Origin of the sequence: Stenotrophomonas sp. TWI1149 (assembly GCF_039673155.1) — a bacterium.
GTDB lineage: Bacteria > Pseudomonadota > Gammaproteobacteria > Xanthomonadales > Xanthomonadaceae > Stenotrophomonas > Stenotrophomonas maltophilia_AA.
This window is the reverse complement of the sequence record NZ_JBDJLB010000011.1, coordinates 113859-170497: the sequence shown is the minus strand read 5'-3', so window position 1 is coordinate 170497 and position 56639 is coordinate 113859. Positions and strand designations below refer to the sequence as shown.

Annotated in this window: 51 protein-coding genes and 2 tRNA genes (2 of these 53 cut by a window edge); 31 read left to right on the top strand and 22 right to left on the bottom strand. The window is 67.8% G+C overall.

Features of this window, described 5'->3' with window-relative positions:
- Positions 1 to 1408, top strand: the 3' portion of a protein-coding gene (locus ABE424_RS14095; RefSeq protein ID WP_346492647.1) for a formylglycine-generating enzyme family protein. The gene continues 467 nt to the left of window position 1, outside the view; the window shows 1408 of its 1875 coding nt (coding positions 468-1875); its start codon lies beyond the left edge, outside the window; its stop codon occupies positions 1406 to 1408.
- Positions 1409 to 1510: 102 nt separating this feature from the next.
- Positions 1511 to 2413, top strand: coding sequence for a M48 family metallopeptidase (locus tag ABE424_RS14090; RefSeq protein WP_319624083.1), 903 nt, complete (start codon positions 1511 to 1513; stop codon positions 2411 to 2413).
- A 30-nt stretch (positions 2414 to 2443) separates the two neighbouring features.
- Here ABE424_RS14090 and xseA read toward each other — a convergent pair whose 3' ends face one another.
- Together xseA and queG are read right to left on the bottom strand one after the other, a co-directional pair.
- The gene (xseA, locus tag ABE424_RS14085) at positions 2444 to 3784 is read right to left on the bottom strand and encodes an exodeoxyribonuclease VII large subunit (protein ID WP_319210540.1); all 1341 of its coding nucleotides are present in this window, start codon (positions 3782 to 3784) and stop codon (positions 2444 to 2446) included.
- Positions 3785 to 3844: 60 nt separating this feature from the next.
- Positions 3845 to 4933: a tRNA epoxyqueuosine(34) reductase QueG gene (queG, locus tag ABE424_RS14080; protein ID WP_346478147.1), complete on the bottom strand. Its 1089-nt coding sequence runs from the start codon at positions 4931 to 4933 to the stop codon at positions 3845 to 3847.
- A 72-nt stretch (positions 4934 to 5005) separates the two neighbouring features.
- Between queG and ABE424_RS14075 the strand changes: the two genes are divergently transcribed.
- From ABE424_RS14075 to ABE424_RS14050, 6 genes are all read left to right on the top strand, one after another.
- On the top strand, positions 5006 to 6484 hold the full coding sequence (locus ABE424_RS14075; protein ID WP_346492648.1) for an NAD(P)H-hydrate dehydratase: 1479 nt from the start codon (positions 5006 to 5008) through the stop codon (positions 6482 to 6484).
- Positions 6485 to 6486: 2 nt separating this feature from the next.
- A complete protein-coding gene (gene tsaE, locus ABE424_RS14070; RefSeq protein ID WP_319210546.1) occupies positions 6487 to 6969 on the top strand; it encodes a tRNA (adenosine(37)-N6)-threonylcarbamoyltransferase complex ATPase subunit type 1 TsaE in 483 nt (160 codons plus the stop codon).
- Positions 6970 to 7057: 88 nt separating this feature from the next.
- Entirely contained in the window at positions 7058 to 8659 is a 1602-nt protein-coding gene (locus tag ABE424_RS14065) for an N-acetylmuramoyl-L-alanine amidase (protein ID WP_346492649.1), read from the top strand.
- 107 nt (positions 8660 to 8766) lie between these two features.
- On the top strand, positions 8767 to 10641 hold the full coding sequence (gene mutL / locus ABE424_RS14060) for a DNA mismatch repair endonuclease MutL (protein ID WP_346492650.1): 1875 nt from the start codon (positions 8767 to 8769) through the stop codon (positions 10639 to 10641).
- Positions 10642 to 10651: 10 nt separating this feature from the next.
- A complete protein-coding gene (locus ABE424_RS14055) occupies positions 10652 to 11593 on the top strand; it encodes a DUF1684 domain-containing protein (protein ID WP_346492651.1) in 942 nt (313 codons plus the stop codon).
- 2 nt (positions 11594 to 11595) lie between these two features.
- On the top strand, positions 11596 to 12555 hold the full coding sequence (locus ABE424_RS14050; RefSeq protein ID WP_346492652.1) for a TraB/GumN family protein: 960 nt from the start codon (positions 11596 to 11598) through the stop codon (positions 12553 to 12555).
- 122 nt (positions 12556 to 12677) lie between these two features.
- Here the strand turns inward: ABE424_RS14050 and phaR are convergent, their stop codons facing one another.
- The 3 genes from phaR to gluQRS form a co-directional block, all read right to left on the bottom strand.
- On the bottom strand, positions 12678 to 13229 hold the full coding sequence (gene phaR, locus ABE424_RS14045) for a polyhydroxyalkanoate synthesis repressor PhaR (RefSeq protein WP_346492653.1): 552 nt from the start codon (positions 13227 to 13229) through the stop codon (positions 12678 to 12680).
- A gap of 132 nt (positions 13230 to 13361) precedes the next feature.
- Entirely contained in the window at positions 13362 to 14102 is a 741-nt protein-coding gene (phbB, locus tag ABE424_RS14040; RefSeq protein ID WP_152153448.1) for an acetoacetyl-CoA reductase, read from the bottom strand.
- A gap of 52 nt (positions 14103 to 14154) precedes the next feature.
- Positions 14155 to 15060 (bottom strand): tRNA glutamyl-Q(34) synthetase GluQRS, encoded by a 906-nt coding sequence (gluQRS, locus tag ABE424_RS14035; RefSeq protein ID WP_346492654.1) that lies wholly within the window; start codon positions 15058 to 15060, stop codon positions 14155 to 14157.
- A gap of 93 nt (positions 15061 to 15153) precedes the next feature.
- Here gluQRS and htpX point away from each other — a divergent pair, with 93 nt between their 5' ends.
- Positions 15154 to 16026: a protease HtpX gene (htpX, locus tag ABE424_RS14030; protein WP_346492655.1), complete on the top strand. Its 873-nt coding sequence runs from the start codon at positions 15154 to 15156 to the stop codon at positions 16024 to 16026.
- 329 nt (positions 16027 to 16355) lie between these two features.
- Here the strand turns inward: htpX and ABE424_RS14025 are convergent, their stop codons facing one another.
- Complete coding sequence (locus tag ABE424_RS14025; protein WP_019182815.1) at positions 16356 to 17183, bottom strand: inositol monophosphatase family protein; 828 nt, start codon at positions 17181 to 17183, stop codon at positions 16356 to 16358.
- A 119-nt stretch (positions 17184 to 17302) separates the two neighbouring features.
- Between ABE424_RS14025 and ABE424_RS14020 the strand changes: the two genes are divergently transcribed.
- From ABE424_RS14020 to ABE424_RS14010, 3 genes are all read left to right on the top strand, one after another.
- Positions 17303 to 18076, top strand: a complete 774-nt coding sequence (locus tag ABE424_RS14020; RefSeq protein ID WP_176989395.1) for an RNA methyltransferase — start codon at positions 17303 to 17305, stop codon at positions 18074 to 18076.
- A 94-nt stretch (positions 18077 to 18170) separates the two neighbouring features.
- Positions 18171 to 19061: a phosphate/phosphite/phosphonate ABC transporter substrate-binding protein gene (locus ABE424_RS14015; RefSeq protein ID WP_194243668.1), complete on the top strand. Its 891-nt coding sequence runs from the start codon at positions 18171 to 18173 to the stop codon at positions 19059 to 19061.
- On the top strand, positions 19058 to 21184 hold the full coding sequence (locus ABE424_RS14010; protein ID WP_346492656.1) for an EAL domain-containing protein: 2127 nt from the start codon (positions 19058 to 19060) through the stop codon (positions 21182 to 21184). The genes ABE424_RS14015 and ABE424_RS14010 overlap by 4 nt, the downstream gene beginning before the upstream one ends.
- Positions 21185 to 21191: 7 nt before the next feature.
- Here the strand turns inward: ABE424_RS14010 and epmB are convergent, their stop codons facing one another.
- A complete protein-coding gene (gene epmB / locus ABE424_RS14005) occupies positions 21192 to 22196 on the bottom strand; it encodes an EF-P beta-lysylation protein EpmB (protein ID WP_346492657.1) in 1005 nt (334 codons plus the stop codon).
- 126 nt (positions 22197 to 22322) lie between these two features.
- On the opposite strand from epmB, the gene efp reads away from it, so the two are divergent.
- The 5 genes from efp (at position 22323) to ABE424_RS13980 (ending at position 26627) form a co-directional block, all read left to right on the top strand.
- Positions 22323 to 22892, top strand: coding sequence for an elongation factor P (gene efp, locus ABE424_RS14000; RefSeq protein ID WP_019182820.1), 570 nt, complete (start codon positions 22323 to 22325; stop codon positions 22890 to 22892).
- 241 nt (positions 22893 to 23133) lie between these two features.
- Complete coding sequence (locus tag ABE424_RS13995; RefSeq protein ID WP_346492658.1) at positions 23134 to 24477, top strand: TRZ/ATZ family hydrolase; 1344 nt, start codon at positions 23134 to 23136, stop codon at positions 24475 to 24477.
- A gap of 16 nt (positions 24478 to 24493) precedes the next feature.
- Positions 24494 to 25225 (top strand): bifunctional 2-polyprenyl-6-hydroxyphenol methylase/3-demethylubiquinol 3-O-methyltransferase UbiG, encoded by a 732-nt coding sequence (gene ubiG, locus ABE424_RS13990; protein ID WP_346492659.1) that lies wholly within the window; start codon positions 24494 to 24496, stop codon positions 25223 to 25225.
- The gene (locus tag ABE424_RS13985; protein ID WP_346492660.1) at positions 25218 to 25901 is read left to right on the top strand and encodes a phosphoglycolate phosphatase; all 684 of its coding nucleotides are present in this window, start codon (positions 25218 to 25220) and stop codon (positions 25899 to 25901) included. The genes ubiG and ABE424_RS13985 overlap by 8 nt, the downstream gene beginning before the upstream one ends.
- An 18-nt stretch (positions 25902 to 25919) precedes the next feature.
- Positions 25920 to 26627 carry a squalene/phytoene synthase family protein gene (locus ABE424_RS13980; RefSeq protein ID WP_346489879.1) on the top strand — a complete coding sequence of 236 codons (708 nt, stop codon included), beginning with the start codon at positions 25920 to 25922 and terminating at the stop codon, positions 26625 to 26627.
- Between the two features lie 31 nt (positions 26628 to 26658).
- Here ABE424_RS13980 and ABE424_RS13975 read toward each other — a convergent pair whose 3' ends face one another.
- The 3 genes from ABE424_RS13975 to yidD are packed head-to-tail and all read right to left on the bottom strand — an operon-like array spanning position 26659 to position 29108.
- A complete protein-coding gene (locus tag ABE424_RS13975; RefSeq protein WP_346492661.1) occupies positions 26659 to 27504 on the bottom strand; it encodes a M23 family metallopeptidase in 846 nt (281 codons plus the stop codon).
- Positions 27504 to 28850, bottom strand: a complete 1347-nt coding sequence (locus ABE424_RS13970; RefSeq protein WP_346492662.1) for a dihydroorotase — start codon at positions 28848 to 28850, stop codon at positions 27504 to 27506. The genes ABE424_RS13975 and ABE424_RS13970 overlap by 1 nt, the downstream gene beginning before the upstream one ends.
- Complete coding sequence (yidD, locus tag ABE424_RS13965; RefSeq protein WP_121038212.1) at positions 28851 to 29108, bottom strand: membrane protein insertion efficiency factor YidD; 258 nt, start codon at positions 29106 to 29108, stop codon at positions 28851 to 28853.
- 272 nt (positions 29109 to 29380) lie between these two features.
- On the opposite strand from yidD, the gene dksA reads away from it, so the two are divergent.
- A complete protein-coding gene (dksA, locus tag ABE424_RS13960; protein ID WP_179458460.1) occupies positions 29381 to 30652 on the top strand; it encodes an RNA polymerase-binding protein DksA in 1272 nt (423 codons plus the stop codon).
- A gap of 699 nt (positions 30653 to 31351) precedes the next feature.
- On the opposite strand, the gene ABE424_RS13955 is transcribed toward dksA, so the two are convergent.
- From ABE424_RS13955 to cysS, 3 genes are all read right to left on the bottom strand, one after another.
- Entirely contained in the window at positions 31352 to 32605 is a 1254-nt protein-coding gene (locus ABE424_RS13955; RefSeq protein WP_176989406.1) for an MFS transporter, read from the bottom strand.
- Positions 32602 to 33042 carry a SufE family protein gene (locus ABE424_RS13950; RefSeq protein ID WP_346492663.1) on the bottom strand — a complete coding sequence of 147 codons (441 nt, stop codon included), beginning with the start codon at positions 33040 to 33042 and terminating at the stop codon, positions 32602 to 32604. Before ABE424_RS13950 ends, ABE424_RS13955 begins: the two co-directional genes overlap by 4 nt.
- A 151-nt stretch (positions 33043 to 33193) precedes the next feature.
- Complete coding sequence (cysS, locus tag ABE424_RS13945; RefSeq protein WP_346478165.1) at positions 33194 to 34561, bottom strand: cysteine--tRNA ligase; 1368 nt, start codon at positions 34559 to 34561, stop codon at positions 33194 to 33196.
- Positions 34562 to 34816: 255 nt separating this feature from the next.
- Here cysS and ABE424_RS13940 point away from each other — a divergent pair, with 255 nt between their 5' ends.
- From ABE424_RS13940 to ABE424_RS13890, 11 genes are all read left to right on the top strand, one after another.
- Positions 34817 to 35389: a hypothetical protein gene (locus ABE424_RS13940; RefSeq protein ID WP_176989409.1), complete on the top strand. Its 573-nt coding sequence runs from the start codon at positions 34817 to 34819 to the stop codon at positions 35387 to 35389.
- 361 nt (positions 35390 to 35750) lie between these two features.
- Positions 35751 to 36761: an N-acetylornithine carbamoyltransferase gene (locus tag ABE424_RS13935; RefSeq protein WP_176989410.1), complete on the top strand. Its 1011-nt coding sequence runs from the start codon at positions 35751 to 35753 to the stop codon at positions 36759 to 36761.
- A 130-nt stretch (positions 36762 to 36891) separates the two neighbouring features.
- Positions 36892 to 38085, top strand: a complete 1194-nt coding sequence (locus ABE424_RS13930; protein WP_176989411.1) for an argininosuccinate synthase — start codon at positions 36892 to 36894, stop codon at positions 38083 to 38085.
- A 197-nt stretch (positions 38086 to 38282) separates the two neighbouring features.
- Positions 38283 to 39371: an acetylornithine deacetylase gene (locus ABE424_RS13925; protein ID WP_346492362.1), complete on the top strand. Its 1089-nt coding sequence runs from the start codon at positions 38283 to 38285 to the stop codon at positions 39369 to 39371.
- Positions 39372 to 39444: 73 nt separating this feature from the next.
- Complete coding sequence (locus ABE424_RS13920) at positions 39445 to 40770, top strand: acetylglutamate kinase (RefSeq protein WP_176989413.1); 1326 nt, start codon at positions 39445 to 39447, stop codon at positions 40768 to 40770.
- Positions 40771 to 40775: 5 nt separating this feature from the next.
- Positions 40776 to 41375 (top strand): GNAT family protein, encoded by a 600-nt coding sequence (locus tag ABE424_RS13915; RefSeq protein WP_346492309.1) that lies wholly within the window; start codon positions 40776 to 40778, stop codon positions 41373 to 41375.
- Positions 41372 to 42325, top strand: coding sequence for an N-acetyl-gamma-glutamyl-phosphate reductase (gene argC, locus ABE424_RS13910; protein ID WP_346492310.1), 954 nt, complete (start codon positions 41372 to 41374; stop codon positions 42323 to 42325). The genes ABE424_RS13915 and argC overlap by 4 nt, the downstream gene beginning before the upstream one ends.
- Before the next feature lie 74 nt (positions 42326 to 42399).
- The gene (argH, locus tag ABE424_RS13905; protein WP_179458471.1) at positions 42400 to 43695 is read left to right on the top strand and encodes an argininosuccinate lyase; all 1296 of its coding nucleotides are present in this window, start codon (positions 42400 to 42402) and stop codon (positions 43693 to 43695) included.
- 70 nt (positions 43696 to 43765) lie between these two features.
- Entirely contained in the window at positions 43766 to 44026 is a 261-nt protein-coding gene (locus ABE424_RS13900; RefSeq protein WP_346492311.1) for a YciI family protein, read from the top strand.
- Positions 44027 to 44039: 13 nt separating this feature from the next.
- A complete protein-coding gene (proB, locus tag ABE424_RS13895; RefSeq protein WP_346492312.1) occupies positions 44040 to 45188 on the top strand; it encodes a glutamate 5-kinase in 1149 nt (382 codons plus the stop codon).
- A gap of 115 nt (positions 45189 to 45303) precedes the next feature.
- Complete coding sequence (locus ABE424_RS13890; protein WP_346492313.1) at positions 45304 to 46566, top strand: glutamate-5-semialdehyde dehydrogenase; 1263 nt, start codon at positions 45304 to 45306, stop codon at positions 46564 to 46566.
- 53 nt (positions 46567 to 46619) lie between these two features.
- On the opposite strand, the gene pgaD is transcribed toward ABE424_RS13890, so the two are convergent.
- The 5 genes from pgaD to ABE424_RS13865 form a co-directional block, all read right to left on the bottom strand.
- Positions 46620 to 47105, bottom strand: coding sequence for a poly-beta-1,6-N-acetyl-D-glucosamine biosynthesis protein PgaD (pgaD, locus tag ABE424_RS13885; RefSeq protein WP_346492314.1), 486 nt, complete (start codon positions 47103 to 47105; stop codon positions 46620 to 46622).
- Positions 47102 to 48349: a poly-beta-1,6-N-acetyl-D-glucosamine synthase gene (gene pgaC, locus ABE424_RS13880; RefSeq protein WP_346492315.1), complete on the bottom strand. Its 1248-nt coding sequence runs from the start codon at positions 48347 to 48349 to the stop codon at positions 47102 to 47104. Before pgaC ends, pgaD begins: the two co-directional genes overlap by 4 nt.
- Before the next feature lie 7 nt (positions 48350 to 48356).
- A complete protein-coding gene (pgaB, locus tag ABE424_RS13875) occupies positions 48357 to 50246 on the bottom strand; it encodes a poly-beta-1,6-N-acetyl-D-glucosamine N-deacetylase PgaB (protein WP_346492316.1) in 1890 nt (629 codons plus the stop codon).
- A 16-nt stretch (positions 50247 to 50262) separates the two neighbouring features.
- Entirely contained in the window at positions 50263 to 52299 is a 2037-nt protein-coding gene (pgaA, locus tag ABE424_RS13870; RefSeq protein ID WP_346492317.1) for a poly-beta-1,6 N-acetyl-D-glucosamine export porin PgaA, read from the bottom strand.
- A 346-nt stretch (positions 52300 to 52645) separates the two neighbouring features.
- The gene (locus ABE424_RS13865) at positions 52646 to 53857 is read right to left on the bottom strand and encodes an MFS transporter (protein WP_121041142.1); all 1212 of its coding nucleotides are present in this window, start codon (positions 53855 to 53857) and stop codon (positions 52646 to 52648) included.
- Positions 53858 to 54300: 443 nt separating this feature from the next.
- Between ABE424_RS13865 and ABE424_RS13860 the strand changes: the two genes are divergently transcribed.
- Together ABE424_RS13860 and ABE424_RS13855 are read left to right on the top strand one after the other, a co-directional pair.
- Positions 54301 to 54573 (top strand): hypothetical protein, encoded by a 273-nt coding sequence (locus ABE424_RS13860; protein WP_346492318.1) that lies wholly within the window; start codon positions 54301 to 54303, stop codon positions 54571 to 54573.
- 5 nt (positions 54574 to 54578) lie between these two features.
- Positions 54579 to 54977 (top strand): hypothetical protein, encoded by a 399-nt coding sequence (locus ABE424_RS13855; protein WP_346492319.1) that lies wholly within the window; start codon positions 54579 to 54581, stop codon positions 54975 to 54977.
- An 80-nt stretch (positions 54978 to 55057) separates the two neighbouring features.
- Here ABE424_RS13855 and ABE424_RS13850 read toward each other — a convergent pair.
- The 4 genes from ABE424_RS13850 to cydB all read right to left on the bottom strand — a co-directional run.
- A tRNA-Pro gene (locus tag ABE424_RS13850) sits at positions 55058 to 55134 on the bottom strand.
- A 139-nt stretch (positions 55135 to 55273) separates the two neighbouring features.
- Positions 55274 to 55350, bottom strand: a tRNA-Pro gene (locus ABE424_RS13845).
- A gap of 48 nt (positions 55351 to 55398) precedes the next feature.
- Complete coding sequence (gene cydX / locus ABE424_RS13840; protein WP_019182852.1) at positions 55399 to 55512, bottom strand: cytochrome bd-I oxidase subunit CydX; 114 nt, start codon at positions 55510 to 55512, stop codon at positions 55399 to 55401.
- A gap of 30 nt (positions 55513 to 55542) precedes the next feature.
- On the bottom strand, positions 55543 to 56639 hold the 3' portion of the coding sequence (cydB, locus tag ABE424_RS13835; protein WP_346492320.1) for a cytochrome d ubiquinol oxidase subunit II. It continues 58 nt past the right edge of the window; the window shows 1097 of its 1155 coding nt (coding positions 59-1155); the start codon falls outside the window, past its right edge; its stop codon occupies positions 55543 to 55545.

The following is a 56639-nucleotide window of genomic DNA, read 5'->3' as shown; positions in this document are numbered from 1 at the left end:
GCTCACCCTGGCGCCGGACGATGCCAAGGTGCGCGAGCTGCAGTCGCGGGTGGAGATCGCCCAGCGCGTGGTCGCCTACAACCGCGCCGGCGAAGAGGATCTGCGTGCGGACCGGATCGGCGAGGACGGCGATGGGGCCATTCCCAATTTCCGCGAAGCGCTGGCGCTGGATGCCGACAGTTCGCGTGCCCGGCAGGGACTGGCAGCGGCCGAGAGCGCCCTGATCCGGCGTGCGGAAACAGCCGCGCGGGCCACCGATTTCGCCACCGCGGGTACCTGGCTGGCGGAAGCGGCCAAAGTCCGTGACTCCTCGATCACCATCGCCGATGCCTTCGAACGCATCGAGAAAATCCGCGCCGATACGCTGGCGCGGCTGCGCAACGAGGGCCTGCGCGATCTGGCCACGCCGCAGGGGCTCAAGCCGGCGCGGCAGAAGCTGGAGGATGCACTGCGCATCGCCTTGCCCGGTGATCCCGTGGTGGGCCAGTTGCGCGAGCGCATCGAACTGGTCACCCATTACGGCAGCTTCCGGCCGCGCCAGGTGTTCAGCGATGCGCTGCGCGATGGGGGCCGCGGGCCGCAGATGATCGTGGTGCCGCATGGCGGGTTCCAGATGGGCGCGGCCGAGAACGAGCTGGGCGCGACCGATGCCGAAAAGCCCTCGCATTACGTGCGCTTCGAACGCGGCTTCGCGATGTCGATCACCGAAGTGACCGTCGCCGATTTCCGGCGTTATGTGCAGGCCACCAAGGCCCGTCCCCGCGCCACGCGGCGCGGCCATTCGATCGTGTACGACGAGCGCAGCGGCAACTTCGTGCGGCGCAGCGGGGTGGACTGGCAGTCCGATTACAACGGCGCCGAGGCCATCGCCAATCTGCCGGTGATGCACGTCAGCGTGCGCGATGCCGAGAATTACGCCAGCTGGCTGTCCGAGCAGACCGGGCGCTCGTACCGGCTGCCCAGCGAGGCCGAATTCGAGTATGCCCTGCGCGCGGGCAGCAGCGGCCGCTACCCGTGGGGCGATGCGGGTACCCCGCCGGCGCGTGCGGGCAACTTCACCGGCGCCGAGGATGTCTCGCCGTCCGGGCGGCACTGGTACAACGCCTTCGTCGGCTATGGCGATGGGTATTGGGGGCCGGCGCCGGTCGCCAGCTTCGATCCCAATCCGTGGGGCCTGCACGACATCGCCGGCAACCTCAGCGAATGGGTGGCCGACTGCTGGCATGCCAGCTACCGGCGCGCGCCGTCCGACGGCGTGGCCTGGTTCAACCCGGGCTGCCGGCAGCGCGTGATCCGCGGCGGCAACTGGGCCAATGCGCCGGCCCAGACCCGCGGCGCGTGGCGGCAGTCGCAGGACTCGGATACCACCAGCGCACGGATCGGCTTCCGGCTGGTGCGCGGGATCTGACCGATCGCCCGTGCGGCCGGATTTCACCCGGCCGCACGGCGCGCGTTCTAGGATTGGCACAGCGTCGGGCAGGGTGCCACGGCCATCTCAGGAACCAAGCGCATGCGCAACGATCCATTCGGCGGTCAGCAGCAGGGCCGCGCCCGGCGGCCGGGCCTGTTCGGCAACATCCGCTGGTGGGTGCTGCTGGCGTTTGCCGGCTATGCGGCGTTCTATTGGTTCTCCAACCGCGCCGTGGATCCGTATACCGGCGAGAGCGTGCTGATCGACAGCTCGCTGGATGCCACGCAGGAAAAGGCGCTGGGCCTGCAGGCCTACCAGGAGATCCTGGCGCAGGAGCGGCCGCTGGATCCCAACGCACCGCAGTCTCGCGAGATCCAGGCGATCGCCCAGCGCCTGATCGCCAAGGTGGACGTGGTGGAAACCGCCCTCGCCGAAGAACATGGGCTGAAGCCGGCGCATTTCGCGCGTGATTTCGAGTGGGAGGTCAACGTGATTCCCTCCGACCAGGCCAATGCGTTCTGCCTGCCGGGCGGCAAGATGGCGGTGTACACGGGGCTGATCCCGGTGGCGCGCACGGTGGATGCGATGGCCGTGGTGATGGGCCATGAGATCGCGCATGCGTTGCTGCGCCATGGTGCCCAGCGCATGGCCCAGCAGAAGATGACCCAGATCGGGCAGATGGCCGGCGCCGCCAGCGGCATGGACCCGCAACAGCAGCAGATGATGATGTCGGCGATGGGCTACGGCTACCTGCTGCCGTACGCGCGCAGCCATGAAACCCAGGCCGATGAAGTGGGCCTGATGCTGGCCGCGGCGGCCTGTTTCGATCCGCAGGAGGCGATCCCGTTGTGGGAACGGATGGGGCAGGCCAGCGGCGGGCAGTCGACCTCGGAATTCGCGTCCACGCATCCCAATCCCGGCACGCGCATCCAGAACCTGCAGGCGTTGATGCCGAAGGCGATGGAGTACCGGCAGAAATTCTGCGAGAGCGCGGGACGCTGACCGCCAACGCCTAATCGGCGATGCGCTGGATCAGCGCGCCGGTTCGTTGACCGTTACGTCGATCACGCCGTCCTGCACGCGCGCCTTGAGCGTATCGCCCGGGCGCACCTGCAAGGGCGAGCGCACCAGGCTGCCATCGTCGTCACGGGTCAGGATCGCGTAGCCACGCGCAACCGTGGCCAGCGGACTGACCGCTTCCATGGAGCGGGCGAGGGCACGCAGGCGCAGGCCGTCGCGCTGCAGCTGGCGGCCGATCGCACTGTCCGCGCGCGGCTGCAGGCGCTGCAGGCGCTCACGCAGGGCGTCCAGCCGGCGCTGCGGATGGCCGCTGCGCAGTACGGCCGCGGCGTGGCGCAGGTGGGCAAGACGGTTCTGATGCTGCGTGGTCCAGGCCGCGTGCAGACGGCGCGCAACGTCCTGCTGCCGGCGCTGCAGCAGTTGCAGGCGCGACTGCGGGCTCTGGGCGTTGAGGCGGAGCAGGGCACGGTCGGCGCGCTGCATCGCCTGCCCCAGGCTGTGGCGCTGCAATTGCGCCAGGCGTGCATCGAGGCGACGCACGCGCAGCAGCAGGTCGCGCTGGTCGGGGACCAGCAGTTCGGCCGCGACCGAGGGCGTCGGCGCGCGCAGGTCGGCGGCGAAGTCAGCCAGGCTGAAGTCGGTTTCGTGACCCACCGCAGACACCACCGGGGTCTGGCTGGCCGCGATCGCGCGGGTCAGCTGCTCATCGTTGAAGGCCCACAGATCCTCCATCGAGCCGCCACCGCGGGTCAGCAGGATCACGTCGTAACGGCCGCTGGCATCGGCCGAGCGCAGCAGCGCGGTGAGCTGGGCGGCGGCGCTGTCGCCCTGCACCAGGCTGGGCAGCAGATCGACCTCGAGCATCGGGAAACGGCGCTCCAGCACGCTCAGCACGTCGCGTACCGCCGCGCCGGTCGGCGAGGTGATCACCGCCAGGCGACGCACATGCGCTGGCAGCGGCCGCTTGCGCTCGGGGGCGAACAGGCCCTCGGCCTCCAGGCGTGCCTTGAGCTGCTCGAAGGCGCGGCGCAGGGCGCCTTCGCCGGCTTCTTCCATGTGGTCGAGCACCATCTGGTACTCGCCGCGGGCTTCGTACAGGGTCAGCCGGCCACGCGCGAGCACGCGCATGCCTTCGCGCGGCACGAACTTCAGCCACTGGCTCTTGGGCTTGAACAACGCCGCACGGATCTGCGAGCGCGCATCCTTCAGCGTGAAATACATATGGCCCGAAGCGGGGCGCGTGACGCTGCCCAGCTCGGCCTCCACCCAGATCAGCGGGAACGCGCCTTCCAGCAGGTCGCGGGCCAGGATGTTGAGCTGGCTGGGCGTGAGAATCTGCGCGCTGCGGTCCATGGAGGGATCAGGCCAAACGGTACGGACGGGACACCATGGTCGCACGTCGGCGGGGATGCTTCATCCCGCCGTGGCGCGCGCGGCGTGCTGCTGCAGGGCCCAGGCCACATGCTCGCGCACGATCGCCGAGGGATGCTCGCGCCGTGCGTGCAGCGCGGCGAGTGTCTCGGCGTGGGTCGGCGCATTGCCCAGTGCCACGGCGATGTTGCGCAGCCACCGCTCATGCCCGCTGCGGCGGATCGGGCTGCCTTCGGTGCGGCGCAGGAACTCGTCTTCCTCCCAGGCGAACAGCTGAGCGAGCGAGGCGGTGTCCAGGTCGTTGCGCGCACGGAAATCCGGCTCGTCGGTGCGCTTGGCGAACTTGTTCCAAGGGCAGACCAGCTGGCAGTCGTCGCAGCCGTAGATGCGGTTGCCCATCGCCGTGCGCATCTCTTCGGGAATCGCACCGTCGTGTTCGATGGTGAGATAGGAGATGCAGCGGCGTGCATCCAGGCGGTGCGGGGCGATGATCGCCTGGGTCGGGCAAACATCGATGCAGCGCGTGCAGGTGCCGCAGTGCGCACTGGCCGGCGTATCCACCGGCAGCGGCAGGTCAATGTAGATTTCGCCGATGAAGAACCACGAGCCGCCCTGCTTGTCGATCAGGCAGGTGTGCTTGCCGATCCAGCCCAGCCCCGCGTTGCGGGCGAGTGCGCGCTCCAGCACCGGAGCCGAATCGACGAAGACGCGGTAGCCGAACGGCCCGATCTCGGCGGCGATGCTGTCGGCGAACTTCTGCAGCCGGTTGCGCATCAGCTTGTGGTAATCGCGGCCCAGTGCATAACGCGCCACGTAGGCGCGGTCGCCATCGTGCAGGGTGTTCCAGGCCTCGGCGTCGTCCTTGTGGCCGTAATCCATGCCGACCGAGATCACCCGCACGGTGCCCGGCAGCAGTTCGTCCGGCCGCGCGCGCAGCGTGCCGTGCCGCGCCATCCATTCCATCGTGCCGTACAGGCCCTTGCCCAGCCAGTCGGCCAGGTGCGCTTCGTCCTCGCGCAGATCGATGCCGGACACCCCGCAGCGCTGGAAGCCGTGCACACGCGCGATCGCACGAATGCGTTCGGCGGCGCGGGCCAGATGGACGGGGGCGGGCAGGGGGACGGCGGACATGGCCTGGGCGGAAACGGAGCCTGGGAAGGGCGCGGCAAGGCTGCGCCTGGGCGACAAGTATAGAATCCCGGCATGCCCGAGCTTGCTGAACTGTTCGATATCGCCGCCGCGCGCCGCCTGGATGCGCAGGCCAGTGCCCTGCGGGGCGATGGCGGTGCCTCACTGATGGAACAGGCCGGCCAGGCCGCCTGGCACTGCCTGCTGGAGCGCTGGCCGCAGGCGCAGCGGATCGGGGTGGTGGTCGGTGCCGGCAACAACGGCGGCGATGGCTACGTCGTGGCGCGCCTGGCCCGCGAGGCCGGCCGCCCGGTGACGGTGCTGCGGCTGGACACCGATGCCCCGGCGACGCCGTTGTCCCGGCAGGCCGAGCAGGCCTTCATCGCCGCCGGCGGTGGGGTGGAACGCTTCGATGGCCGCATGCCGGCGATGGACCTGCTGGTCGACGCGCTGTTCGGCATCGGCCTGAACCGCGCCCCGGCCGGTCCGGCGGCCGATCTGATCACGGCCATCAACGCGGCGGGCGTGCCGGTGTTGTCGCTGGACGTCCCCAGCGGCGTGGATGCGCAGACCGGCAGCGTGCCGGGCGTCGCGGTCCGCGCCACGCTCACGCTGCAGTTCATCGTGCGCCACCAGGGCCTTTACACCGGCGCGGCGCTGGAACATGTCGGCGGGCGTCGCCTGGCACCGCTGGAGCTGCCTCAAGCCGCTGCGGCAGGCGTGCAGCACAGTGCCGAGTGCTGGCAGCCATCGCGCCTGCGTGCGCAGCTGCCGGCGCGCCGCGCCAACACCCACAAGGGCGAATCCGGCCACGTGCTGTGCGTGGGCGGCAATCTCGGCAGCGGCGGGGCGGTGATGCTGGCCAGTGAATCGGCGTTGCGTGCCGGCGCCGGGCTGGTCAGCGTGGCGACCCAGTCACCGCACGTCGCACCGCTGCTCGCGCGCCTGCCCGAAGCGATGGTGCATGCCGTGCAGGACGCGCAGGAGCTGCAGTCCCTGCTGCCCCGTGCCGGGGTGATCGCGATCGGGCCTGGCCTGGGCCAGGACGACTGGGCGCACGAACTCTGGCGGCAGGTGCTGGCCAGCGGCAAACCGCTGGTGATCGATGCCGACGCCCTGAATCTGCTGGCCAAGGCGCCACGGACACTCAGCGACGCGATCCTGACCCCGCACCCGGGCGAGGCGGCGCGGCTGCTCGGGCTGACCACCGCGCAGGTGCAGGCCGACCGCTTCACGGCGGCGAACGCGCTGGCCGCGCGGTTCCACGCCGTGGTGGTGCTGAAGGGCGCCGGCACCGTGGTCGCCGCGCCCGACGCGCTGCCGCGGGTAGTGGCCGCCGGCAACCCCGGCATGGCGGTGGGTGGCATGGGCGACCTGCTCACCGGCATCATTGCCGCCCTGCGCGCGCAGGGGCTGGGCGCCTTCGACGCCGCCAGCACCGGCGCGCTGCTGCACAGCCTGGCCGGCGATGCCGCCGCCAGTGATGGCCAGCGGGGCCTGCTTCCCACCGATCTGCTGGCGCCGCTGCGCCGGCTGGTCAATCCGGACGTTTGAACATGATCGAGTTTTTCCTCGCGCAGACCGAAGACACCGACCTGCTCGGCCAATGGCTGGCCGCGACCCGGCCGCCGCAGGCGGTGATGCAGCTGCAGGGCGACCTGGGCGCCGGCAAGTCCACCCTGGCCCGCGCACTGCTGCGCGCGCTGGGCGTGCAGGGCGCGATCCGCAGCCCCACCTACACCCTGGTGGAGCGCTATCCGCTGGCCGACGGCCACGAGGCCTGGCACCTGGATCTGTACCGGATCGGCAACGCGCAGGAGCTGGATTTCCTCGGGCTGGACGAAGGCAGCGCCTCGCTGTGGCTGGTCGAATGGCCCGAGCGCGGCGCCGGCGCGCTGCCGCCCACCGACCTGGAAGTGGCCTTGGACATCCAGGGCCAGGGACGCCGTGCCCGGCTCACCGGGACCAGTCCGGCCGGTCGTGAATGGCTGCAACGGCTGCCTCAAGGGGGTGACTTGCAGGCCCTTTCTGTCGGCTGACACTAGGAAACACCGGCAGGTTACGGATTATTAAGGGAAAAGGAGTTGCATTTCATTCAGCGCGGTGATTGAATCCTGACCTATGCCAATGGGGAAATCTCTCGCTGCCCTCTGCACTGCCGCCGGACTCTGTCTGGCGAGCGCGCTGTCGTGGGCGGGCGAAGTCCGCCAGGTGGCCGTGGAGACCGGTGCGACCGGGACCCGTGCGGAGATTTCGCTGGCCGGCAGCGGCGGGTACAAAACCCTTTCCCTGGCCGGTCCGAACCGCCTGGTGGTCGATTTCCCGGACTCCAGCGCGATCCGCAACCTCAAACTGCCTGCGCCGAAGGGCGTGGTCACCGCGGTCCGCACCGGGCAGCCGGTGCCGGGCACGTTCCGCGTGGTGTTCGACCTGGCCGAATCGGTGGCGCCGTTCCGTCCGCAGATGATCAAGCAGGGCGATCAGTCGCGCCTGGTGATCGAGTGGCCGGGCGATGCGCCGGCCGCGACCACGGTTGCCACTGCGCCCGCGCCGATGCCGGCCGCTACGCCTTCGCCAGCGGCGTCGACGCCGGCCGCCGCGCCGGCACCGACCCCCGCGCAGACGGCCGCCCAGTCCGCACAGGCGCGCAGCGATGCCGCGCGCGCCACCGCCTTGCTGACGGCTTCGGTGCGCCAGCAGGCCAGTGCCACGGTCGCCACCTCGGCGCCTGCCCCGGGCCCGACGGCGACCACCGCGACCACCGTGAATGTCGCGGCCGCCGGCACCGCCAACGCGGCCAGCAACAGCGCCTCGCCAGCGGCGATCCTGGCCGGTCAGGCAACCGGCGCAGTGGTCGCCAGTACGCCGGTTCCCACGCCGGTGCCGACGCCGACCCCGGTCACACCGCAGGACAATCCGCGTCCGGCGATGCCCAGCGATGCCTCGCGGGTCAAGATGCGTGCCGGCATGCGGCCGCTGGTGATCGCGATCGATCCGGGCCATGGCGGCCAGGATCCCGGCGCGGTCGGCCCGACCGGCAAGCGCGAGAAAGACATCACCCTGGCGGTGGCGCGTGAACTGGCCCGCCAGGTCAACGCAACGCCCGGCCTGAAGGCCTACCTGACCCGCGACAGCGACGTGTTCATCCCGCTGCCGATGCGCGCGCAGAAGGCACGTGCGGCCAAGGCCGACATGTTCATTTCGATCCATGCCGATGCCGCGGAAAACCGTGCGGCGACCGGCTCGTCGGTGTATGTGCTCTCGACCAAGGGGGCCTCCTCGCAGCGCGCCCGCTGGCTGGCCGACAAGGAAAACGCCGCCGATCTGGTCGGTGGCGTACGCCTGCAGCAGACCGAAGGCACCCTGGCCAACGTGCTGCTCGATCTGGCCCAGAGCGGCTACATGAAGGCCTCCGAAGACGCGGCCGGGCACGTGCTCGGCGGCCTGAAGCGGATCGGCAAGAACCACAAGCCCAACATCGAACGCGCCAACTTCGCGGTGCTGCGCACCTCGGACATGCCGGCGATGCTGGTCGAAACCGCCTTCATCTCCAATCCGGATGAAGAGCGCCGCCTGATCGACCCGGCGTACCAGCGCCAGATCGCCGGTGCGGTGCTCGACGGCGTGCATACCTTCTTCAGCCGCCAGCCGCCGCCGGGTACCCTGTACGCCGCGCGCGCCCAGGCCGAAATCGACGCAGCCGGTACCGTGGCGGGTGGCAGCAAGTAACCCCTGCGGGTTGCATCGCCCGGCGCACGCTATCATCACGGGATGACGTCCGTTTCCCGCCTCCGCCCCGCCGCCCCGCCTGCCACCTCCGCTGCCGGGAGGTGCGCATGAGCATCCGCCAGCTCCCCGACATCCTGATCAACCAGATCGCCGCCGGCGAAGTGGTCGAACGCCCTGCGTCCGTGGTCAAGGAACTGGTCGAGAACGCGCTGGATGCGGGCGCCACCCGGGTCGATATCGACCTGGAAGAGGGCGGCGTGCGGCTGATCCGGATCCGCGACGACGGCGGTGGCATCGCACCGGAAGAACTCGCGCTGGCGGTGTCGCGACACGCCACCAGCAAGATCGCCAGCCTGGATGATCTGGAATCGGTGGCCACGCTCGGCTTCCGCGGCGAAGCGTTGCCGTCGATCGCCTCGGTGAGCCGTTTCACCCTGAGCTCGCGCCGCGCCATCGACGAGCACGGCTCCGCCCTGCAGATCGAAGGCGGCCGGCTCGGCGAAGTCACCCCGCGCGCACATGCGCCCGGTACCACGGTGGAAGTGCGCGAGCTGTTCTACAACGTGCCGGCGCGCCGCAAGTTCCTGCGTGCCGAGCGCACCGAGCTGGGCCATATCGAAGAGTGGCTGCGTTCGCTCGCGCTGGCGCGCCCGGATGTCGAGCTGCGCGTATCGCACAATGGCAAACCCTCGCGCCGCTACAAGCCCGGTGATCTGTATTCCGATGCGCGCCTGGGCGAGACGCTGGGCGAGGATTTCGCCAACCAGGCATTGCGCGTGGACCACAGCGGTGCCGGCCTGCGCCTGCATGGCTGGATCGCGCAGCCGCACTATTCGCGGGCCAGCACCGATCAGCAGTACCTGTACGTCAACGGCCGCTCGGTGCGTGACCGCAGCGTCGCGCACGCGGTGAAGATGGCCTACGGCGACGTGCTGTTCCATGGCCGCCAGCCGGCGTATGTGCTGTTCCTGGAACTGGACCCGACCCGCGTCGACGTCAACGTGCATCCGGCCAAGCATGAAGTGCGTTTCCGCGATTCGCGGCTGATCCATGACTTCGTCTACCGCACGCTCAAGGAAGCCTTGGCGGAAACGCGCGCTGGCATGACCGCGGCCGGTCCGCAGGTGCATGCCACCGAGAGTGTTGCCACTGCGGCGCCCGCCTACGGTCTGCCGTCTTCCGGCGGCACCGGCTATGCACTCGCCGGTAATGGAGCAGGCGGTGGTGGCATGGGTGGCGACTGGCGCCCGCAGCAATCACCGCTGGGGCTGCGCGTGGCCGATGCGCCATCCGCCTATGCAGCGCTGTATGGCGCGCCCGGCGAAACCCCGGCGGCGGGCAGCTTGCCGCCGATGCCGGCTGAAAACGGTCTGCCGGTGACCGCCGCCGACAGTGGCGTGCCACCGCTGGGCTATGCGATCGCGCAGCTGCATGGCATCTACATCCTGGCCGAGAACGCCGAAGGCCTGATCGTGGTGGACATGCATGCCGCGCACGAACGCATCGGCTACGAACGCCTGAAAACCGCGCACGATGGCATGGGCCTGCATGCGCAGCCGCTGCTGGTACCGATCACCCTGGCGGTGGGCGAACGTGATGCCGATACCGCCGAACGCGAAGCCGAGACCTTGACCTCGCTGGGCTTTGAAATCACCCGCGCCGGCCCGGGCTCGCTGCACGTGCGCAGCATTCCGGCGCTGCTGGCCAACGCCGAACCCGAGGCGCTGCTGCGCGACGTGCTGACCGACCTGCGCGAGCATGGCCAGAGCCGGCGCATCGCCAGTGCCCGCGACGAATTGTTGTCGACCATGGCCTGTCACGGTGCGGTGCGCGCCAACCGGCGCCTGACGGTGCCGGAAATGAACGGACTGTTGCGCGACATGGAAATCACCGAACGCTCGGGTCAGTGCAATCACGGCCGACCGACCTGGGCGCGTTTTTCACTGGCGGAAATCGACCGCTGGTTCCTGCGCGGACGTTGAGGGGAAGGTCATGGGGAAGCACTGGGGAGTGTGGGCCGCCGCGTTGCTGCTGGCAGTGGGCGTGTCCGCATGTGGCGGCGGGAACGAGGCGGCGCCGGCCAAGGTCGCCATCGATCCGGCCTTCGAAGCCGGACAGCAGCAATGGCGGCAACAGCGCTACGAGGAACTGCATGCCGCCGATGGCTGGACCAGCCTGGTCGGCCTGCATTGGCTGGAGCACAAAGCGCATTACATCGGTCGCGGGCCCGGCAGTGGCATCCGCCTCGCCGTGGGCCCGGACAAGCTCGGCATGGTCGCGCGTGAAGGCACGACCGTCTGGTTCACGCCAGAGCGTGGCGTGCCGATGCGCGTGGACGGCAAACCGGTCACCGGCCGCATCCGCTTCTTCAGCGATCGTGATCCCACCCCGACGGTCATCGCTTTCGACGATGACAAGGGCCGGCTCAGCCTGATCCATCGAGGCGAGCGTTTCGCACTGCGGGTCAAGCATGCCGATGCGCCGTCGCGGACGAACTTCACCGGCCTGACTTACTGGCCGGGCGGTCCCACGTGGCGCGTCACCGCGCGCTTCGTGCCGCATCCGGCCGGCAAGACGCTGCCGATCGTAGACATCACCGGGCTGACCACCAACATGCCCAATGCCGGCGCGCTGGAATTCGAGCGCGACGGCCGCACCTGGCGGCTGGAAGCGATCGGCGAACCGGGCCGCGACCTGTTCGTCATCTTCGGCGACCGCACCAGCGGCCACGGCAGCTATCCGGCGGGTCGTTATCTGGATCTGCCCGCGCCCGATGACCAGGGCCGCGTGGTGATCGATTTCAATCACGCCTACAACCCACCGTGCGCGTTCACCCCGTTCGCGACCTGCCCGCTGACGCCCCCTGAAAACCGCCTGGACCTGCGCGTGGACGCGGGCGAGCAGGCGTACCACGCTCCCGAAGGAGAGGTTTGAACATGTCGATGTTGTCGCGCCTGTTGTCCCCGATGCTGATCGCCGCGGGCCTGTTGATCGGTGCCGGTGGTGCCGCCGCACGCCCGGCCGCGCCCGCCGCGCCCGTGGCCAAGGCCACCCCGCCGGTTCCGCTGCTGTGGAAAGTGACCGGCCCCGGCGACAGCCGCCTGTACCTGCTGGGCTCGTTCCACCTGCTGCAGCCCAGCGACTACCCGCTCTCGCCGGACGTCGACGCCGCGTTCGCGGCCTCGCAGCGCGTGGTGTTCGAGCTGTCCCCGCTGGACATGGAATCGCCGCAGCTGGCGCAGAAAATGGTGCAGGCCGCGGTGCGTACCGATGGTTCGGAGCTCAAGCGCGATCTGGATGCGGCGACCTGGACCAGGCTCCAGGCCTACGCACAGGAGAACAAGCTGCCGCTGGCCCAGTTGCAGGGCATGAAGCCGTGGTTCGTCGGCCTGACCATCACCCTGAGCCAGTTCACCAAGATGGGCCTGGACCCGGCGCTCGGGCTGGATCGTCATTTCATGACCCGCGCCGCGAGCGCAGGCAAGGCGACCGACGGGCTGGAGGACATCGACACCCAGGTCGCGGTGCTGTCGGGGATGTCGGCCAAGGAACAGCAGCAGATGGTGGCCGAGGCGCTGGAGCAGGCCGGCAAGGGCGACGAGATGGGCCGCAAGCTGCACGATGCCTGGCGTCGGGGCGACGACAAGCTGCTGTGGACCTCGATGGCCACCGAAATGCGCGGCCAGTACCCGCAGCTCTACAAGCGCATCAACAGCGACCGCAACGACGCCTGGGTGCCCAAGCTGCAGCAGCACCTGCAGGCCGGGCAGGGCGGCACGATGGTGGTGGTCGGCACCCTGCATCTGCTGGGCAACGATGGCGTGGTCGAAAAGCTGCGGGCCAAGGGCTACAAGGTCGAGCGCGTCTGCACCGGCTGCGCCAAGCCCAAGCGCTGATGCGCGCGGGCTGGACGGCGACAGGGCCGACCGGCCGGCGACGCTGACGTCGCCCGGCCCCTGAACGAAAAAAGGCGCGGCCCGTAGGCTGCGCCTTTTCTCTGTGTGCGGGGACCGCGGACTCAGCGGCGGGTCTTGCCCGCGCCCGGTGCCGGGGTTTCCGGCTTCTTGCCGGTACCGGTACCGGTTCCCGTGCCTGTGCCGGTCCCCGTTCCAGTGCCACCCGGGCGGCCGCCGAAGCCGGTGCCCATGTTGCGCTGGAAGTCCTGCCACATTTCCATGTTGCGCTCGGTCAGCTGGTTCATCATCGCCCACGGGGTCTGGCCGAGGAGATTGCCCATCTGCTGGCGGAACTGCTGCTGCTGGTCCAGGAAGACCTGCATGCTGCGCTCCAGGTAGTTGCCCATGAAGCCCTGCAGCGAGTCGCCGTAGAAGCGGATCAACTGGCTGAGCAGCTGGGTGGACAGCATCGGTTCGCCGTCCTGCTCCTGGTCGGCGATGATCTGCAGCAGCACCGAGCGGGTCAGGTCATCGCCACTCTTGGCGTCACGCACCTCGAAGTCCTCGCCATCCAGGATCAGCTGGCGCACATCCTCTATGGTGATGTAGCTGGAGATTTCCGTGTCGTAGAGCCGGCGGTTCGGATACTTCTTGATAATGCGGGTCGCAGCCATGAAGCAGTCACTCATCACAGTAGGCGCGCAGCATGGCGCAGTGCAGCAGCCTATGCAACCGCCATAGGTAGCAAGGGGCCGCATTTATGTTGCGCAACATGGGGTGCAGCAAATTCGCCCTTCTCCGGGGCCTTACCACCCCATGTGGTGGCCGCCGTTGATGTCCAGGTTGGAGCCGGTGATCCAGGAGGCTTCGTCGTTGACCAGGAAGGCCACCGCATAGGCGATCTCTTCCGGCTTGCCGAGGCGGCCGGTGGGGATGTCGGCAATGATCTTGGCACGCACCTCGTCCGGCACGGCCATGACCATGTCGGTGGCCACATAGCCGGGCGAAATCGTATTCACGGTGATGCCGAAGCCCGCATTCTCACGTGCCAGCGAAATGGTAAAGCCGTGCATGCCGGCTTTGGCGGCGGCGTAGTTGGCCTGGCCGTACTGGCCCTTCAGGCCGTTGATCGAGCTGATCTGGATGACCCGGCCCCAGCCGCGGCGGCGCATGCCCTCGATGACCGGGCGGGTGACGTTGAACACCGAGTTGAGGTTGGTGTTGATCACATCGTGCCACTGGTCCGCGCGCATGCGGTGGAACGTGGTGTCGCGGGTGATGCCGGCGTTGTTGATCAGGATCTCGACCGGGCCCAGCGCCGCTTCGACGGCCTGCACCATGCTCTCGGCGGTGCCGGGGTCGGACACATCGCCGGGGAAAATCGCCACATCGCAGCCGCGGGCCAGCATCTTCTCGCGCCAGGCCTTTGCTTTTGCTTCGTCACGGTAGTTGGTGGCGACCCGATGGCCCTGGTCGGCCAGACGTTGGCAGATGGCAGTACCGATACCGCCGGTACCACCGGTGACCAGTGCGACGCGAGATGTCATGAGCAGCTACTCCGAAAGGCAGGGCCAACAAGGGGAAAACGATTCTGCAACATCAGCGGGCAAAAGGGGCAGCCTCGCCAGCCGCGTGCAGGGTTGAAATGTCACCCGGTGGCAACCGTGCCGGATCGAAGCTGGCGGCGGCCTGCCGCAGCCAATGGTCGACCTCGTCGACCGCCGCGCCGATGGTCGGGTCCTGGCCCAGCTGCCGCCACGCCTGGCGCAGGGCCGGCAGCGGTTGCGCGGGGTCGATCGGCAGCGCTGCCTCGGACTTGGACAGCTTGCGCCCGTCGGGGCCGAGCAGCAGTGGCAGATGCAGGTAGCGCGGCGTCGGCAACCCGAGCGCCTGCTGCAGCAGGATCTGGCGCGGGGTCGAGTCGAGCAGGTCGGCCCCGCGGACCACGTCGGTCACCTGCTGCGCGCCATCGTCGACCACCACCGCCAGTTGGTACGCCCAGTAGCCGTCGGCCCGGCGCAGCACCACATCGCCGACCTCGGCATGCACGTCCTGGACGACCGTGCCCTGCAGGCCGTCATCGAAGCGGACCACGCTGCCCGGTGGCACCCGCAGCCGCACGGCAGGGTGCGCGCGTTCGGCGCGGGCCACGCAGCGGTGGTGGATGCCGCCCTGCGCGGCCAGCTCGCTGCGGCTGCAATGGCAGACAAACGCCTTGTCCTCGCGCAGCAGCTGCTCCAGCGCCGCCTCATACAGCGCGTCGCGCCGGCTCTGATGCACCACCGGCCCGTCGCTGACCAGTCCGCAGGCGGCCAGCATGGCCAGCTGGCCGCTCACCGCGCCGGGCACCGTTCGAGGAGGATCGACGTCCTCCACCCGCACCAGCCAGCGGCCGCCGGCGTGGCGCGCGAGCAGCCAGCTGCCCAGCGCCGCCAGCAGGGAGCCGGGGTGCAGGGGGCCGGTGGGCGAGGGCGCAAAGCGCCCGCAATAGGAGGGATCGGACATGGACTATGAATCGTCGGTCAGTTTGCGACTTGAATTCAAGCTGAAGTCACCGCAGATTTGCACTCATCAACCTCCCACGAGCGTCCTTTTCCCATGTTCAGTCGCATTGCTCTCTTCCTTCTGACCAACTTTGCGGTGCTGATCCTGGCCGGCATCGTGATGTCGATAGTGGGTGTCGATCCCAACCAGATGAGCGGTCTGCTGGTCTTTGCGGCCATTTTCGGCTTCGGCGGCTCGTTCATTTCACTGCTGCTGTCCAAGTTCATGGCCAAGCGCTCCACCGGCGCGGTGGTGATCACCGAGCCGCGCAACCAGACCGAGCGCTGGCTGCTGGCCACCGTGGAACGCCAAGCCCGCGAGGCCGGCATCGGCATGCCCGAAGTGGCGGTGTATGAAGGCCCTGAAATCAACGCCTTCGCCACCGGCGCCAACCGCAACAAGGCCCTGGTCGCGGTCTCCACCGGCCTGCTGCACAACATGAGCGAAGACGAAGCCGAAGCCGTGCTCGGCCATGAAATCGCCCACGTCGCCAATGGCGACATGATCACCATGGCCCTGCTGCAGGGCGTGCTCAACACCTTCGTCATCGTCCTCGCCCGCATCGTCGGCGGCTTCATCGACAGCGCCCTGTCCGGCAACCGCGAGGGCGGCGGCCGCGGCTTTGCGTACTACATCATCGTGTTCGTGCTGGAAATGGTGTTCGGCCTGTTCGCCACCATGATCTCCATGTGGTTCTCCCGTCACCGCGAATTCCGCGCCGATGCCGGCGGTGCCCACCTGGCCGGCCGCCAGAAGATGATCGCCGCGCTGGAACGCCTCAAGGTCAACCACGGCCAGAGCACCCTGCCGACCCAGATCGCCGCCTTCGGCATCGCCGGCGGCGCTGCCAAGAAGCTGTTCATGAGCCACCCGCCGCTGGACGAGCGCATCGCCGCGCTTCGCGCCGCCAACAACACCGTGGTGTAACCCACACCGCAGTGCGCTGACCAGAACGCCCGGCTTTCGCCGGGCGTTTTTTGTTGGCGGGCAGGTGCCCCCAGTGGACTCAGCAGCACGAGTTCTTCCATCCGCCACATCGAGATCTGTCGAGAGGCCGGTGGGTAGCCTGGGCCAAGACCGTCAGGGCGCCATGGATGGCGCCCACGAGCCCCCAGGATGGGTTGACGGCGCGTCTTGGCCCAGGCTACCCACCGGCCTCTCGCCCCCGGCAATGGAACGGCTGCCTCTGCCTCTGCCGCTGCAAACGCAGACGGCGCCCGAAGGCGCCGTCGTCATGCAGATCGCAACCCGCCCGATCAGAACTTCGCGTCGAACTCCGCCGCGTAGCCGGTATTGACCAGCACCTTCTGCAGCGCATCGCTGATCTTCACGTTGCCCGCGACGATCTGCTGGGTTTCCGGACCCCGGCTGTCCATGCGGGCCGGGGTCGCGCCCTTGAAATCGCAGACCCGGCCACCGGCCTCACGGACCAGCAGCACGCCGGCTGCGATATCCCATGCCTTCACGCCGGCCTCGAAGTACGCATCGGCGCGGCCACAGGCGACATAGGCCAGATCCAGCGCCGCCGAACCGGTGCGACGCACATCTTCGGCCTGCACCAGCAGCGCATCGACGGCCTTCAGCTGCGCACTCGTGCGCTGGCGCTCACGCGGGGCAAAGCCGGTATGGATCATCGCGCCGCCCAGATCCTTGCGCTCGGCAATACGGATACGGCGGTCGTTGAACACCGCGCCCGCGCCACGGCTGGCGGTGAACAGCTCATTGCGGAGCGGATCGAAGATCACCGCGTCGATCGGCTCACCGTTCTCGACCAGGGCGATGGACACGCAGTAATGGGGGAAGCCGCGCAGGTAGTTGCTGGTGCCGTCCAGCGGATCGATGACCCACATGTAACGGTTGACCGACTGCACGCCACCTTCCTCACCCATGATCCCGTACTCGGGATAGGCGCGCTTGAGTTCCTTGACGATGACCTTTTCCGCATCTGCATCGACTTCACTGGCATAGTCCATGCGGCCCTTCTGCACGACGTTCAACGCCTCGAGCTTGTTGATGTTGCGCAACAGGACGTTGCCGGCGAGGCGGGCGGCCTTGACCATGACGGTGACGGCGGGTTTCTGCATGGCGAAAAGCTCCCGTAAAGGCAGAGTAGGGGTTTGGCGGGGGAAAAGAGCGGTCCCGGCGCAGAGGCCGGTCGCACAGTTTACCATTTGTCGCTGTCCTGCTCCCATTTGGCCTGTTCATGTCCGTTGAAACCGCTCCCGCCCGCATCCGTTTCGTCCTGGTCGGCACCCAGCACCCCGGAAACATGGGGGCGGCCGCGCGTGCCATGAAAACCATGGGCCTGGGCCGCCTGGTCCTGGTGGCCCCGGAAAAACCGCTGGATGAAGAGGCCTTCCGCCGCTCCGCCGGTGCCGAAGATGTCCTCGGTGACGCCCCGGTCGTGGCCACCCTGGCCGAGGCCGTCGCCGATTGCCGCTTCGTGCTGGGCTGCACCGCCCGCTCGCGTCGGGTGCAACTGGAAGAACTGCTGCCGGCCGTGGCTGCCCAGCGGGTGCTGGCCAAGGCCGCCGAGCCGGCCGAAGTCGCCTTCGTGTTCGGCCGCGAGCGCACTGGCCTGACCAATGAAGAGCTGCAGCTCTGCCATGCGGCCGTGCACATTCCCTCCAACCCAGAGTTCAGTTCCTTGAACCTGGCCGCCGCCGTCCAGGTGCTGGCCTATGAAGTGCGCATGGCCATCCTCGGCGCCGCCGAGGCCCCGGTCGCTGCCCCGGCCGAGCCCGGTTTCGGCGAAGCGCCGGCCAGCCATGCCCAGGTCGAAGGCCTGTTCGGCCAGCTCGGCGATACCCTCGATGAGATCGATTTCCACAAGGGCCGTGCGCCCGAATCGGCGATGCGCAAGCTGCGCCGCCTGTTCCTGCGGACGGAACTGAGCGAACAGGAAGTGCGGCTGCTGCGCGGCATCCTGTCCGACGCTCAGCGGATGGCGCGGTTGGCAACGAATAAGCCCCTGTAAGCTGACGCAGTTCTCATTTTTTCGGGTAGTCTGTCTCGATTCCTTGGGGGGAGTGATGGGCTTGTCGAGACTGCGAAGGCTGCTGCAGAGCGTAATGCTGTGTCTGGCCATCGCCGCGATGACCGGTCCGGCGCTGGCCGGACCCGCCCACGTCCTGGTGCTGGGACGGATCAGCGACGACCCGAAGTCACACTATGCGCAACTGCAGCCCCTGCTCGATTACGTGATCCCCCGCATGCACGACGTCGGCATCACCGAAGGCCGCATCCTCATGGCACGCGATGCCCAGCAGATGGGCAGCTACCTGCGCCGTGGCCGGGTCGACTGGGTGACCGAAACCTCCGGTACCGCCGTGGCCCTGGGGCTGCGCAGCGGCGCCAGACCGCTGCTGCTGACCGAGCGCAGCGGCGTGCGCGACTACCACACCGTGTTCTTCGTGCGCCGCGAGAGTCCCATCCAGACCCTGGAAGACCTGCGCGGGCACACCCTGGCCCTGCAGAACGTCGCGTCCACCAGTGCGTATCTGGTGCCGGTCATGACCCTGCTGCAGCATGGCGAAACGCCGGAGATCCTGGCCTCGATCGGTGATGTCGCCGCGCCGGATACGGTGGGCTACGTGTTCGCGCGGTCGGAGTCGAACATCGCCACGTTCGTCCACAAGGGGCTGGTCGACGCCGGGGCGGTGAGCAGCGTGGACTGGTCCGATGGCAAGCGCATACCGGCCAATTTCCTGCGCGATTTCCGCGTCATCCATCGCACCGCGCCGTATCCGCGGGCGGTCGAGATGGTGCGCGAGGGCCTGGACCCGCAGGTGCGCGACCGCCTGCAGCAGGTGCTGCTGGACGCCGCATCCGATCCGCAGGCCCGGCCGGCATTGAAGACGTTTTTTGGTACTTCCGGGTTCCACCGGGTGGATGCGCAGATGCAGCACCGGCTGGATGAATTGAAACAAGGCTTGACGCGCGTGCGGATGGAAGTGGAATGAGTCGCTTGGGTTCCGGAATGCAGGCCCGCTTCGTGCTGGCGATGGGCGGCGCGATGCTGGTCGTGGTGGCGATCGTGGCCGTGGTGCTGGGGCGCCAGGCCACGATGCAGGATGAGGTGCAGCACCTCAGTGGCACGGTCATCCATGACCTGTTCGACCGCAGCGTGCGCAGCCGGGGCGAAGCGCTGGCGCGTGAGCTGTCCGATGCGCTGGCCAACCCGCTGTACTACAACGACCTGGAGCAGGTTGGGGCGCTGGTGCGCAATACCTCCCGGCAGCAGGTGGTGCGTTATGTGCTGGTGTTCGACGACCAGGGCCGGCTGATCCACGATGGCACGGTGGACGTGCTGGAGTTCGGCCAGCCCATGACCGACCCGCTCGCGGCGGGCGCCGCCGGCGCACGCGAGCTGGTGGTGCAGGCCTCGCCCAAGGTGCTGGACAACGCGATGCCGATCATGATCGGCAACCAGCGGATCGGCGGGGTGCGCGTGGGCATGGCGCTGGACGATGTGCAGGCGATGGAGCGGCAGGCCAACCAGACCCTGGGCGATCGCCTGCAGCAGGTCGGCAAGCGCCATCTGGGGTGGCTGCTGCTGATGCTCGGCCTGCTGATCGGGATCGGCGCGGTGGTGATCATCTACGTGCAGCGCACGCTGGTCACGCCGATCCGCTGGCTGGCCGGTGCTGCCCGCCAGATCGAGGCGGGCGATTACACCCTGCGGATGCCGGAGAGCCGCCGGCAGGACGAGGTCGGCGAGTTGATGCGTGCGTTCGACCGCATGAGCCAGGCGATCGCCCGGCATGACCGCGAAGTGCGGCACATGGCCTATACCGATGCGCTGACCGGCCTGACCAACCGGCTGGCGTTCCGCGAGGCGCTCGATCATCGCCTGATGGCGGCGCGCGCCTCCGGACACCGGCTGGGGCTGCTGTTCGCCGACATGGACGATTTCAAGCGGGTCAACGACACCCTGGGGCACGAGGCCGGCGACGAGGCGCTGCTGCAGTTCGCGCAGCGGATCAGCGCGGCGGTCGCCCAGGCCGGCGGCGACGAGGCGCTGCTGGCGCGCTTCGGCGGCGATGAGTTCGTGATCCTGATCGGTGAGGGCGATGTCGCCGCCGGGGCCCGCGAACTGGCCGAGATCCTCGTGCGCGAACTGGGCAAGCCGCTGGTGGTGCAGGGCCGGGAGTTGTTCCTCGGCACCTCGATCGGCGTGACCCTGTTCCCCGACGATGCCGCCGATGCCACCACGCTGCTGAAGAACGGCGACATCGCGATGTACCAGGCCAAGATGGCCGGCAAGAACTGTTACCGCTATTACAGCCGGGCGATGGACCATGCGGTCGAGCGCCGCGTGCACATGGAGCAGGAGCTGCGCGGTGCCTGGGAGCGCGGCGAACTGCGCCTGGCCTACCAGCCGATCTTCCGCACCCGCGACCGCCGCATGGTCGGGGTGGAGGTGCTGCTGCGCTGGCAGCACCCGACCCTCGGCACGATTCCGCCCTCGGTGTTCATCGAAGTGGCCGAGCAGAGTGGCCTGATCGAGGTGATCGGCCCCAAGGTCCTGCGCGCGGCCTGCACCGAGGCGGTGCAATGGCCGGCCGGCGTGGACGGCGAGGGCCTGTTCGTGTCGGTCAACGTGTCACCGCGCCAGCTGCGGGGCGGGGAACTGCCGACCCTGGTCGCCGACTGCCTGCGCGATACCGGCCTGCCGGCCTCGCGCCTGCACCTGGAGCTGACCGAAACCGCGGTGATCGGCGATGAAATGCTGGCTGCGGCGCTGCTGGACAAGCTGCACCGGACCGGCGTCAAGGTCTGGCTGGATGATTTCGGGACCGGCTTCTCGGGCTTGAGCCACCTGCGCCAGGTGCCGGTGGACGGGGTCAAGATCGACAAGAGCTTTGTCGCCGACATGCAGCGCGACCCGGACGACCTGGCCCTGACCACGGCGATCATCGCCATGGCCCATGCGCTGGGGATCACCGTGGTCGCCGAAGGCATCGAGCAGGAAGTGCAGTTCGACCTGCTGGCCCAGCGCGGCTGCGACCTGGCCCAGGGCTACTGGCTCAGCCACCCGGTCAGCGCGACCGAGGTCGTGCAGCTGCTCGAATCGGGTCGCTGATTAACAATTACACCGGCCGCTTGCTGCTGTCGCCGGAGATTTCGCGGACCAGCTTGGGCACCAGGTAGCCGGACAGGCGTGCGGTCAGCTGCGCATGCAGGTCCTTGGCGGTGTCGTCGTCCACTTCGAAGTGGGCCACGCCTTCGACCCGGTCCACCTGGTAAAGATAGTAGGGCAGCACCCCGGCGGCGAAACTGCGCTCGCTCAGCGCCTGCAGCGCCTCGATCGAATCGTTGACCCCGCGCAGCAGCACCGCCTGGTTGAGCAGGGTGGCGCCGGCCTCGCGCAGGCGCGCCATCGCGGCATCCACCGACGCATCGAATTCGTTGGCGTGGTTGGCATGGATCACGAACGCTACCGGCCACGGCAGGCTGCCCAGCCACTGCACCAGTTCGTCGTCCACCCGTTCGGGCAGCACCACCGGCAGCCGGCTGTGGATGCGCAGGCGGCGCAGGTGCGGGATCTGCCTGAGCGCCTGGGTCAGCTCGACCAGCTTGTGCGTGGCCAGCGACAGCGGGTCGCCGCCGGACAGGATCACCTCGTCGATGTCCGGGTCCTGCGCGATCGCGTCCACCGCATCGCGCCAGCCCTCGCGGGCCGCGTTCTCGGTGCCGTAGTCGAAATGGCGGCGGAAACAGTAGCGGCAGTTGATCGCGCAGCTGCCGGTGGTGACCAGCAGGGCGCGGCCGCGGTACTTCTGGATGACCCCGGTGGCCTTCTTGGCCGCGCCGTCACCGACCGCGTCCAGGCTGAAGCCGGGGACGATCTTCAGCTCGTCGGTGATCGGCAGCACCTGGCGGAGCAGGGGGTCGTGGCGGTCGCCGTGGCGCATCCGGGCCGCGAAGCCCTGCGGCACGCGCACCGCGAACTGGCCGGCCGCTTCGTCCGAGACGCCCAGCTCCACCGGATCCAGCCCCAGCTGCCGCAGCAGCTCGCGCGGGTCGCGGATCGCCTCGCGCCACCGTTGCTGCCAGCGGACGGGGGCGGCCAGGGGCGTGGCGGAAAGCTGCATGGAATGGGGGCCTGCGGTTATCATGTGGGTCAGAAATATCGAGTCACCCCACCGGTGTCGGTGGGATTTCCCATTCTATCCGGCTCGCCGCGCCTGCGCGGCGTTTGCCCATTCAGGAGTTTCAGCATGGCCACTGTTGGCATGAACGACGTCAAGAACGGGATGAAGATCCTGGTCAACAATGAACCAGCGGTCATCACCGAGACCGAATACGTCAAGCCGGGCAAGGGCCAGGCCTTCACCCGCATGAAGTACCGCTTCATCAAGTCGGGCCGCGTGGTCGAAATGACCATGAAGGCGACCGATGACGTGGAGAAGGCCGACGTCGTGGATACCAACATGGACTTCATGTACAGCGACGGCGAGTTCTGGCACTTCATGGACCCGGAATCCTTCGAGCAGGTCCAGGCCACCAAGGCCGGCATGGGCGGCGCGGAGAAGTGGCTGAAGGGCGAAGAGTCCTGCATCGTCACCCTGTGGAACGGCGAGCCGATCTTCGTGCAGCCGCCGAACTTCGTCGAACTGAAGATCACCGAAACCGACCCGGGCGTCCGTGGCGATACCTCGGGCGGCGGCGGCAAGCCGGCGACCCTGGAAACCGGTGCGGTGGTCCGCGTGCCGCTGTTCGTCAACCAGGATGAAATCATCAAGGTCGACACCCGCTCGGGCGAATACTCCGCGCGCGCAGGCAAGTAATCCGGTGAAGCCGGATTACGTGTAGAGCCGACCGTTGGTCGGCTGCGCCACCCGGTAGCCGATCGCTGATCGGCCGGCCCTTGGTAGTGCCGACCACTGGTCGGCACCCAGGCGCAGCCCGGCGGCACTTCCCGGCGTTCATGATGCCGACACCACGCGCAGCCGAGCATGGCTCGGCTCTACCTCCAGAGCGCCCCGGTCGCACACGCCTTCGGGTCGCCGCCCAGCACAGTGAGTCCGCATGACCGACACCGCCCGCATTCCCGAAGCCTGTGACCTGTTGATCGAAGCCGGTTACGTGGTCCCGATCGAACCGCATGCGGTGGTGCTGGAAGACCATGCCGTGGCCGTACGCGGTGGCGAGATCATCGCGATCCTGCCGCGTGCCGAAGCGCGCGAGCGCTTTGCGCCCAAGCAGACGGTCTCGCGCCCGGAGGCGGCGCTGATGCCGGGCCTGGTCAACGCGCATACCCACAATCCCATGACCCTGCTGCGGGGCGTCGCCGACGACCTGCCGCTGATGGTCTGGCTGCAGCAGCACATCTGGCCGGTGGAAGCGGCGGTGATCGGGCCGGAGTTCGTGGCCGACGGCACCACCCTGGCGATCGCCGAGATGCTGCGCGGCGGCACCACCTGCGCCAACGAAAACTACTTCTTCTCCGACGTCCAGGCCGCCGTCTACAAGCAGCACGGGTTCCGTGCGCTGGTCGGCGCGGTGATCATCGATTTCCCGACCGCCTGGGCCAAGACCGACGACGAGTACTTCGCCAAGGCCGGCGAGCTGCACGACCAGTGGCGCAACGACCCGCTGATCGGCACCTCGTTCGCGCCTCATGCGCCGTACACCGTCAACGACGCGAACTTCGAACGCGTGCGCATGCTGTCCGATCAACTGGACATGCAGGTGCACCTGCACACGCATGAGACGGCTCAGGAAATCAGCGACTCGATCAAGCTGCATGGCCAGCGTCCGCTGGCGCGGCTGGATCGGCTCGGCCTGGTCAACGACCGCCTGATCGCCGTGCACATGACCCAGCTGACCGAGGCGGAAATCCACCTGTGCGCCGAGCGCGGCGTCAGCGTGGTGCACTGCCCGGAATCCAACCTCAAGCTGGCCTCCGGCTTCTGCCCGGCCTGCGCCCTGCAGCGCGCCGGCGTGAACCTGGCGATCGGCACCGACGGCTGCGCCAGCAACAACGACCTGGACATGTTCAGCGAGAACCGCACCGCGGCGATCCTGGCCAAAGCCGTCGCCAATGATGCGACCGCGCTGGACGCGGCCACCACGCTGCGCGCGGCCACGCTGGGCGGCGCCCGCGCGCTGGGCTTCGGCGACCGCATCGGCTCGATCGAGGTTGGCAAGCAGGCCGACCTGGTCTGCGTGGACCTGTCCGCGCTGGAAACCCAACCGCTGCACCATGTGCTTTCGCAGCTCGTCTACGCCGCCGGCCGCCATCAGGTCAGCGATGTCTGGATCGCCGGCCAGCCCAAGCTGGTCCAGCGCGAACTGATTGGCATGGACACCGCGGCGATCGTCGCCAACGCCCGCCAGTGGCGCGAGCGTATCCGACACATCCGTGCTTGATGCACCAAGGATCCCCATGAACACCCCTCCTGCTTCCACCAATTTCGATCAGGCCGAACTGGACAAGTTCGCCGCGCTCGCCAACCGCTGGTGGGACGTCGACGGCCCGCAGAAGCCGCTGCATGCGCTGAACCCGGTACGCCTGAAGTACGTCGCCCAGCGCGTCACCCTGCGGGGCGCTCGCGTGCTCGACATCGGCTGCGGCGGCGGCCTGCTCAGCGAGGCGCTGGCGAAGGAAGGTGCGGACGTCACCGCGATCGACCTGGCCCCGGAGCTGGTCAAGGTCGCGCGCCTGCACGGGCTGGAGTCCGGCGTCAGCGTCGATTACCGCGTGCAGGCCGCTGAAGACCTGGCCGCCGAGCAGCCGGGCAGCTTCGACGTGGTCACCTGCATGGAAATGCTCGAGCACGTGCCGGACCCGGGCGCGATCATCGCCGCCTGCCACCGCCTGCTGAAGCCGGGCGGCCAGCTGTTCCTGTCCACCGTGAACCGCACCCCGGCCGCGTTCGCCGTGGCGATCGTCGGTGCCGAGTACGTGGCGCGGCTGCTGCCCAAGGGCACGCATCACTACCAGGATTTCATCAAGCCGGCCGAGCTGGGCAAGTGGCTGCGCGAAGCGGATTTCAACCTGCGCGATGTCAGCGGCATGGCCTATGAGCCGTGGCGCAACCGCGCCCGCCTGAGCACGCGCACCGACATCAATTACCTGGCCCATGCAGTCAAGCCGGACGCCGCCGCCCGTGTCTGAGTTCGGTTTCCCGCCGGCGGTGCTGTTCGATCTGGACGGCACCCTGCTGGACAGCGCGCCGGACATGCTGGCCACCGCCAACGCGATGCTGGCCGCCCGCGAACGTGCACCGATCACCCTGGGCGCGCTGCGCCCGGTGGTCTCCAAGGGCTCGCGCGCGATGATTTCGGTGGCCTTTCCCGAACTGGGGCAGGTCGAGCGAGATGGGCTGGTGCCGGAGTTCCTGGAACGCTACGAGGCTCTGATCGGCCAGCACGCGGTGCTGTTCGATGGCATCGCCGGCATGCTCGACGCACTCGATGCCGCCGGCTGTGCCTGGGGCATCGTGACCAACAAGCCCGAATACCTGGCCCGGCTGATCGTGCCGCAGCTGGGCTGGGAACAGCGCTGCAAGGTGCTGATCGGTGGCGACACCCTGGCCCAGCGCAAGCCGCATCCATTGCCGCTGCTGGCCGCGGCCGAGCGCATGGGGATCGTACCGGGCACCTGCGTTTACGTCGGCGATGACGAGCGCGACATCGTCGCCGCCAACGCCGCCGGCATGGCCTCCGTCGCCGCCCTGTGGGGCTATCGGCTCGATGCCGACGATCCGATGGCCTGGGGTGCCGACACCCTCGTCGCCCTGCCCGAACACCTGCAACATGCCAAGGCGTGGCCGCTTCCGCGCACGCTCTAGCCTTTCAAGGAATACACCGTGAGTACTTCCAGCGCCCTGGACAGCTTCCTGGACAAGTGGCGGACCCGCTGGCCCGAGTGGCAGGTGGCCGAACGCTTCGTTCCCGAGAACCAGCGCACCCTGGTGGTGGCGTGGTTCTCGCTGCTGCAGGAGTTCGACGACATCCTCAACACCGCCGGCGACCCGATGCCGTCGGACGCCAAACTGGCGTGGTGGGGGGAAGAGCTGCGCAGCTGGGCGGCGCAGCGTTCGCGTCATCCGCTGGGCCGGGTGCTCGAGCCGGTGCGTGCGCCGTGGGCACAGCTGGCCGAGACCCTGCCGGATCTGATCGACGCGCGTGCGGTACCGGTCGATCCGGCGCAGGCGCTGCGCGCGTTGCAGGCCTATGCGGCCGCCGTGGCTGCGGTCGAAGCGGTGATGTTCGACAGCCCGGCGCGTGGCGATGTCGCCACCCCGGTGCTGGTGCAGACCCTGGCCCAGCGCCTGCACGAGAGTGGTGTCGCTGCCATTCCGCGTTCGCTGCTGGCCGAGGATGACACCGCCGCGCCGCGCAAGTGGGCGCAGCAGTTGCTGGCGAAGTGGCCCGCGCGGGTTGCCGGCCCGCGACCCCGCCGGCTGTATGCCGCGTTGGCCCGTGCCCGCCAGCAGACCTGGGCGCAGGATCGCCAGTACCAGGCCACGCCGATGCGTACGCTGTGGCTGACCTGGTGGGCTGCGCGGGGCTGATCGTGGATGCCGGCCAGCGGCCGGCACTACGTTACTTGCCGCGTTCCAGCACCAGCAGCGGGTCGATACGGGTATCGAACCAGTTCATGCCCCAGTGCAGGTGCGGCCCCGTCGCGCGACCGGTCGCCCCGACCGCGGCGATCACCTGGCCCTGTTCCACGCGGTCGCCGACCTTCACGTCGATGCGCGACAGGTGCAGGAAGTTCGAACTGATCCCGAACCCGTGATCCAGCAGCAGCGTGCCGCCGGTCAAGTACAGGTCCGGGCCGGCGAAGGTGACCACGCCGGCGGCCGGTGCCTTGACCGGCGTGCCGGTGGGGACCGCGATGTCCATGCCGGAGTGGCCCGAACCGGGTTGCCCGTTGTAGACGCGCGCATTGCCGAAGCGGCCGCTGATGCGGCCCTGCACCGGCCAGATGAAGGCCTGCGCGAAGTCGGCGCGGTCGTCATCGCGGGCACGTGCGGCGGTGACCTGGGCCTGCTCGCGCTTGATCCGCTCGGCAATCGCCGGCGGCGGGTTGACCGTCTTCGGTGGTACGCCGTTGACACGCTCGGTCGGCCAGTCACGCGGGGTGACGGCGATGCTGACCGTTTCCTTGCCGCCGTCCGGGCGCTTTACCTGGACCTGCAGCGGCCCCTTTTCATCGCGGCCGATGCCGAATACCACGCTGCCGTACCCGCTTACGCGCAGGCTGCGGCCGGCGTACTGTACGACGCTGCCCGCGGGCACGTTGCCGATCACCATCGCGCCCTGCGAGGCGCTGGCCGGAAACACCACCCGCGCCTCGGCCTGGGCCACGGCGGGCGAGGGCAGCAGGCTGCCCATCGCCGCGACGCCTGCGGCCGCCAGGGCCGCACTCAACAGCCGTGCCCGCATCAGCGGTCGAAGCTCATGCGCTGGCCGTTCGGCGAACCCACCAGCTTTTCGCCATCCCAGGCCAGCTGCCCGTTGACCCAGGTCGAGGCGATGCGCGAGCGGAACGTGGTGCCTTCGAACGGCGACCAGCCGCACTTGGACAGCACGTCTTCGCGTTTGACGGTAAAGGGCACATCCTCGACCAGCACCAGATCGGCGAAGTAGCCCTCGCGCAGGTAGCCGCGCTGGCTGACGTCGAACAGCTGGGCCGGCGCATGCGCGAACTTCTGCACGACCTGGGTGATCGCCAGCTTGCCTTCGTGCACCAGCTCCAGCGCGGCGACCAGTGCGTACTGGACCAGCGGCAGGCCGGACGGCGCCTGCGCATAGGGCTTCTGCTTCTCTTCCCAGGTGTGCGGCGCGTGATCCGTGGCGAGCACGTCGATCACGTCATCTGCCACGGCGCGGGTGAGGGCCTCGCGGTCGCTGGCTTCCTTGATCGCCGGGTTGCACTTGATCAGGTTGCCCAGGCGCGCGTAATCGCTGCGGTCGAAACGCAGGAAGTGGATGCAGGTTTCGGCGGTGATCTGCTTGCGGCTGCCATCGGCGCGGATCAGCGGGCCACGCTCGAACAGGGCGAGCTCGTCGGCGGTGGAGATGTGCAGCACGTGCAGGCGGGTGCCGTGCTTCTTCGCCAGCGACACGGCCAGCTGGGAAGACTTCAGGCAGGCCTCGCGCGAGCGGATGTCCGGGTGCTGTTCGGCACTGAGGGCGTCGCCGTATTTCTCGGCGTACTCCTTGGCCTTGGCATCGATCATCGGGGTGTCTTCGCAGTGCGTGATGATCGGCGTGGGCGCGTCGCGGAAGATCGCGTCCAGCGTTTCGGGGTTGTCGACCAGCATGTTGCCGGTGGAGGCGCCCATGAACACCTTGATGCCCGGTGCGGTCTTGGGATCCAGCGACTGGATGTGGGCCAGGTTGTCGTTGCTGGCGCCCATGTAGAAGCCGTAGTTGGCGCGCGCGCGGCCGGCGGCGGCGTCGTACTTGGACTGCAGGATCTCGGCGTTGAGCGTGGGCGGGTTGGTGTTGGGCATGTCCATGAAGCTGGTCAGGCCCCCGGCGACGGCCGCGGCCGATTCGGTCGCGATGTCACCCTTGTGGGTCAGGCCGGGCTCACGGAAGTGGACCTGGTCGTCGATCATGCCCGGCAGCAGCCAGCGGCCGGCGGCGTCGACGACGGTCTCGCCCGGGCGTGCCTCCAGGCCAGGACCGATCTGCGCGATACGGCCGTCTTCGATGCGCAGGTCACCCTGGGTGATGGTGCCTTCATTGACGAGGCGGGCGTTGACGATGAGCGTGGAGGACATTCAGTGTTTTCCTGTGCAGCGGCAGGTGGCGTCATGCGCGGCGCGCGGAGGCACCTCGTCGATACCACCGGGATGGAAGGGATGGCAGCGGCCCAGCCGGCGCGCGGCCAGCCAGCTGCCGCGCGCGGGGCCATGGGTGGCGATGGCTTGCATGGCGTATTCAGAACAGCTGGGCATGAAGCGGCAACGCGGCCCCAGCAACGGGCTGATGAAGCGCTTGTAGAAGCGCAGCAGGGCGATGAGCAGGCGTGAGATCACCCCCCAATCTTATTCCAGTTGGCATGAAGGCCGCATTTGTCGCAGGATGGGGCGTTGGACCCGTCCGCACCCACGCGCGCGACGGGCCGCCCCGGCGGTGTCGCCGGGTCAGGTACCGAACTGCGCACGTTGGCCCGCCTGCCAGGCGGACCGGTCGCACGCCTTGCGACTCCGGGGCTGAACGGAGTAGGCGGTGTGGTTGCTGCTGCTGGTCGGGTAGGCTATAAAGGCCCGCTTTCCCGGGCCCCGGGGAATCCAAGGAAGAGCGTTTCGTGGCTGCTAAAAAAACTGCAAAGAAGGCCGTCAAGGCCGCCAAGAAAACCGCCAAGCCTGTTGTAAAGAAGTTGGCGGCCAAGACCGTTGCCAAGAAGCCGGCTGCCAAGCCGGTTGGCAAGCCTGCATCCAAACAACCGGCGGCCAGGACGGCACCCGTTAAAAAGGCGGCCAGCAAGTCGCCCGCCAAGGCCGTCAAGAAGGCTGTCGCCAAGAAGCCTGCTGCCAAGACGGTGGTGGCCAAGAAGACCGTCGCCAAGAAGGTCGTTGCCAAGAAGTCGACGGTCGCCAAGCCGGTTGCCACGCCCGCCAAGCGCGCGGCAGGCAAGCCGGTAACCAAGGCGCCCGTCAAGAAAACCGCGGCCGGCAAGCCGGCGGCCAGGAAGACCGTGACGCCTGCTGCCGCCAAACCCGCGGCCAAGCCGGCCCCGGCGAAGAAGACCGCGGTCAAGCAGGCACCGGCCACGCCGGTGAAGGCCAGCAAGACCGCCAGCAAGCCCGTGGCATCCAAGCCGGCTGCCAAGCCGGTTGCAGCACCCGTAGTGAAGTCCGCACCGAAGCCGGCATCGCCGGCGCCGGCCAAGTCTGTCCCGGCCAAGAGCGCGGCCAAACCTGTCACCTCTCCGGCCTCCGCGCCGGCGCCGGTTGCAGCCGCCCCCGCCTCCAAGGCCCCGCAAAACAAGAATCCCGTGCCCGTTTCGAAATCGCCTGCAAAAACCCCCGCCAAGTCCGAGTCCGCCCCCAAGCCCGTGTCCCGTCCGGTCGGCAAGGTCGCCGTTGCCGTGGCAGCGCGTTCGGCCGCCCCGGCCCCGCGCACCAAGGTGAAGGTGGTGGAATACAAGACTGACGAAGCCACCGGTCGTCCGATCCTGCCCGACGGTTACAAGCCGAGCGCGGAAGAGGAATACATGAGCCCGCTGCAGCTGGAGTATTTCCGCCAGCGCCTGCAGCACTGGCGCAATGATCTGGTGGAAGAATCCAAGCAGACCATCGCGAATCTGCAGGAAGAAGTGCGTGACATCGGCGATGAGGCCGAGCGCGCCACCCGCGAGACCGAGAACTCGCTGGAACTGCGTACCCGTGATCGTTACCGCAAGCTGATCGGCAAGATCAACAGCACGCTGAAGCGTCTGGAAGACGGCGACTACGGTTTCTGTGTCGATACGGGCGAAGAAATCGGCCTGGATCGTCTGGAAGCCCGCCTGACCGCTGAGCGCACGATCGATGCGCAGGAGCGTTGGGAGCATCTGCAGAAGCAGCAGGGCGACTGATCGCGCTGTTGGTGTTGCTGTTCTACGGAAAACCCGGCTTCGGCCGGGTTTTTTTTGGCTGTTCGCTTTTGGGTTGTGTTGGTTGTGTTGGTCGGGTTGGTCGAGTTGGTCGCGAAGGGCGTTGGCGCCTTGGAGGCTGGCGTTAGAGTGGGTCGGGCAGCCCGGTCCGGGACGCGCCGTGAACCCATCCATGGGGGCTCGTAGTGCGGCATCCATGCCGCACACGGTCCAGGACCGGGCTGCCCGCCCCCCTCCCGACAGGTTCATGGGTGGGCGGATGGAAGAGCTTGGACTCCCGCTTCTGACGCTGTTTCGGCCGGCTGCCAGTGCCGGCTGGATCGTCGGGACATGCCGGGTGCTGGTCCGGATGTTTGTCCCGCGCTTTGCGCGGCATCCACGCATGGCGTGGATCTACAGGCGTGGCGGGTGCGGTCGCTCTTCGCCGTTAATCCCGCGCAAACAACTTACTGTCCATGGGTGGACGGGTAGCGCAGTGAAGGACCGTGTGCGGCATGGATGCCGCACTACGAGCCCCCAGGGATGGGTTTACGGCGGGTCCTGCACTGCGCTGCCCGGCCGCCCAACCCCCAGGAACAAGCAGGCGCCGAACCCGCGGCCCCGGCAGCCCCAGCCGCGCAGCGCGAGCCAACCAGCCCGGCGTCCAGCTGGGGAGCCCCAAGCGGCCGGCCGGGCAAAAGCTCAATGCAGATCGCGCAGATTCAACCGCCGCAGCGTTGGATTCTTCCAGGCCGTGATGCCCGCCACGCTCAACACCGCAAAGCCACCCAGCACCACCGCCGGGACCAGCCCCAGCAGCTTCGCCATCGTGCCCGCATAGAACGCACCCAACTCATTCGACGAACTGATGAAAATACCATTGATCGACGACACCCGGCCGCGCATCTCCTCCGGCGTCGCCAACTGCAGGATCGTCGAACGCACCACCACCGACACCCCATCGAACGCACCGTAGAACAGCAGGATCGCCGCCGACAGCCAGAAATTCGACGACAGCCCGAACCCGATCACGCACAGACCGAACCCCGCTACCGCGAACAACAGCACGCGCCCCGCATTGCGCTGCAGCGGCCGCCGCGCCAGCCACAGCCCCACGCACACCGAGCCCAGCGCCGGCGCCGCACGCAGCACCCCCAGCCCCTCCGGGCCGTGGTGCAGGATCTCGTGCAGGAACGCCGGCAACATCGCCACCACGCCGCCGAGCAGGACCGAGAACATGTCCAGCGCCATCGCCCCGACCATGATCCTGTTGCCCAGCACGAAACGACCGCCCTCGGCGATGCTCTTGAAGATCGGTGCCGCCGGGCCCGTGTGCACCGGCTCGGAGACCCGCAGCGCCGCCAGGCAGCCCAGCGCGATCAGCGACACGCCGACCGCTACGCCATAGGCCACGCCCTTGCCGCCCCAGGCCACCAGTGCGCCACCCAGTGCCGGGCCGAGCACCATGCCCGCCTGGAACACCACCGCGCCCAGGCCCGCACCGCGCGCGTACTGGGTGCGCTCGAGCACGCGCGCGAACAGCGCGTTGTAGATCGGCGACAGGAACGCGCGGACCATGCCGGTCAGCGCGATCGCCGCATAGATCGGCCATACCCCGTGGAAGGGCAGCCAGCCCTGGGCGACCGCGGTCAGCACCAGGGCCGTCATCACCAGCCCGCTGCACGCGACCATGCCCAGCCGGCGGCGCGGCAGGTGGTCGACCAGGTAGCCGGCAAACGGGGCCACGCAGAAGAACGGCAGCACCTCGGCCAGGCCGACCAGGCCCAGCGAGAACGGATTGCGGGTGACTTCGTAGATGTGCCAGCCGACCGTCACCGCGACGATCTGGTAGGAGAGCATCGCGAAGATGCGGTACGCCAGCACCAGCGAGAAGCCCGGGCGGGCCAGCAGCTGCAGGGCGCTGTCGGGCTCCTGCGGATCGGCGGAGACCGTCACGACTGTGCTTGGGCGGTGTCGCGGATGAAGGCCAGCATCGCCGCCACGCCATTGCTGCGGGTTGGCGAGAGGTGGCGCGACAGCCCGATGTCCTGGATGTAGTTCGGCTCGGTGGCCAGGATCTCGGCCGCCGAACGGCCCGAGTAGACTCGCAGGGCCAGGTAGATCAGCCCGGAGACGATCGCCGAATCACTGATGGCGTGGAAGCGCAGCGCCTCGGCATTGCCCTCCGGCACGATCCAGACCATCGACTGGCAGCCGAGCAGGCGATGCTCCTCGGTCTTCCACTCTTCCGGGAAGGTGGGCAGTTTGCGGCCGAGGTCGATGAGGTACTGGTAACGCTCGGACCAGTCACCGAAGAAGGCGAATTCCTCGGCGATGGCGGCCTGGGCCTCGGCCGGGGTGGGTTCGAGCGGGAACGGGGATGCAGGGGTCATGGGGGTACTCCAGGCCGGTCATGCGCCTTCCGTGGTCTGGCCGTGATGGTTCGAAGGAGGCGCCGGCCATCCGTGGCCGGGTCTGTGTCGTGGCAACGCCCAATGGGTCGGGCAGTATCTGGCAGCGCCCGGTGGTCGGCCGGGCGGTCTTTCAGCGCTTGCGCGACCAGCGCACGCCCTGGGCGGTGTCTTCCAGCACGATGCCGTCGGCGGCCAGCTGGTCGCGGATCGCATCGGCGCGGGCGAAATCGCGGGCCTGCTTGGCGGCCGCCCGCGCGTCGATCAAGGCCTGGATGGCGGCATCGTCATCGTGGCCGACCGCCGTGCCGAACCACGCGCCCGGATCCTGCTGCAGCAGGCCCAGTGCCAGGCCGGCGCCGAGCAGGGTGGACTTCCAGTGCGCCTTGTCCGCGTCGGCGGCCTTGCGCGCCTCGCCGGCGATGCGGGCCAGTTCGGCCAGCGCCTGCGGCGTGTTGAGGTCGTCATCCAGCGCGGCCTCGATCTCGGCCGGGATCACCGCCGTGGCGTCCACGTCGACCAGATCGCGCAGGGTGCCGTACAGCCGGTCCAGGGTGCGCACCGACTGCTCGATCAGCGCATCGGACCAGTCCAGCGGCTGCCGGTAGTGGGCCGACAGCAGCGCGTAGCGCAGGGCCTCCGGGGCATGCTGGCGGACCAGGTCGTGCACCCGCTCGATGTTGCCGATCGACTTGCTCATCTTGGCGCCGCCGAAGTTGAGCATGCCGTTGTGCAGCCAGAACCGGGCGAACGTCTGCCCGCCGTGCGCGCACTCGCTCTGCGCGATCTCGTTCTCGTGGTGCGGGAACTGCAGGTCCACGCCGCCGGCATGGATGTCGATGGTCGGGCCCAGGTGGGCGGCGGCCATTGCCGAGCACTCGATGTGCCAGCCCGGGCGGCCGCGGCCCCAGGGCGATGCCCAGCCGGGCAGGTCGTCGCTGGAGGGCTTCCACAGCACGAAGTCACCCGGGTCGCGCTTGTACGGGGCCACGTCCACGCGGGCACCGGCCAGCATCTCGTCCGGGTCGCGGCGCGAGAGCTTGCCGTAGTCGGCGTAGGAGCCGACCGCGAACAGCACATGGCCCTCGGCCGCGTAGGCGTGCCCGTTGGCGATCAGCTGCTCGATCATCGTGACGATCTGCGGGATGTGCGCGGTGGCTTCCGGCTCGATGTCCGGCGGGACCACGCCCAGCGCCGCCATGTCCTCGCGGTAGGCGGCGGCGAAGCGGTCGGTGATCGTGCTGATCGGTACGTTCTGCTCGCGCGCGGCCGTGTTGATCTTGTCATCCACGTCGGTGATGTTGCGGGCATAGCGCAGGCCACCGAAGCGGCGCCGCAGCAGATCGGCCAGCACCCCGAACACCACCGGGCCACGGGCATTGCCGATGTGGACGTAGTTGTAGACCGTGGGGCCACACACATACAGGGTCGGACAGGTCGGATCGAGCGGGGTGAACGGTTCGAGCTGGCGTGTCAGGTTGTTGTGCAGGCGCAGGGTCATGAGGGTCGGGAGCGGGGGTAAGCGGTCGATTTTAGAACGTGTCGGGGGCTTTGGGGGGATGCGGGGCAGGGCAGGTGGGCGGCGGGGCCGGCCGGCGGGATCGCTGAAGGCTTCAGCCGATCCGGCCCGTGGGGGCGGGTTCCGGGGCCGCGCGTGGGTCCGGCCTATGGGCATAAACGCCACGGAAGGGTAATGTTCAGCCCCTTGTGCCTGGCACTGCCTAAACTATCCCCCTTGTCCTTTTCCTTGTTGCCAATGAAATCCGCTTCGTTGTTGACGCTGGTCTGCCTGCTCGGAAGTGCCGCCTTCGGGGCGTGCGCCCAGGACGGTGAGGTGCGCAACCGGGTGGTGATCGTGGAGAACGTCAAGTTCGACTACGCCCAGGTGCTCAACGTCGAGCCGGTGTTCCAGACCCTGCGCGCCACCCGTACCGAGGAGCACTGCGAGCCGATCTCGACCCGCACGCTGGCCCCGGTCAACGTCACCGGTGAGGAGCCGCAGGAAGACAAGGGCCGGTTCGGCCGCTTCATGGACTCGGTGCGCTCGATCTTCCGCCGCGAAGACGGCAGCACGGACGAGAACGGCTATTCCGAGACCGTGGTCGTCGAGACCGCGCCGGCCAATACCGGGCCGCTGCTGACCCGTGACTGCAAGATCATCCCGGTCGGTCGCGAGTTCCGCCGGCCGATCGCTTACGACGTGGACTACGTCTACAAGGGCACCAAGTACCGCTCCCGCCTGCCCGAAGATCCGGGCAACCGGCTCAAGATCCGGGTCTCGATCACCCCCTGGGTCGGCAACGAGCAGGCCGGCGGCGCCAACCCGTGACCCCCGGCATCGCCCCGGGCGTGGATGCCTTCAACCTGAATTGTCATTCAGGCCTTGCACGCACTCCGGGTGCATGCAAAGATGGGCGGCCATGAAACTCACCGACTTCCAGCACGACACCAGCGCCGCCCGTATGGCTACGGGCATGACGTCGCGTGCCCGCCGACCGGAACCCCACATTTTCGCTGGGTAACCGGAGCTTCGTGCTGTCTGTTCGGAAAACCCAGCCCCCGCGCTGGGTTTTTTCGTTTCTGCGATCTGAAAAGTTTCATCTGTATACGTTTTGTTGAGCCCTGAACGCGCCCCGGCGCCCCCAACCTCCGCCGGAAACGGTGGAAAACCAGCCGCAAAGGATCGATCGATGTCCCTGAAGCACTTCCTGAACACCCAGGACTGGAGCCGCACCGACCTGGATGCCCTGCTGACCCAGGCCGCGCTGTTCAAGCGCAACAAGCTGGGCGACGAGCTCAAGGGCAAGTCGATTGCCCTGGTGTTCTTCAATCCCTCCATGCGGACCCGCACCAGCTTCGAGCTGGGCGCGTTCCAGCTGGGCGGCCATGCGATCGTGCTGCAGCCGGGCAAAGACGCCTGGCCGATCGAATTCAACCTGGGCTCGGTGATGGACGGGGACACCGAAGAGCACATCGCCGAAGTGGCCCGCGTGCTGGGTCGTTACGTCGACCTGATCGGCGTGCGCGCCTTCCCGAAATTCATCGACTGGACCAAGGACCGCGAGGACGAAGTGCTCAAGAGCTTCGCCAAGTACTCGCCGGTGCCGGTGATCAACATGGAAACCATCACCCACCCGTGCCAGGAACTGGCCCACGTGATGGCGCTGCAGGAACACTTCGGTACCCAGGACCTGCGCGGCAAGAAGTATGTGCTGACCTGGACCTACCACCCCAAGCCGCTCAACACCGCCGTGGCCAACTCGGCGCTGACCATCGCCACCCGCATGGGCATGGACGTGACCCTGCTGTGCCCGACCCCGGATTACATCCTGGACGAGCGCTACATGGGTTGGGCCGAGCAGAACGTCGCCGAGAGCGGCGGTTCGCTGCAGGTCAGCCATGACATTGCCAGCGCCTACGCCGGCGCGGACGTGGTGTACGCCAAGAGCTGGGGCGCGCTGCCGTTCTTCGGCAACTGGGAACCGGAAAAGCCGATCCGCGACCAGTACAAGCACTTCATCGTCGACGAGGCCAAGATGGCGATGACCAACAACGGCGTCTTCAGCCACTGCCTGCCGCTGCGCCGCAACGTGAAGGCGACCGACGGCGTGATGGATTCGGCGCAGTGCATCGCGATCAACGAAGCCGAAAACCGCCTGCATGTGCAGAAGGCGATCATGTCGGCGCTGGCAGGACGATAAGCAGCACGGCGGCCGTAGCGCCACGCCATGCGTGGCTTCGCGGTGCCCACCCGGGAGCAGCCACGCATGGCATGGCTCTACCGCCCCGAAAAACGCATTCCACATTGCATTCCACTTGGACCTGACCCCCATGAGCAAGAAAGACATCGTCCTGGCCTTCTCCGGCGGACTCGACACCAGCTTCTGCGTGCCCTACCTGCAGGAGCGCGGTTACAACGTGCACACCGTGTTCGCCGATACCGGCGGCGTGGATGACGAAGAGCGCGATTTCATCGAGAAGCGTGCCGCCGAGCTCGGCGTCACCAGCCACGTCACCGTCGATGGTGGCCCGGCGATCTGGAGTGGCTTCGTCAAGCCGTTCGTGTGGGCCGGCGAAGGCTACCAGGGCCAGTACCCGCTGCTGGTGTCCGACCGTTACCTGATCGTGGATGCCGCGCTCAAGCGCGCCGCCGAACTGGGCACCAACATCATCGCCCACGGCTGCACCGGCATGGGCAACGACCAGGTCCGTTTCGATCTGGCCGTGAAGGCACTGGGCGATTACCAGATCGTCGCGCCGATCCGCGAAATCCAGAAGGAACACACCCAGACCCGCGCCTACGAGCAGAAGTACCTGGAAGAGCGCGGCTTCGGCGTGCGCGCCAAGCAGCAGGCCTACACCATCAACGAGAACCTGCTCGGCCTGACCATGTCCGGCGGCGAGATCGACCGTTGGGAAGCGCCGGGCGAGGGTGCCCGCGGCTGGTGCGCCCCGCGCAGCGAATGGCCGGTCGAGCCGCTGACCGTGACCCTGAAGTTCGTCGAAGGCGAAGCCGTCGAACTGGACGGAAAGGCGCTGCCGGGTGAGCAGATCCTGGCCAAGCTCAACAAGCTGTTCGCCGCGTACGGCGTTGGCCGTGGCGTCTACACCGGTGACACCGTGATCGGCCTGAAGGGCCGCATCGTGTTCGAAGCGCCGGGCCTGGTCTCGCTGCTGGCCGCGCACCGCGCGCTGGAAGATGCGGTGCTGACCAAGCAGCAGAACCGCTTCAAGCCGGACGTGGCGCGCAAGTGGGTGGAGCTGGTGTACGAAGGCTTCTACCACGACCCGCTGAAGACCGACATCGAGGCTTTCCTGAAGTCCTCGCAGACCAAGGTCAACGGTGAAGTGGTGCTGGAGACCCGCGGTGGCCGTGTCGATGCGGTGGCAGTGAAGTCGCCGCACCTGCTCAACACCAAGGGCGCTACGTATGCACAGTCGGCCGATTGGGGCGTGGAAGAGGCCGAGGGCTTCATCAAGCTGTTCGGCATGAGCTCCACGCTGTACGCGCAGGTAAACCGCTAAGGCGATTCACCGGGGTGCCGGCCGCTGGCCGGCGCCTCGCAAGGCCGATGGAGGGTAGTGCCGGCCGCTGGCCGGCTCCTCGCAAGGTCGATGGAGGGTAGTGCCGGCCGCTGGCCGGCTCGTGGCACGGCTGGATCATTGCAGAGCCGGCCAGCGGCCGGCACTACCGATTTCGAACCCTACGGATATCCAGAAACATGTTGGAACAGACACTCGATCACCTGCAGCAGCTCGTGTCCTTCGACACGCGCAATCCGCCGCGTGCGATCAGCACCGGCGGCATCTTCGATTACCTGCGCGCGAACCTGCCCGGGTTCAACGTGGAGGTGATCGATCATGGCGACGGTGCAGTCAGCCTGTATGCGGTGCGTGGCACCCCGAAGTACCTGTTCAACGTGCACCTGGATACCGTGCCGGACTCGCCGCATTGGACGGCCGATCCGCACCTGATGCGGCGCACGGACGACCGCGTGATCGGCCTGGGCGTGTGCGACATCAAGGGCGCCGCGGCGGCCCTGGTGGCGGCTGCGAACGCCAGCGATGGCGACGCCGCGTTCCTGTTCTCCAGCGACGAGGAGGCCAACGATCCGCGTTGCATCGCAGCCTTCCTCGCCCGTGGCATTCCGTATGAAGCGGTGCTGGTGGCCGAGCCGACGATGAGCGAAGCGGTGCTCGCACACCGTGGCATCAGCTCGGTGCTGATGCAGTTCAAGGGCCGCGCCGGGCATGCTTCGGGCAAGCAGGATGCGGCCGCCAGCGCGTTGCACCAGGCCATGCGCTGGGGCAACCGCGCGCTGGATCATGTGGACACCCTGGCCCATGCGCGCTTTGGCGGGCTGACCGGCCTGCGTTTCAACATCGGCCGGGTGGAAGGCGGGATCAAGGCGAACATGATCGCGCCCGCTGCCGAAGTGCGTTTCGGCTTCCGTCCGCTGCCGTCGATGGACATCGATGCGCTGCTGGCCACGTTTGCCAGCTTCGCCGAACCGGAGGCCGCGGTGTTCACCGAGACCTTCCGCGGGCCGAGCTTCCCGGCCGGCGACATCGCCGAGGCCGAGAACCGCCGCCTGCTCGCGCGCGACGTGGCCGATGCCCTGGATATCCCGATCGGCAACGCGGTGGATTTCTGGACCGAGGCCTCACTGTTCTCGGCCGGGGGTTACACCACCCTGGTGTATGGTCCGGGCGACATCGCCCAGGCCCACACCGCCGATGAGTTCGTGACGCTGGAGCAGCTGCAGCGTTACACCGCGTCCGTGCACCGCATCATCGCCCGCGGCGCGTGATCCAATGATGCCGTCGTGGCTCCCCACTGACGGACCTCCCATCGCGGCCCCGGCCGCCTGCGACGATATCGAAATGCCTTCTTCCCAGCCCCACCGCCAGACCCGCCAGACCATCGTGCGCCTGCTCTCGAGCATGGCCAGCGCGAAGGAGATCAGCCAGTACCTCAAGCGTTTCTCGCAGCTGGACGCCAAACGCTTCGCCGTGGTCAAGGTCGGCGGCGCGGTGCTGCGCGATGACCTCGATGCGCTGACCTCCTCGCTGTCGTTCCTGCAGGAAGTCGGCCTGACCCCGATCGTGCTGCATGGCGCCGGCCCGCAGCTGGACGCCGAACTGTCGGCGGCCGGCATCGAGAAGCAGACCGTCAACGGCCTGCGCGTGACCTCGGCCGAAGGCCTGGCGATCGTGCGCCGGGTGTTCCAGGCCTCCAACCTGCAACTGGTCGAAGCGCTGCAGCAGAACGGTGCGCGCGCGACCTCGATCACCGGCGGCGTGTTCGAAGCCGAGTACCTGGACCAGGACACCTACGGCCTGGTCGGTGAGGTCAAGAAGGTCAACCTGGCCCCGATCGAAGCCAGCCTGCGCGCCGGCTCGATCCCGGTGATCACCAGCCTGGGCGAAACCCGCTGCGGGCAGATCCTCAACGTCAACGCCGATTTCGCCGCCAACGAACTGGTGCAGGAACTGCAGCCGTACAAGATCATCTTCCTGACCGGCACCGGCGGCCTGCTCGATGAAGAAGGCAAGGTGATCGACTCGATCAACCTGTCCACCGAGTACGACCAGCTGATGCAGCAGCCGTGGATCCACGGCGGCATGCGGGTCAAGATCGAACAGATCAAGGACCTGCTGGATCGCCTGCCGCTGGAGTCCTCGGTGTCGATCACCCGGCCGGCTGACCTGGCCAAGGAACTGTTCACCCACAAGGGCTCCGGCACGCTGGTGCGCAAGGGCGAGAAAGTGCTGCGCGCCACCGCGTGGGACGAACTCGATCTGCCGCGCCTGAAGCAGCTGATCGAATCCAGCTTCGGCCGTACCCTGGTGCCGGACTACTTCCAGAAAACCAAGCTGCTGCGCGCCTACGTGAGCGAGAATTACCGCACTGCGGTGATCCTCACCGACGAAGCCGAAGGCGTATACCTGGACAAGTTCGCCGTGCTCGACGATGCGCAGGGCGAAGGCCTGGGCCGTGCCGTCTGGAACGTGATGCTGGATGAAACCCCGCAGCTGTTCTGGCGTTCGCGCAACGGCAACCCGATCAATCACTTCTACTACGCCGAATCCGATGGCTGCTACAAGCAGGGCCACTGGAAGGTGTTCTGGTTCGGCGCCGACGGCTTCGACCGCATCAAAGCGTACGTCGAGCATTGCGCCGCACGCACCCCCAGCCTGGAGGGCTGAACCCGATGAATCTTGCCGATTGGACCAAGGTCCCCACACTGGCCGGCACACATGCCCGGCTGGAGCCGCTGCAGATGGCGCATATCGATGGCCTGCGCGGTGCACTGGGGGATGGCACCTTGTCCAGGCTCTGGTACACCCAGGTGCCCAGCGCGAAGACCATGACCGCCTACGTCCAGGCCGCGCTGCAGGCGCAGGCCGAGGGCAAGGTGCTGCCGTTCGCGGTCCTCAACGAGGCCGATGAGGTCGTCGGGACCACGCGCTATTACAGCCTGGAAGCCGAGGTGCCGCGCCTGAGCATCGGCTACACCTGGTACGGCGAGGCCGCCCAGCGCACCGGGATCAACACCGAAACCAAGCTGATGCTGCTCACCCACGCCTTCGAGCGGCTGGAATGCCTGAGCGTGGTGTTCGAGACCAGCTGGTTCAACTTCACCTCGCGCACCGCGATCTCGCGCCTGGGCGCCAAGCAGGACGGCGTGCTGCGCAACCACAAGCGCCATCCGGACGGCACCCCGCGCGACACCGTCATCTTCTCCATCATCAATGCGGAATGGCAGGGGGTGAAACGCCACCTGCAGCACCGCCTGGACGCACACGCATGAGCACCACGACCTTCACCGTCGGCATCGTCGGCGCCCGCGGCCACACCGGCGCGGAACTGATCAAGCTGATTGCCGCACATCCCCGCCTGCAGCTGGGTTTCGTCTCCTCGCGCGAGCTGGCCGGCCAGCGCGTGAGCGACCACCACAGCGACTGGCAGGGTGAACTGCAGTTCGAAAACCTGGATGCCGACGCCGTCGCGGCCAAGGGCATGGACGCGGTGATTCTGGCGCTGCCCAACGGCCTGTCCGCACCGTTCGTCACCGCGCTGGACGCGGCGAAGCCGGAGACGGTGATCGTCGACCTGTCGGCCGATCACCGTTTCGAGCCGAGCTGGTACTACGGCCTGCCCGAACTGACCCGCGGCGACTACCTGGGCCAGAAGCACGTCAGCAATCCGGGCTGCTACGCCACCGCGATGCAGCTGGCGATCAGCCCGCTGCTGCAGCAGCTGGCCGGCCCGCCGCAGTGCTTCGGTGTTTCCGGTTACTCCGGTGCCGGCACCACGCCCTCGGACAAGAACAATCCCGAGCTGCTGCGCGACAACCTGATGCCGTATGCGCTGACCAACCATGTGCACGAGCGCGAAGTCACTGCGCACCTGCGCGTGCCGGTCGAGTTCATGCCGCATGTGGCGCCGCACTTCCGCGGCATCACCATGACGGTGAACCTCTGGCTCAATACGGTGGTCAAGCGTGAAGACGTGGTCGCGCTGTACCAGAAGTACTACGCCAACGAGGCCCTGATCGAAGTGCTCGACGAAGCACCGTGGGTCAGCCGCATCGCCGGCCGGCACGGCGTGCAGATCGGCGGCTTCGACGTGGCCCCGGGCGGCAAGCGCGTGGTGGTCGTGGCGACCCTGGACAACCTGCTCAAGGGCGCGGCGACGCAGGCGATGCAGAACCTCAACCTGGCGCTGGGCCTGGACGAACTGGCCTCGATTCCGCACTGAATTCCCACGGCGCTGCGCGGCCCCTGCGCGCGCCCTGACAACCCGGCGGAGCGACTCCGCCTACGGAGCAAGACATGGCAGACCTTCTGTGGCAGAAGCCCGGCGTCGCGGTAGACGCCAAGATCCAGACCTTCCTGGCCGGCGATGATGTGATCCTGGACCGCGAGTTCTTCCTGTACGACGTGGCGGCCAGCAAGGCACATGCGCAGGGCCTGGAAAACATCGGCATCCTGGGCAATGACGAGCGCGTCGGCCTGCAGCGCGAGCTGGATGTGCTTGCAGAGGATTTCCGCAGCGGCGCGTTCGTGCTGGATGAGCGCTTCGAGGATTGCCACTCGGCGATCGAAGCGCGCCTGACCGAGCGCCTCGGCGATGCAGGCCGCAAGATCCACACCGGCCGCAGCCGCAACGACCAGATCCTGGTCGCGACCCGGCTGTGGCTGAAGGACAAGCTGCTGCGCGTGGCCGAGCTGAGCCGCGAGATCGCCAAGGTCGCGCTCGACCGTGCCGAAGCCGAGAAGGACCTGCCGGTGCCGGGCTATACCCACATCCAGCGCGCCGTGGTGTCCTCGGCGGGCATGTGGTGGGCCGGCTGGGCCGAGGCCTTCATCGACAATGCGATCCGCGCGCACGATACCTTCAACCTGGTCGACGCCAATCCGCTCGGCACGGCCGCCGGCTACGGCGTGAACCTGCCGCTCGACCGCGCGCACACCACCGAGGCGCTCGGTTTCGCACGGATGCAGATCTCGCCGATCTACGCGCAGCTGTCGCGCGGCAAGTTCGAGCTGGCCGCGCTGGAAGCGCTTGGCGGTGCCACCCTGGATCTGCGTCGCATCGCCTGGGACCTGTCGCTGTTCACCAGCGGCGAGTTCGGCTTTGTCGCGCTGCCGGCGCAGTACACCACCGGCAGTTCGATCATGCCGAACAAGCGCAACCCGGATGTGATCGAGCTGATGCGCGCTACCCACGCCAGCGTGGCTGCGGCACGGACCGAGATCGAGCAGCTGCTGTCGCTGCCGTCGGGCTACCACCGTGATCTGCAGAGCAGCAAGGGCGCGATCTTCCATGGCTTCGGCCGTGGCCTGGCCGCGCTGGAACTGCTGCCGGCGCTGCTGGCCAACCTGGAATGGCGCGACGACAAGCTGCGTGCGGCGATCGACTCGGGCATGTACGCCACCGATGTCGCCGTGGAAGCGGCGGTGGCCGGCGTGCCGTTCCGCGAGGCCTACAAGGCCGCGGCCGCCGCGGCGGATACGGCCGGGCAGGGGCGTACCCCCGAAGGCAGCCTGGCCGCGCGCGTGTCGCCCGGCGCGGCGGCCGACCTGCGGCTGGATGCGCTGCGCGCCCGCTGGGCCGCACTGGTGTAATCACGACGGCGGCCGCAAGGTCGCCGTTTCTGTAACGTCTTGCCGGGCACTGCCCGCGAAAAGGACTCACATGAAAACCTGTTACCTGGTAGTGGTCACCCGCACCCCCGACTTCCGCGATGAGGTCGGTGCCGAGCATGTGCGCTTCCTCGATGACGTGCGCGCCCGCGGGCAGCTGCTGCTGACCGGCGGCTTCACCGACAAGACTGGCGGCGCGTACGTGCTTCAGGACATCGCCGACCTGGCCGCAGCGCAGACGCTGGTCGACACCGATCCGCTGCTGGTGCACGGCAGTGCCACCGCCCGCATCCACGAATGGAGCACGCGCTGAGCGCGCCGATCACATGAACCAGTCCGTGCTTTCGCCGTTCACCGAACAAGCCGTTCCGCAGTGGAAACGTGCCGTGCTCAAGGTCGGCAGCAGCCTGCTGGCGGCCGATGGCGGCGGCCTCTCGCCACGCCACGCACTGGGTCTGGCCCAGTTCGTCTCGGCCAATGTGCTGGCCGGTCGGGAGGTGGTGATCGTGTCCTCCGGCGCGGTCGCGGCCGGTCGGGCGATCGTGCCCCGCGCGCTGGAAGCCGGGGCGGCGATGGCGGCGCGGCAGGCACTGGCGGCGCTAGGCCAGGCGCAGCTGATCGGGCTGTGGCAGCGCTTCTTCGAGCGCCCGGTGGCCCAGGTGCTGCTGACCCACGACGACCTGCGCAATCGCCGCCGTTACCTCAATGCCCGCGCCACGCTCAACGAGCTGCTGCGGCTGGGCGCGCTGCCGGTGGTCAACGAGAACGACACGGTCTCGGTGGATGAGCTGAAGCTGGGCGACAACGACAATCTGGCTGCCACCGTTGCTGCGCTGATCGACGCCGATGTGCTGTTCATCGCCACCGATATCGACGGCCTGTACAGCGCCGATCCGCGCCGCGATCCGCAGGCACGGCCGATCCACGATGTGCCTGAGCTGACCGTCGAGGTGCTGGCGATGGCCGGGGGTGCCGGCAGCGGTGCCGGCACCGGCGGCATGCATACCAAGCTGGAGGCCGCGGCCAAGGCAGGTCGCGTCGGCATCGAGACCTGCCTGTTCAACGGGCGCAGTGCCGAGGTCGTGCGTGCGCTCACCCAGGGACGCCTGTTCGGCACCCGCATCCACGCCGCGCAGACCCGCGTGGCGGCACGCAAGTACTGGCTGCGCCACGCACCGCTGGAGCCGGGCGCGATCCTGGTCGACGCGGGCGCCGCCGATGCGCTGCGCGGCAAGGGCGCCTCGCTGCTGCCGGGCGGTGTGGTCGGCGCGGAGGGTGACTTCCGCCGTGGCGACATGATCGAGATCCGGCAACGCACCGAGGCCGGCGAGGTCTGCCTGGCCCGTGGCGTCAGCCAGTACTCGGCCAGCGACATCCGCCGCGTTGCCGGGCGCCACTCGCGCGACATCGAAAGCGTGCTCGGCTACAACTACGGCGGTAACGTCATCCACCGTGACGATCTGGTGGTGCTGTAAAGCGTAAGAACATCCACGGTAGAGCCACGCCATGCGTGGCTGCGCAACCTGGGTCTGTTCGACATCCCCCAGCCACGCATGGCGTGGCTCTACCGTTTTTTCCGAGGATATTGAGATGGTCGCCAGCTCCAGTACCGACATCCGCACCCAGGCGTTGGCCTGCCGCGAGGCGGCCCGGCAACTCGCCCAGCTGTCCTCCGCCGCCAAGGCCGCTCTGCTGGAGGCGATGGCTGCCGCGTTGGACGCCGATACCGATGCGATCCTCGCCGCCAACGCGCGCGATCTCGCCGCGGCGACGGAGAAGGGCGTCGGGACCGCGATGCTGGACCGCCTGGCCCTGAACCCGCAGCGGCTGGCCGGTATCGCCGCCGCGCTGCGCGAGGTGGCCGCGTTGCCCGATCCGGTCGGGCAGGTCACCCGCGACGATGTGCGCCCGAATGGCATCCGCGTGCAGAAGGTGCGCGTGCCGCTGGGCGTGATCGCGATGATCTACGAAGCGCGCCCGAACGTGACCGCCGATGCGGCCGCGCTGTGCATCAAGGCCGGCAACGGCGTGATCCTGCGCGGTGGTTCGGAGGCGATCCACTCCAATACCGCGATCGCGGCGTCGCTCAAGCGCGCGCTGCGCGAGGCCGGTGTCGCCGATGCCGCGCTGACCCTGGTCGAGGACCTGCGCCGCGAGACCATGCTGGCCCTGCTGCAGCTCAACGACCTGATCGATCTGGCGATCCCGCGTGGCGGGGAAGGCCTGATCCGGTTCGTCGCCGAGCACGCGCGGGTGCCGGTGATCAAGCATTACAAGGGCGTCTGCCATCTGTACGTGGACCGTGCCGCCGATCCCGCGCGTGCACTGGGCCTGCTGGTGGACGGCAAGTGCAGCCGCCCCTCGGCCTGCAATTCGCTGGAGACGCTGCTGGTGCATGCCGAGATCGCGCCGACGTTCCTGCCGTTGGTGGCGCAGGCACTGGCCGGGCAGGGCGTGCAGGTCCGTGCCGATGCGGTGGCGCGGCAGTGGTTGCCCGAGGCCGGGCCGGCCAGCGACGACGATTACGCCGCCGAGTACCTGGACCTGATCATCGCGGTGCGCGTGGTGAAGGACCTCGATCAGGCACTGGCGCATATCCAGCAGTACAGCTCGGACCATACCGAAGTGATCGCCACCGAGGACGCGGTCGCCGCCGAACGCTTCGTGCAGGCGCTGCGGTCGGCCGTGGTCATGGTCAACGCATCATCGCGGTTCTCCGATGGGGGCGAGCTGGGCCTGGGCGCGGAGATCGGCATCTCCACCACCCGGCTGCACGCCTATGGCCCGATGGGACTGGAAGCGCTGACCGTGGAGCGTTTCGTCGTCCGCGGCGAAGGTCAGACGCGCGCGTGACCGGGTAGAGCCGGCCAGCGGCCGGCACTACCGGTTTGTCGGCACCCGCGCGATTACCCGTATGCGACCGCCAATGCCCCCGCGGTGACCCGTACCGGCCGCGCGTGCTCGTCCATGTGCAGCGTCACCGACTTTCCATCGGCCAGCGACGCGGCCACGGCCACGCTCGCGCCGAGGTCGTGTGCGATCTCGGTGCGGGTCACATCGTCATGCGGCAGCCGACGTTCCTTCCCCGTGAAGCGCATGCGGTTGTACTCGGCCCAGGCGATCAGCAGCGCCGCGCAGCAGAGCAGCATCACCGGCAGGGCGATCACCACGAACGGGTCGATCGTCTGCTTCTGTTCGTACAGTTGCGCCCAGGCCATCTGCCCGCCCAGCAGCCACGAGATCAACGTCACCAGCGGTGCCCACAGATAGAAGTAGAACGCCCAGAAGGCGATGGTCACAAAGCCCCAGGCGGTGCGCTGCAGGCGTGGCTGCCGGCGCGGTTTCTGGATCAGCCGCGAGTCGAAGCGGCGGGTGGATTTGACGGTGTTCATCGGATACCCCGGTCAGGACTGACCCAGACCGCGCGCTTGCCACGACGTTTGAAGATCGTCTTGGGGAACGCCACCAGGGTCGTGAACAGACTGATGAGCCAGTACGCCATCGGGTACCAGATCACCCAGAAGTAATTACGTCCTATATGCGTTTCGTAACGGCGGTCGATGATCAGGCTGCTGGCGAACTGCAGCAGGCAGACCAGGGCCAGGATCACGCCATGCCACTGCGGCAGCAGCGTGGCGATGTACAGATCAGGCGGCAGCTCCATGAACTTGCCCAGCGCCCACAGCACGATGATCGCCAGCATCGTGTACGCCCACAGCACGCTGAGGATGTACTCCATCAGCACCCCCCACATCCGCCGCTTGCGCCAGTGGAACAGCGAGCCGCCGTGCCGCAGCAGTACTTCCACGCCGCCCTGGGCCCAGCGCAGGCGCTGCCGCCACAGTCCCTTCAGCGTTTCCGGCATCAGGATGAAGCACAGCGCATTGGGCTCGTAGCGGATGTCCCAGTGGTCCAGCTGCAACCGCCAGCTGATGTCGATGTCCTCGGTGACCATGTCATCGGACCAGTAACCGATGCGATGCAGGGCGGTACGACGGAACGCGGCGATCACCCCGGAGATGGTGAAGATGCGCCCGTATACCCGCTGCGCACGCTTGATCATGCCGATGATCGAGGAGAACTCGGCCACCTGCAGCCGGCCCAGCAGGGTGGATCGGTTGCGGATGCGCGGGTTGCCGGTGACCGCGCCCACGCGTGGGCCCGAGGTGAGATGCCAGACCATCCAATGCGTGGCGTACTCCTCCAGCATCGCATCGCCATCAATGCAGACCAGGAACTCCGAGCGCGCCGCCAGCGCCCCCATGCGCAGCGCGTTGGCCTTGCCCATGTTGCGGTCCAGGTGCAGGACACGCAGCCGGGGATGCAGGGCGGCCAGGGCATCCAGGCGTGCCCCGGTGTCGTCGCTGCTGCCATCGTTGATGGCGATCACTTCGAAGTCCGGGTAGTTCTGCCTGAGTGCGGAGTCGAGCGTGTCCTGCAGGTTCTCCGCTTCGTTGTGGCAGGGGATCAGGATCGAGGCGGACGGGTAGACCGCCATCGGCGGCGGATCATTGCGATCGCGCGCCTTGCGTTCGCGCCGGAAGAAGTAATACAGGCCGCCGGACATCCAGAAGAACGCCATCACCATCGGGTAGAAGAAGGCGAACTGGAACAGAATGTAGAGAAGAGGATGCATGGCGACCTCACTTTTCCTCGTACGGGAAGCTGCGGGCCGACATGGCCGCGCGGGCGTCATACGTGGAGGGACGTCCGGCGATGAAGTCATCCGGATACCAGGAGAAATGGCGCACGCCCTGCGCCTGCAGGCGACGGATCTGCGCGCGCAGGCGGTCGCCGGGGATCGGCTTGCCGGTGCGCCAGTCCAGCGTCTGCAGCTCGAACATCGTCTGCGACAACTGCGGATCGTGCTGCTTCACCGCCACCACCAGCCGGTCCAGCCAGCGTTCCGGGCTGCGGCTGCCTTCCATCCACGGCATCGCCATCAGCGCGGTGTGGTCGTAGGCCTTGTTGAACAGGTCCAGGCGCTGGGCGAACCAGCTCGCGCTCTGCGGTTCCAGCACGGGCTGGGCATACAGGTTGCGCACGGTGCCCAGTTTCGGGCGCCAGCGCTGCGCGGCAGTGCGCAGCTCCAGGGTGAAATCGATCAGCGCCTGGGTACGTGCACCGTCATCACCTTCCTGCGGCAGCCGGGTCAGCTCGGTGTCGCGCAGGTAGGCGTCATCGTGGAACAGCAGACCCTCGAAGTACGCGTTGATCGCGAGATCTTCGTAGATGTCATCGATGATCCGACGCACCTGCGGCCGGGTGAAGTCCAGCCGGAAGATGCCGTCGCTTTCCGGGCTCTCGATGGCCAGCGCCCTGCGGATGGCCGGATCCTTGAGCTCGTAGCCCAGTACCGGCAGCCAGGCGAACACCTTGACCCCGGCACGCGTCTTGAGCTGCCACGCCACCCGGTTGAACAGGTCCGCGCGCATCGGCAGATGCCGGTTGGGGAAGTACAGCGCATCGGCCGAGCCGTTGCCGTCCGGGTCGGCGAAGGCCTGCAGGAACACGTGGGTCGGGCCGATCTTCTTGACCCGGTCGATCAACGCATCCAGGTTTTTGCCCTGTTGCACCGGGTCGGCATCGTAGACCGCATCCAGGTCGATCTGCAGCGCACGCATCCCATCGCGTTCCACATCGCGACGCAGTTCGTAGGCCAGCTGCACCACGGTCGGGTTGTTGGTCACCAGCAGGCGCGCCAGGCCGTGCAGATCGCGCTTGACCGGGGTGCTGCGGCCTTCCAGATCGAACGAGACCGGCATGCCCAGCTGCTCGGCGATATCGTTGCTGAGCGCGTTGTACGCGGCGTATGGCCACACGATCGCCTTCGGGCTGACACCGACATTGCGCTGGATGCGTTCCACGCTGCGGCCCAGATCGGCGCGCAGGCGGGCCTCGTACTCGGCCGCGCTTTCATAGGTCCTGCGGGTCGGGTCGTAGATGTGCGTGATCACCGCCGGCGTCGAGTTGCCCTGCGGGTTGGACTGCACGCCGTGGTGCAGGTTGTCGGTGTGGCTGGCCAGTTCGATCAGCCCGCTTTTCTGCATCTCGCGCAGCTGCGCCCAGGTCAGGAAATCCTCGCGGGTGAAGGGGCGGTAGCCGTAGTCGATCTGGCGCCCGGCCGGCATGTCCACGTAGTCGGTGATCACCGCGACCAGCGCCGGATAGTTGTAGGCGCGCAGCAACGGGAACACTTTGCTGTACACGCTGCGCAGCCCGTCATCGAAGGTCAGCAGCACCGGCTTGGGCGGCAGGGGCGTGCCGCCCTGTGAGGCGGTGATCAACTGCGACAGCGAGACCGGGTGGTAGCCATGCGCGGACAACCAGTCCAGGTGCGCAGCAAAGTTCTGCGTGCTGACCGCATACGCATCCGGGTCGCCGCGCTCGGCCACCTCGTCGCGGATGTCGTGATAGCTCAGCACCAGCAGGCCGTTGTCGGCGGCATCGAGTGCGGCCGGCGGCTGTTGTGCCTGTGCCGGCAGCACCACGGCGAGCAGGGCCAGCAACAGCCAGTGGGACCAGCGCTTCATGTCGATGTGCCGCATCTCATTCTCCCCACCGCAGGCCGGCATCCAGGCCGATGTGTCGCTCACGCTGTCCGTCATAGACCGGTCGCGACCAGCGGATGCCGTATTCGAAAATGCGGCCCTCGCCGAGCTGCCATTCGTGGCGGTACTCGGCCGAGGGCACGATCGCGCTGCCATAGCCCTGCTGCCAGTACTGCCCCACCGAAACGGTCAGGCGATGGCGGAAGTGGCGTTCGTAGTGGCGCCACAGCTGCTGGTCCACGCGCAGGCCGATCTCCACCGAGCGATCTTCGGAGGGGTTGAAGTAGGGCACGTCGTCGCGGCTGCCGCGGCTGGCGTACAGGCTGCCGAGGCCGTCCACGAACACGGTCGGCCGGGTCATCAGGCGCTGTTCGATGGCGGTGCTGACGGTGTCGCGGCGGTTGCCGTCGTCGTAGCGGAACCGGCTGGCGCCCAGGCTCCAGTGGGTCCGCTCGTCGCGCCGGTAGTCGGCCGCCAGCGCGATGCTGTCGGCGGTGATGCCGGAGACGCGCGCCTGCATCGAGGCGTCCGGGTCGTTGCGTGCGGCGGTGATGCCCGCATGCCACTGATCGCTGAACTGCCAGCCGAACCCGGCGCTCAGGCCGGTCTCGCCGATGTGGTCGTTGGCGCGGTGGATGAACGCTTCCGCATCCGCGCGGCCGTAGCGGTAACGCGTGCCCACGCCGATCCGCAGCGGGTCGATGCTCTCGTCCTGGAAATCCACGCTGCGCCGGTCGGCGAACGCGACCAGGCGCCAGCGGTCGTCGAGTACCGGGGACTGCACTTCCACGCCATAGCGGCCGTCGTCGTTGCCCAGCGGCGACGCACCGCCACCGCCGGAGCTGCGGCCACCTTCGGCGTAGGCATGCCACTGCCAGCCACGGTGCGCGCGCCAGCTGCGGTCCATGCGCTGCACGGACGGCTGGTTGGGATAGGCGGCAAGCACGGTGTCGTGGATCGGCCGCGCCAGATCATCGCGCTGCACCTGCACGTAAGCGTCGTACTGCCCAAGGCGCGCCGGCACATCGCGCGGGTCCAGCGTGTTGGCCATGCTGTAGCGCTCCAGCGCCCGCCGCGGCCAGCCGCGCATCAGGTAGACGTTGCCCAGCGAGGATTGCGTGCCGGTGTTGCCGGGCCCGACCTCGACCATCTTTTCCAGATCGCGCTGGGCGGTGGGTAGATCGCCGCTGTAGGCGCGCACCATGGCCAGGTTGAGGTCGGCCTCGTAGCGCGGCCAGTTGGGGTACGGCGCCTTGGCCCCGTTGGCCCAGCGCCAGGCCGGCTCATCGGCCTGCCAGCGCGTCAGCAGGGTGATCGCGGTCTCGGCCTGCTCGTCTTCCAGATACGCATATGCGAGCTCGGAGCGGGCTTCCGGCAGCGACGGATCGGCCTTGAGCGCCGCCTCCAGCACCGGGATCGCTTCGTCCGGATGCTGGGTGGACATCAGCGAATCGCCGACCGCTGCCAGCAGATAGTTGGGGACGGGGTGGCCCTCGGCGAGGAGGTCGCGGTACTCATCGCGCACCTGTGCGTGGCGCCCCAGCCGATTGAGCAGGATCAGGCGGTCATGGCGGATCCGCAACGGCGCCTGCTGCACCGTGGTGCCATCGCGTTCGAGATACTGCTGCATCTGCACCAGCGCGGCGTCGGCTTCGTCCAGGCGGGTGTCTTCGCTGGGGCCATAGGCCAGGCTCCAGCCCACCAGCTTGGCCAGGTAATTGCCTTCCAGCCGTTCTTTCTGGGCGGTGTCGAACAGGTCGGGGCGGGCCAGGTACAGCTGCCACGCGCGGTGCGCGTTGCCGATATCCGAGAGGGTCAATACCTGCAGGCGATACAGCAGGGTGTCGTCAGGTGCCTGCACCCGGGCACGCTCGATCGCCGCCAGTGCATCCAGCCATTGGGCGTGGTCCCGGAACTGGCCGATCTCGGCCAGGGCGTCGGCCCGCGGTTCGGCTGCCCAGGCAGCCGGAGCGGAGAAAGCGAGTGCGGCACATGCCAGGCCGACGCCGAGCGCCAGCGGCCGATGGTCGTACATGGAACCCCCCTTGGAGCATCCTTTCGAATGGCATCAGCGTCATAAACTGTGACGCACATCACATGCCAGTCGTGCCTGACTGCGCGCTTGGTGCCAAATCGCCAAGAACCGGGTACGGCCGATCAGCCCCCGGGTGGTACCCGGAGGGGAAGAACAAGTCGTTGAAATACTGACGTTTCCCGCCATGTCGCCCGCATGGGGAACGCACGCCGTCGCGATGAAGCTGTTCATCCCACTGGCGTCGCCAGGGGCGCCGAACATGGCCCGGTGCAGCACACCGGGTCAGTTAACGACACGCTACGTCAGCTGTTGCGCACAGCGCGTGTAGATGGACGCAGCGGGTCACTCACCACTGGTCTTCGAGCTTCTGCGGCTTGCAGGCAACCCAGGAGGCGCACAACAGCACCACCGCGCACAGCACCAGGAAGCCGAACGGCAGGTGCCAGCCGCCGCTGACCGCATGCAGCCAGCCGAACAGGAACGGGCCCAGGCAGCTGAACGCATAGCCCACGCCCTGCATGAAACCGGACAGCGCCGCCGAACCGGCCGGGGTGCGGGTGCGCAGGTTGATCAGGGTCAGCGCCAGCGGGAAGGTCGACGGCCCGATGCCGAGCAGCACCGCCCACAGCCACGGCGCCTTCATCGGGGCGAACAACAGGCCGGCGAAGGCGATCAGGAAGGCGCTGAAGCCGATCAGTACCAGCCCGAAGGGATTGCGCAGGCGCACGGCCAGCGCCGGCATGGTCAGCGATGGCAGCAGGCCGCAGGCAGCGAAGATGGCGACCATGATGCCGCCGAAGGCCGGCGTGGCACCGGCTTCGACCACGATCCGCGGCAGCCAGGTGAACATCGAATAGGTCATCAGCGAGGTCATGCCGAACATCAGGGTCATGCCCCACGCCAGCGGCGTCTTCCAGACCTTGCCGTGCGGCGCGCTGGACGGGTCGTTGGCGGCGCTGATCGTGTCCGGATGCGGGCGCGCACGCGAGAGCATCAGCCACGGCAGCGCGGCGGCCAGCGACATCAGCGCCCAGATGCCCAGCGACACGCGCCAGCCGGCCTGCTGCGCGACCGGCACCGCCAGCAGTGCCGGCATCATCGTGCCGATCTGCAGCACGGTGATGTAAAGCGTGCTCATGGTGCCCACGCGGTTGGCGAAGTAGCGCTTCACCAGCGGCGGTACCACCACGTTGCCGATGCCCATGCCAGCCAGCGCCACCACCGAACCGAACAGCAGGCTGCCCACGCCGCCGGCCATCGAGCGCAGCAGCAGGCCCACGGTGGCCAGGCTCATCGCCAGCAGCGCGGTGCGCTCCAGGCCCAGGCGGCGCGCCACGGCCGGGGTGGTGACGCCGAACAGCGCGAAGGCCGCGGTGGGCAGCATGCCGAGCACGCCGGTCATCGTGGTGCCGAAGCCGAACGTCTGGCCGAGCACATCCAGCAGCGGGGTCAGCGAGGTGACCGCAGTGCGCAGGTTCAAGGCGGCCAGCAGGATCGCGGCAAACGCCAGCAGGCGTCCGTGCAGCAGGGACTGGGACGGTGAGGTGGGGTGAGTCATCAGCATGTTTCCTGACAGGTGGCGCACCGCGGCCATGCCGGCGCGCGGGTGCAACGGCAGAGACCGGCCAGCGGCCGGCATCTGCGGGGTAGGGGACTGGGCCGGCGCCGAAGGCGAGGCCAGGACCGGCCATTGTACGGGTTCGATCCCGGCAGGTCGCGCCGGGAGCCGCCAGGGCCCCCATGACATGCGATATGCAGCACTGCATGATGTCCCACGGGGATACGCAGTCGATATCCCGCATGCCAGAAGCAAGGCGGCTGCGGACAACCAGGATGAAATGCATGAGGCAGGTTCGGAGGCAAGGACATGCGAGGGGGTACACCTCGCTGCTGGTGGCGACTCTACTTCTTACGGTGGCAGGCTGTGCCACTGCTCCTGCCGTGCCTGGCCAGGTAGCGACGGCGGACAGGGGACCCATTCCGGCGGGTTCCGTCCGGGTCATGCCCACCCGGCAGTACTGGCGCAAGGCCGGTACCAGCAAGGCCGAGGCGGACCGGGTGCGGCAACGATGCAGTCAGGAGATGCGCAACGACGCAGAGTACGCGGGGCTGCTCAAGGAGGGTGCTGTGATCACGAAGGTCTGGCATGCCGAACGCACGGCTGCCCAGAAGAAGCGGTACAGAGAGATCAACGCCCGGCTGGGCCAGCTTTACGACGCATGCATGATCGGCAACGGGTTCGAGTTCGTCCGTCGTGGATTCCCGGTGGAGTAGGAGCGATGTCAACGACGCTGCTGTTCGTACGAAGGGGTTTCATTGGTGTGATGGCGGTACTGGGAGTGCTGCTTGGCCTGACCGCCTGTGGCGCAGGTGGCATGTGGATGAATGGACATCCCGCTGCGACCCGGCACCTGGTCCCGCCGGGCCACGACTGGAGCAGGCCGGACGCGGGCACGCTGGTGCGTGACATGGATTGGCAGGCCTGTGGCGGCCAACGCAGTGGGAACATCTCGCCGGACCGGCAAGGTGCCACGGGCAGGGAAACGGCCGATCTTTCCCGCGACACGCTCTACGCGGCACAGCGCTGCATGTTGGGGAAAGGCTACCGCTACACCGGTAGCTGCAAGGGCGACATTCCGAGCCGCTATCCGGCGTGTCAGGCCCGCCCATCGCCCTGATTGCTGACGTGCCTCAATCGACAGACACAAAAAAACCCGGAGGACACTGAAGTCTTCCAGGCTTGATTGTGACCATCAAATGGTCGGGGAGACAGGATTCGAACCTGCGACCTCTACGTCCCGAACGTAGCGCTCTACCAGACTGAGCTACACCCCGTAAGGAGCCGCCTATTGTATCGATCCCGCCGGTCGGCGGCAAGGGGGGATCGCGTTTTTCACCTTCGGTGCCGTGTTGCCACGGCCCTTGATAAAGAAGCCTGGAAACGTGTTCCCAGGCTTCAATACGACCACCGAAGTGGTCGGGGAGACAGGATTCGAACCTGCGACCTCTACGTCCCGAACGTAGCGCTCTACCAGACTGAGCTACACCCCGAAGGAGCCGACAAGGATACGGTGTGAAGACCCGATCGGCAACCTTTTTTTAGCCTTCTTCGTGATCCGTGCGGCTCTGCTCGCGGGCTTCGAACCACATGCCGTTGAGGATGGCCACGACCGAAGCCAGCCCTGCACCCAGAATCCAAGCGAAGTACCACATGGTAAGTCTCCTATCGCGCCGTGGGGCGCATCAGTAAGCGTTGGGGTTGTCGCCCATCTCTTCGGCCGTGGTCTTGCCCTTCATCACGCGGTAGACCCAGGAGGTGTAGGCGATGATGATCGGCAGGAAGATGGCCGTGGCGATCAGCATGATCCCCAGGGTCAGGTGGCTGGAGGAGCTGTCCCAGACCGTCAGGCTGGAGCCCGGCTGGCTGGAGGAGGGCAGCAGGAACGGGAAGATCGCAAAACCGACGGTCAGGATGATGCCGGCGATCGAAGCACCCGAGGCCAGGAAGGCCAGGCCACCCCGACGGGCCCGCAGCAGCACCGCGCTGGCCAGGGCGCCGAGCAGCCCGAGGATCGGGGCCAGCAGGGTCAGCGGCATGCTCTGGTAGTTGCGCAGCCAGCCACCGGCCACCGCACCGACGGCAGCAGTCTTGAGCAGCGGGTTGGTCGGGCCGTCGGTGACCACCTGCGAGGTGATCTGATAGCCCGGCAGGCCGAAGGCCACCCAGACGCCGGCCAGGGCGAACAGCACGAAGGTCAGCACCGCCGCGATGCTGCCGTAACGGGCCGAGCGCTCGGCCACCGGGCCATCGGTCTTGAGCACCAGCATCGCTGCACCATGCGAGACCACCATCGCCACACTCACCAGGCCGGCCACCAGGGCGAACGGGTTGAGCAGACCGATCAGGGTGCCGGTGTAGAAGATGCGCATGCTGTCATCGAAGTGGAACGGCACGCCGACCAGCACGTTGCCCACCGCCACGCCAGCAATCAGTGCCGGCAACAGGCCACCGACGAACAGCGCACGGTCCCAGTTCTCACGCCAGCGCTTGCCGGGCATCTTGCTGCGGTACTTGAAGGCGACCGGGCGCAGGATCAGCCCGAACAGCATCAGGAACACCGCCAGGTAGAAGCCGGAGAAGCTGACCGCGTACAGCGGCGGCCAGGCGGCGAAGATCGCACCGCCACCGAGCACCAGCCACACCTGGTTGCCTTCCCACACCGGGCCGACGGTGTTGATCACCAGCCGGCGTTCGTCATCGGTCCTGGCCACGAACGGCAGCAACGTGCCGACGCCGAGGTCGAAACCGTCCATCACCGCCCAGGCGATCAGCAGGATGC

Bases quoted from the DNA above. Each gene is read 5' to 3' on its own strand.
- ABE424_RS14055 (WP_346492651.1), top strand. From the start codon at position 10,652: ATGGGGAAGCACTGGGGAGTGTGGGCCGCCGCGTTGCTGCTGGCAGTG.
- ABE424_RS14090 (WP_319624083.1), top strand. From the start codon at position 1,511: ATGCGCAACGATCCATTCGGCGGTCAGCAGCAGGGCCGCGCCCGGCGG.
- argH (WP_179458471.1), top strand. From the start codon at position 42,400: ATGGCAGACCTTCTGTGGCAGAAGCCCGGCGTCGCGGTAGACGCCAAG.
- ABE424_RS13860 (WP_346492318.1), top strand. From the start codon at position 54,301: ATGCCCACCCGGCAGTACTGGCGCAAGGCCGGTACCAGCAAGGCCGAG.
- phaR (WP_346492653.1), bottom strand. From the start codon at position 13,229: ATGGCTGCGACCCGCATTATCAAGAAGTATCCGAACCGCCGGCTCTAC.
- ABE424_RS13935 (WP_176989410.1), top strand. From the start codon at position 35,751: ATGTCCCTGAAGCACTTCCTGAACACCCAGGACTGGAGCCGCACCGAC.
- ABE424_RS14010 (WP_346492656.1), top strand. From the start codon at position 19,058: ATGAGTCGCTTGGGTTCCGGAATGCAGGCCCGCTTCGTGCTGGCGATG.
- pgaB (WP_346492316.1), bottom strand. From the start codon at position 50,246: ATGAAGCGCTGGTCCCACTGGCTGTTGCTGGCCCTGCTCGCCGTGGTG.
- queG (WP_346478147.1), bottom strand. From the start codon at position 4,933: ATGTCCGCCGTCCCCCTGCCCGCCCCCGTCCATCTGGCCCGCGCCGCC.
- ABE424_RS14020 (WP_176989395.1), top strand. From the start codon at position 17,303: ATGTCCGTTGAAACCGCTCCCGCCCGCATCCGTTTCGTCCTGGTCGGC.
- ABE424_RS13995 (WP_346492658.1), top strand. From the start codon at position 23,134: ATGACCGACACCGCCCGCATTCCCGAAGCCTGTGACCTGTTGATCGAA.
- ABE424_RS13865 (WP_121041142.1), bottom strand. From the start codon at position 53,857: ATGACTCACCCCACCTCACCGTCCCAGTCCCTGCTGCACGGACGCCTG.
- pgaA (WP_346492317.1), bottom strand. From the start codon at position 52,299: ATGTACGACCATCGGCCGCTGGCGCTCGGCGTCGGCCTGGCATGTGCC.
- gluQRS (WP_346492654.1), bottom strand. From the start codon at position 15,060: ATGTCCGATCCCTCCTATTGCGGGCGCTTTGCGCCCTCGCCCACCGGC.
- htpX (WP_346492655.1), top strand. From the start codon at position 15,154: ATGTTCAGTCGCATTGCTCTCTTCCTTCTGACCAACTTTGCGGTGCTG.
- ABE424_RS13930 (WP_176989411.1), top strand. From the start codon at position 36,892: ATGAGCAAGAAAGACATCGTCCTGGCCTTCTCCGGCGGACTCGACACC.
- pgaD (WP_346492314.1), bottom strand. From the start codon at position 47,105: ATGAACACCGTCAAATCCACCCGCCGCTTCGACTCGCGGCTGATCCAG.
- ABE424_RS13925 (WP_346492362.1), top strand. From the start codon at position 38,283: ATGTTGGAACAGACACTCGATCACCTGCAGCAGCTCGTGTCCTTCGAC.
- efp (WP_019182820.1), top strand. From the start codon at position 22,323: ATGGCCACTGTTGGCATGAACGACGTCAAGAACGGGATGAAGATCCTG.
- mutL (WP_346492650.1), top strand. From the start codon at position 8,767: ATGAGCATCCGCCAGCTCCCCGACATCCTGATCAACCAGATCGCCGCC.
- epmB (WP_346492657.1), bottom strand. From the start codon at position 22,196: ATGCAGCTTTCCGCCACGCCCCTGGCCGCCCCCGTCCGCTGGCAGCAA.
- ABE424_RS14075 (WP_346492648.1), top strand. From the start codon at position 5,006: ATGCCCGAGCTTGCTGAACTGTTCGATATCGCCGCCGCGCGCCGCCTG.
- cysS (WP_346478165.1), bottom strand. From the start codon at position 34,561: ATGACCCTGCGCCTGCACAACAACCTGACACGCCAGCTCGAACCGTTC.
- ABE424_RS13950 (WP_346492663.1), bottom strand. From the start codon at position 33,042: ATGACCCCTGCATCCCCGTTCCCGCTCGAACCCACCCCGGCCGAGGCC.
- ABE424_RS13900 (WP_346492311.1), top strand. From the start codon at position 43,766: ATGAAAACCTGTTACCTGGTAGTGGTCACCCGCACCCCCGACTTCCGC.
- pgaC (WP_346492315.1), bottom strand. From the start codon at position 48,349: ATGCATCCTCTTCTCTACATTCTGTTCCAGTTCGCCTTCTTCTACCCG.
- ABE424_RS13855 (WP_346492319.1), top strand. From the start codon at position 54,579: ATGTCAACGACGCTGCTGTTCGTACGAAGGGGTTTCATTGGTGTGATG.
- ABE424_RS13970 (WP_346492662.1), bottom strand. From the start codon at position 28,850: ATGTCCTCCACGCTCATCGTCAACGCCCGCCTCGTCAATGAAGGCACC.
- ABE424_RS14050 (WP_346492652.1), top strand. From the start codon at position 11,596: ATGTCGATGTTGTCGCGCCTGTTGTCCCCGATGCTGATCGCCGCGGGC.
- ubiG (WP_346492659.1), top strand. From the start codon at position 24,494: ATGAACACCCCTCCTGCTTCCACCAATTTCGATCAGGCCGAACTGGAC.
- proB (WP_346492312.1), top strand. From the start codon at position 44,040: ATGAACCAGTCCGTGCTTTCGCCGTTCACCGAACAAGCCGTTCCGCAG.
- ABE424_RS13940 (WP_176989409.1), top strand. From the start codon at position 34,817: ATGAAATCCGCTTCGTTGTTGACGCTGGTCTGCCTGCTCGGAAGTGCC.
- ABE424_RS13975 (WP_346492661.1), bottom strand. From the start codon at position 27,504: ATGCGGGCACGGCTGTTGAGTGCGGCCCTGGCGGCCGCAGGCGTCGCG.
- ABE424_RS13915 (WP_346492309.1), top strand. From the start codon at position 40,776: ATGAATCTTGCCGATTGGACCAAGGTCCCCACACTGGCCGGCACACAT.
- ABE424_RS13920 (WP_176989413.1), top strand. From the start codon at position 39,445: ATGCCTTCTTCCCAGCCCCACCGCCAGACCCGCCAGACCATCGTGCGC.
- argC (WP_346492310.1), top strand. From the start codon at position 41,372: ATGAGCACCACGACCTTCACCGTCGGCATCGTCGGCGCCCGCGGCCAC.
- ABE424_RS13890 (WP_346492313.1), top strand. From the start codon at position 45,304: ATGGTCGCCAGCTCCAGTACCGACATCCGCACCCAGGCGTTGGCCTGC.
- phbB (WP_152153448.1), bottom strand. From the start codon at position 14,102: ATGACATCTCGCGTCGCACTGGTCACCGGTGGTACCGGCGGTATCGGT.
- xseA (WP_319210540.1), bottom strand. From the start codon at position 3,784: ATGGACCGCAGCGCGCAGATTCTCACGCCCAGCCAGCTCAACATCCTG.
- ABE424_RS14065 (WP_346492649.1), top strand. From the start codon at position 7,058: ATGGGGAAATCTCTCGCTGCCCTCTGCACTGCCGCCGGACTCTGTCTG.
- ABE424_RS14015 (WP_194243668.1), top strand. From the start codon at position 18,171: ATGCTGTGTCTGGCCATCGCCGCGATGACCGGTCCGGCGCTGGCCGGA.
- tsaE (WP_319210546.1), top strand. From the start codon at position 6,487: ATGATCGAGTTTTTCCTCGCGCAGACCGAAGACACCGACCTGCTCGGC.
- cydX (WP_019182852.1), bottom strand. From the start codon at position 55,512: ATGTGGTACTTCGCTTGGATTCTGGGTGCAGGGCTGGCTTCGGTCGTG.
- ABE424_RS14025 (WP_019182815.1), bottom strand. From the start codon at position 17,183: ATGCAGAAACCCGCCGTCACCGTCATGGTCAAGGCCGCCCGCCTCGCC.